The organism is Fibrobacter sp. UBA4309 (assembly GCF_002395745.1).
In the GTDB taxonomy this organism is placed as follows: domain Bacteria; phylum Fibrobacterota; class Fibrobacteria; order Fibrobacterales; family Fibrobacteraceae; genus Fibrobacter.
In genome coordinates, this window is the sequence record NZ_DGUN01000051.1 from 115,344 (window position 1) to 173,014 (window position 57,671).

The 57,671-nt window shown below is 53.1% G+C and carries 48 protein-coding genes and 4 tRNA genes (2 of these 52 cut by a window edge); 18 read left to right on the forward strand and 34 right to left on the reverse strand.

Annotation, left to right across the window (positions count from 1 at the left end):
• From B3M32_RS07665 to B3M32_RS07685, 5 genes are all read left to right on the forward strand, one after another.
• Positions 1–377 carry the 3' portion of a hypothetical protein gene (locus tag B3M32_RS07665; RefSeq protein ID WP_290744850.1) on the forward strand. Its footprint begins 127 nt before the window's first position, so only the last 377 of its 504 coding nucleotides appear in the window; its start codon lies off the left edge, out of view; the stop codon is at positions 375–377.
• The gene (locus tag B3M32_RS07670) at positions 378–1,109 is read left to right on the forward strand and encodes a hypothetical protein (RefSeq protein WP_290744852.1); all 732 of its coding nucleotides are present in this window, start codon (positions 378–380) and stop codon (positions 1,107–1,109) included.
• Complete coding sequence (locus tag B3M32_RS07675; protein ID WP_290744854.1) at positions 1,093–2,001, forward strand: helix-turn-helix domain-containing protein; 909 nt, start codon at positions 1,093–1,095, stop codon at positions 1,999–2,001. The genes B3M32_RS07670 and B3M32_RS07675 overlap by 17 nt, the downstream gene beginning before the upstream one ends.
• Before the next feature lie 22 nt (positions 2,002–2,023).
• The gene (locus B3M32_RS07680; protein ID WP_290744856.1) at positions 2,024–3,121 is read left to right on the forward strand and encodes an AI-2E family transporter; all 1,098 of its coding nucleotides are present in this window, start codon (positions 2,024–2,026) and stop codon (positions 3,119–3,121) included.
• A 113-nt stretch (positions 3,122–3,234) separates the two neighbouring features.
• Positions 3,235–3,534: an HU family DNA-binding protein gene (locus tag B3M32_RS07685; protein ID WP_290744858.1), complete on the forward strand. Its 300-nt coding sequence runs from the start codon at positions 3,235–3,237 to the stop codon at positions 3,532–3,534.
• Between the two features lie 60 nt (positions 3,535–3,594).
• Here B3M32_RS07685 and B3M32_RS07690 read toward each other — a convergent pair.
• The 4 genes from B3M32_RS07690 to B3M32_RS07705 form a co-directional block, all read right to left on the reverse strand.
• A tRNA-Val gene (locus B3M32_RS07690) sits at positions 3,595–3,668 on the reverse strand.
• Between the two features lie 82 nt (positions 3,669–3,750).
• Positions 3,751–4,242 (reverse strand): hypothetical protein, encoded by a 492-nt coding sequence (locus B3M32_RS07695; protein WP_290744860.1) that lies wholly within the window; start codon positions 4,240–4,242, stop codon positions 3,751–3,753.
• Entirely contained in the window at positions 4,226–4,642 is a 417-nt protein-coding gene (locus tag B3M32_RS07700; protein ID WP_290744862.1) for a DUF6941 family protein, read from the reverse strand. Before B3M32_RS07700 ends, B3M32_RS07695 begins: the two co-directional genes overlap by 17 nt.
• Positions 4,642–9,999, reverse strand: a complete 5,358-nt coding sequence (locus B3M32_RS07705) for a hypothetical protein (protein ID WP_290744864.1) — start codon at positions 9,997–9,999, stop codon at positions 4,642–4,644. The genes B3M32_RS07700 and B3M32_RS07705 overlap by 1 nt, the downstream gene beginning before the upstream one ends.
• Before the next feature lie 161 nt (positions 10,000–10,160).
• On the opposite strand from B3M32_RS07705, the gene B3M32_RS07710 reads away from it, so the two are divergent.
• On the forward strand, positions 10,161–10,997 hold the full coding sequence (locus tag B3M32_RS07710) for a prepilin peptidase (protein WP_290744866.1): 837 nt from the start codon (positions 10,161–10,163) through the stop codon (positions 10,995–10,997).
• Here the strand turns inward: B3M32_RS07710 and B3M32_RS07715 are convergent.
• The gene (locus B3M32_RS07715) at positions 10,981–13,071 is read right to left on the reverse strand and encodes a pectinesterase family protein (RefSeq protein ID WP_290744867.1); all 2,091 of its coding nucleotides are present in this window, start codon (positions 13,069–13,071) and stop codon (positions 10,981–10,983) included. The genes B3M32_RS07710 and B3M32_RS07715 overlap by 17 nt on opposite strands.
• Before the next feature lie 208 nt (positions 13,072–13,279).
• On the opposite strand from B3M32_RS07715, the gene B3M32_RS07720 reads away from it, so the two are divergent.
• Positions 13,280–15,172 (forward strand): Gfo/Idh/MocA family oxidoreductase, encoded by a 1,893-nt coding sequence (locus tag B3M32_RS07720; RefSeq protein ID WP_290744868.1) that lies wholly within the window; start codon positions 13,280–13,282, stop codon positions 15,170–15,172.
• An 83-nt stretch (positions 15,173–15,255) separates the two neighbouring features.
• Here the strand turns inward: B3M32_RS07720 and B3M32_RS07725 are convergent, their stop codons facing one another.
• Entirely contained in the window at positions 15,256–16,440 is a 1,185-nt protein-coding gene (locus B3M32_RS07725) for an efflux RND transporter periplasmic adaptor subunit (protein ID WP_290744897.1), read from the reverse strand.
• A gap of 67 nt (positions 16,441–16,507) precedes the next feature.
• On the opposite strand from B3M32_RS07725, the gene B3M32_RS07730 reads away from it, so the two are divergent.
• The 3 genes from B3M32_RS07730 (at position 16,508) to B3M32_RS07740 (ending at position 19,913) form a co-directional block, all read left to right on the forward strand.
• Positions 16,508–17,497 carry a cation diffusion facilitator family transporter gene (locus B3M32_RS07730; protein WP_290744900.1) on the forward strand — a complete coding sequence of 330 codons (990 nt, stop codon included), beginning with the start codon at positions 16,508–16,510 and terminating at the stop codon, positions 17,495–17,497.
• 107 nt (positions 17,498–17,604) lie between these two features.
• Positions 17,605–18,435 carry an aldo/keto reductase gene (locus B3M32_RS07735; RefSeq protein WP_290744903.1) on the forward strand — a complete coding sequence of 277 codons (831 nt, stop codon included), beginning with the start codon at positions 17,605–17,607 and terminating at the stop codon, positions 18,433–18,435.
• A gap of 26 nt (positions 18,436–18,461) precedes the next feature.
• A complete protein-coding gene (locus B3M32_RS07740) occupies positions 18,462–19,913 on the forward strand; it encodes a M16 family metallopeptidase (protein ID WP_290744906.1) in 1,452 nt (483 codons plus the stop codon).
• Between the two features lie 67 nt (positions 19,914–19,980).
• On the opposite strand, the gene B3M32_RS07745 is transcribed toward B3M32_RS07740, so the two are convergent.
• The 5 genes from B3M32_RS07745 to B3M32_RS07765 all read right to left on the reverse strand — a co-directional run bounded on the left by B3M32_RS07745 (position 19,981) and on the right by B3M32_RS07765 (position 30,332).
• Entirely contained in the window at positions 19,981–27,219 is a 7,239-nt protein-coding gene (locus B3M32_RS07745) for a hypothetical protein (protein ID WP_290744909.1), read from the reverse strand.
• 14 nt (positions 27,220–27,233) lie between these two features.
• Positions 27,234–28,589, reverse strand: a complete 1,356-nt coding sequence (locus B3M32_RS07750; RefSeq protein WP_290744913.1) for a prepilin-type N-terminal cleavage/methylation domain-containing protein — start codon at positions 28,587–28,589, stop codon at positions 27,234–27,236.
• Positions 28,586–29,056: a type IV pilus modification PilV family protein gene (locus tag B3M32_RS07755; RefSeq protein WP_290744916.1), complete on the reverse strand. Its 471-nt coding sequence runs from the start codon at positions 29,054–29,056 to the stop codon at positions 28,586–28,588. Before B3M32_RS07755 ends, B3M32_RS07750 begins: the two co-directional genes overlap by 4 nt.
• Positions 29,057–29,064: 8 nt before the next feature.
• Positions 29,065–29,610 carry a pilus assembly FimT family protein gene (locus B3M32_RS07760; RefSeq protein WP_290744919.1) on the reverse strand — a complete coding sequence of 182 codons (546 nt, stop codon included), beginning with the start codon at positions 29,608–29,610 and terminating at the stop codon, positions 29,065–29,067.
• 200 nt (positions 29,611–29,810) lie between these two features.
• On the reverse strand, positions 29,811–30,332 hold the full coding sequence (locus tag B3M32_RS07765; protein WP_290744922.1) for a hypothetical protein: 522 nt from the start codon (positions 30,330–30,332) through the stop codon (positions 29,811–29,813).
• An 87-nt stretch (positions 30,333–30,419) separates the two neighbouring features.
• Between B3M32_RS07765 and B3M32_RS07770 the strand changes: the two genes are divergently transcribed.
• Positions 30,420–30,502 (forward strand) — tRNA-Leu (locus B3M32_RS07770).
• Between the two features lie 22 nt (positions 30,503–30,524).
• Positions 30,525–30,950 carry a hypothetical protein gene (locus B3M32_RS07775; protein WP_290744925.1) on the forward strand — a complete coding sequence of 142 codons (426 nt, stop codon included), beginning with the start codon at positions 30,525–30,527 and terminating at the stop codon, positions 30,948–30,950.
• Here the strand turns inward: B3M32_RS07775 and B3M32_RS07780 are convergent.
• The 5 genes from B3M32_RS07780 to B3M32_RS07800 are packed head-to-tail and all read right to left on the reverse strand — an operon-like array spanning position 30,947 to position 36,474.
• A complete protein-coding gene (locus tag B3M32_RS07780; RefSeq protein WP_290744928.1) occupies positions 30,947–31,483 on the reverse strand; it encodes a hypothetical protein in 537 nt (178 codons plus the stop codon). The genes B3M32_RS07775 and B3M32_RS07780 overlap by 4 nt on opposite strands.
• 8 nt (positions 31,484–31,491) lie before the next feature.
• Positions 31,492–33,222, reverse strand: a complete 1,731-nt coding sequence (recJ, locus tag B3M32_RS07785; protein WP_290744931.1) for a single-stranded-DNA-specific exonuclease RecJ — start codon at positions 33,220–33,222, stop codon at positions 31,492–31,494.
• A complete protein-coding gene (locus B3M32_RS07790; protein WP_290744935.1) occupies positions 33,222–34,346 on the reverse strand; it encodes a DNA polymerase III subunit delta' in 1,125 nt (374 codons plus the stop codon). Before B3M32_RS07790 ends, recJ begins: the two co-directional genes overlap by 1 nt.
• Positions 34,343–35,584: a murein hydrolase activator EnvC family protein gene (locus B3M32_RS07795; RefSeq protein WP_290745096.1), complete on the reverse strand. Its 1,242-nt coding sequence runs from the start codon at positions 35,582–35,584 to the stop codon at positions 34,343–34,345. Before B3M32_RS07795 ends, B3M32_RS07790 begins: the two co-directional genes overlap by 4 nt.
• Positions 35,584–36,474, reverse strand: coding sequence for a cell division protein FtsX (locus B3M32_RS07800; RefSeq protein WP_290744938.1), 891 nt, complete (start codon positions 36,472–36,474; stop codon positions 35,584–35,586). The genes B3M32_RS07795 and B3M32_RS07800 overlap by 1 nt, the downstream gene beginning before the upstream one ends.
• A gap of 45 nt (positions 36,475–36,519) precedes the next feature.
• Here B3M32_RS07800 and B3M32_RS07805 point away from each other — a divergent pair, with 45 nt between their 5' ends.
• The 4 genes from B3M32_RS07805 (at position 36,520) to B3M32_RS07820 (ending at position 39,999) form a co-directional block, all read left to right on the forward strand.
• Positions 36,520–37,557 (forward strand): YbbR-like domain-containing protein, encoded by a 1,038-nt coding sequence (locus tag B3M32_RS07805; RefSeq protein WP_290744941.1) that lies wholly within the window; start codon positions 36,520–36,522, stop codon positions 37,555–37,557.
• Complete coding sequence (gene tsaD, locus B3M32_RS07810; protein ID WP_290744944.1) at positions 37,554–38,561, forward strand: tRNA (adenosine(37)-N6)-threonylcarbamoyltransferase complex transferase subunit TsaD; 1,008 nt, start codon at positions 37,554–37,556, stop codon at positions 38,559–38,561. The genes B3M32_RS07805 and tsaD overlap by 4 nt, the downstream gene beginning before the upstream one ends.
• Before the next feature lie 82 nt (positions 38,562–38,643).
• On the forward strand, positions 38,644–39,096 hold the full coding sequence (locus B3M32_RS07815) for a hypothetical protein (RefSeq protein ID WP_290744947.1): 453 nt from the start codon (positions 38,644–38,646) through the stop codon (positions 39,094–39,096).
• 30 nt (positions 39,097–39,126) lie between these two features.
• Entirely contained in the window at positions 39,127–39,999 is an 873-nt protein-coding gene (locus B3M32_RS07820; RefSeq protein ID WP_290744950.1) for a biotin--[acetyl-CoA-carboxylase] ligase, read from the forward strand.
• A 4-nt stretch (positions 40,000–40,003) separates the two neighbouring features.
• Here the strand turns inward: B3M32_RS07820 and B3M32_RS07825 are convergent, their stop codons facing one another.
• The 6 genes from B3M32_RS07825 to B3M32_RS07850 form a co-directional block, all read right to left on the reverse strand.
• A complete protein-coding gene (locus B3M32_RS07825; RefSeq protein ID WP_290744954.1) occupies positions 40,004–40,681 on the reverse strand; it encodes a hypothetical protein in 678 nt (225 codons plus the stop codon).
• Between the two features lie 495 nt (positions 40,682–41,176).
• The gene (locus tag B3M32_RS07830; protein WP_290744957.1) at positions 41,177–41,398 is read right to left on the reverse strand and encodes a hypothetical protein; all 222 of its coding nucleotides are present in this window, start codon (positions 41,396–41,398) and stop codon (positions 41,177–41,179) included.
• Complete coding sequence (locus tag B3M32_RS07835; RefSeq protein WP_290744960.1) at positions 41,385–42,278, reverse strand: 4-hydroxybenzoate octaprenyltransferase; 894 nt, start codon at positions 42,276–42,278, stop codon at positions 41,385–41,387. The genes B3M32_RS07830 and B3M32_RS07835 overlap by 14 nt, the downstream gene beginning before the upstream one ends.
• On the reverse strand, positions 42,272–42,856 hold the full coding sequence (locus tag B3M32_RS07840) for a UbiX family flavin prenyltransferase (RefSeq protein ID WP_290744963.1): 585 nt from the start codon (positions 42,854–42,856) through the stop codon (positions 42,272–42,274). Before B3M32_RS07840 ends, B3M32_RS07835 begins: the two co-directional genes overlap by 7 nt.
• Positions 42,853–43,560 (reverse strand): ubiquinone/menaquinone biosynthesis methyltransferase, encoded by a 708-nt coding sequence (locus B3M32_RS07845; RefSeq protein WP_290744966.1) that lies wholly within the window; start codon positions 43,558–43,560, stop codon positions 42,853–42,855. The genes B3M32_RS07840 and B3M32_RS07845 overlap by 4 nt, the downstream gene beginning before the upstream one ends.
• Before the next feature lie 83 nt (positions 43,561–43,643).
• On the reverse strand, positions 43,644–46,142 hold the full coding sequence (locus B3M32_RS07850; protein WP_290744969.1) for a CotH kinase family protein: 2,499 nt from the start codon (positions 46,140–46,142) through the stop codon (positions 43,644–43,646).
• A gap of 186 nt (positions 46,143–46,328) precedes the next feature.
• Between B3M32_RS07850 and B3M32_RS07855 the strand changes: the two genes are divergently transcribed.
• Positions 46,329–46,401: transfer RNA gene (locus B3M32_RS07855), tRNA-Phe, on the forward strand.
• An 84-nt stretch (positions 46,402–46,485) separates the two neighbouring features.
• Here the strand turns inward: B3M32_RS07855 and B3M32_RS07860 are convergent.
• Positions 46,486–47,688: an HD domain-containing phosphohydrolase gene (locus tag B3M32_RS07860; RefSeq protein WP_290744972.1), complete on the reverse strand. Its 1,203-nt coding sequence runs from the start codon at positions 47,686–47,688 to the stop codon at positions 46,486–46,488.
• Between the two features lie 81 nt (positions 47,689–47,769).
• Between B3M32_RS07860 and B3M32_RS07865 the strand changes: the two genes are divergently transcribed.
• A tRNA-Ser gene (locus tag B3M32_RS07865) sits at positions 47,770–47,850 on the forward strand.
• 96 nt (positions 47,851–47,946) lie between these two features.
• Here B3M32_RS07865 and B3M32_RS07870 read toward each other — a convergent pair.
• The 11 genes from B3M32_RS07870 to B3M32_RS07920 form a co-directional block, all read right to left on the reverse strand.
• A complete protein-coding gene (locus B3M32_RS07870) occupies positions 47,947–48,660 on the reverse strand; it encodes a ComF family protein (protein ID WP_290744975.1) in 714 nt (237 codons plus the stop codon).
• Positions 48,661–48,708: 48 nt separating this feature from the next.
• Positions 48,709–49,962 (reverse strand): rod shape-determining protein RodA, encoded by a 1,254-nt coding sequence (rodA, locus tag B3M32_RS07875; RefSeq protein ID WP_290744978.1) that lies wholly within the window; start codon positions 49,960–49,962, stop codon positions 48,709–48,711.
• Positions 49,962–51,806 carry a penicillin-binding protein 2 gene (gene mrdA / locus B3M32_RS07880; RefSeq protein ID WP_290744981.1) on the reverse strand — a complete coding sequence of 615 codons (1,845 nt, stop codon included), beginning with the start codon at positions 51,804–51,806 and terminating at the stop codon, positions 49,962–49,964. Before mrdA ends, rodA begins: the two co-directional genes overlap by 1 nt.
• Entirely contained in the window at positions 51,799–52,287 is a 489-nt protein-coding gene (mreD, locus tag B3M32_RS07885; protein ID WP_290744984.1) for a rod shape-determining protein MreD, read from the reverse strand. Before mreD ends, mrdA begins: the two co-directional genes overlap by 8 nt.
• Positions 52,280–53,044, reverse strand: a complete 765-nt coding sequence (mreC, locus tag B3M32_RS07890; protein ID WP_290744988.1) for a rod shape-determining protein MreC — start codon at positions 53,042–53,044, stop codon at positions 52,280–52,282. The genes mreD and mreC overlap by 8 nt, the downstream gene beginning before the upstream one ends.
• Before the next feature lie 86 nt (positions 53,045–53,130).
• Positions 53,131–54,153, reverse strand: a complete 1,023-nt coding sequence (locus B3M32_RS07895) for a rod shape-determining protein (RefSeq protein WP_290744991.1) — start codon at positions 54,151–54,153, stop codon at positions 53,131–53,133.
• Between the two features lie 68 nt (positions 54,154–54,221).
• Positions 54,222–54,587, reverse strand: a complete 366-nt coding sequence (locus tag B3M32_RS07900) for a hypothetical protein (RefSeq protein WP_290744994.1) — start codon at positions 54,585–54,587, stop codon at positions 54,222–54,224.
• Positions 54,588–54,653: 66 nt separating this feature from the next.
• Positions 54,654–55,940 (reverse strand): hypothetical protein, encoded by a 1,287-nt coding sequence (locus B3M32_RS07905; RefSeq protein ID WP_290744997.1) that lies wholly within the window; start codon positions 55,938–55,940, stop codon positions 54,654–54,656.
• A 132-nt stretch (positions 55,941–56,072) separates the two neighbouring features.
• Positions 56,073–57,005 (reverse strand): AgmX/PglI C-terminal domain-containing protein, encoded by a 933-nt coding sequence (locus tag B3M32_RS07910; protein ID WP_290745001.1) that lies wholly within the window; start codon positions 57,003–57,005, stop codon positions 56,073–56,075.
• A gap of 2 nt (positions 57,006–57,007) precedes the next feature.
• The gene (locus B3M32_RS07915; RefSeq protein WP_290745004.1) at positions 57,008–57,502 is read right to left on the reverse strand and encodes an ExbD/TolR family protein; all 495 of its coding nucleotides are present in this window, start codon (positions 57,500–57,502) and stop codon (positions 57,008–57,010) included.
• Positions 57,503–57,504: 2 nt separating this feature from the next.
• Positions 57,505–57,671, reverse strand: the 3' end of a protein-coding gene (locus tag B3M32_RS07920; protein WP_290745007.1) for a biopolymer transporter ExbD. The gene runs 730 nt beyond the window's last position; 167 of the gene's 897 nt are visible here — the last part of the coding sequence; its start codon lies beyond the right edge, outside the window; it ends in the stop codon at positions 57,505–57,507.

Below are 57,671 nucleotides of genomic sequence, written 5' to 3' on the forward strand. Positions count from 1 at the left end.
ACATTCCAGACCGCTCCCGCGAGCTCTGGTACAACGCCCTTAAAGCGAAGAACGTTGCCGACCCCGACATGACAGAAGCCTGCTGCATCGATCACGGCGAACCCTTGGTCGACGGCAACATCCCCGATTACGGGATTCCCGGGAAAGTGACAACCTGCTGCCAGATGTTCCACCTGCCGCCTTCCCAGATGCTCCAGATTCTAAAGCGCACCCTGGATTCGCCCTTCCACAAGCCGGCTTCGCAGGGCAAGCACCATTTCTTCTTTATCCGCGCACTGGACGCCCTCGTGTCAAAATTGTTCGGAGAGAAAATGCCCGAAATCGACCCTCTGGACGAAATGCAGTACAACCTCCACCTAAAGAAATTTTTTGAATAGATGAAAAAAACTTACGCCATACTGGCTTCCATCGCGGCGTTGGTACTGATCGTATACAACCTTCTGCCCGATTCCCATTTTAGCGAAACCGTTTTTCCGCTAGAAGAAGGCGTCTCCGTTTTCGGATACGATGACCTCGCCGATGGCGGAGCGTCCGTAGTCCACACGGACATCGCAGATTCCGTCCTGTCTTTCGACTGCTCGCTCAGCCCGGATTCCGTCAAGAGCGCCTGGTGCGGTATCTTGTGGAACGCCGACCCCGATTCTGCGGGAAACTTCCGCAACTGGACCTTCGTGGATTCTATCATTTTCGATATCGAAGCTCACGGGACAAAAGAAGTCCTTATCAAGGTCTGGGCGTATGACCCCGACGTGACGGACATTAGCAAGCCCAAGACGTTCAGGCTCCTGATGAAGGAGCTCCCGCTGAAGGAAGGCCGTCAACGGATCGCCGTCCCCATGGAACAGTTCTACACGCCGGAGTTCTGGTTCGAGGAAGGCAACGTCGACAAGTCGCTCAACCGCCGCCACCAGGAGACCATCGCGCGTTTCGAAATCGCTCCCGGATGGAACCAGCCCCGCGAAAAGAAATTCTCGCTCAAGATTTACAGCATCTCGGCTACCGGTGTGAGCAACATCTATTTCGGTATCGTACTCGGGATTTTCCTGCTCCTGACCATTATTGCGGTAGGCCGCAGCCACCAACTGAAAAACGATGCAGAAAAGAAATAAGATTCTCGGGTTCGTCCTCTTTGCCGTCGCTTTCGCCACATGGGGCGTACTGTTTTCCGCATTCAAGGGAAACTCCCTGACGCTATTCCCGAATTGCGGCTACGAGATATACGCGCTTACCGACGAAGCTGCCGGCGGTTTTTCCACTTCGGATATCTCTATCGGCGATTCCGCCATATCTGCCCAGATAAACATCCGCAGCGGCAAGGCCTATCCCTACGCAGGGATTGGTTTTAACCTGACATCGCTGAACAGCCGGCCGGCCGGCCCGTTCGACTTCTCCCGCTTCGACACCGTCGCGGTAACCGTATCGACCGGCCGCATGCGCTCGGTGACGCTCCGCATCTGGACAATGGACCCCGTATATTCCACCCAGGGCAAATACCTGACCTACCGACCACTCGAAACCGAAATTTCCGTTCCGGCATCTGCAACAGAAGCAAAAGTCGCCGTCGAAAGTTTCAAGAACAAGGAATGGTGGCTAGCCTCACAGGGCCTCGACAAGGACGACGGCCTCGCCTACTTCTTTTTATCGGCACTCTTCGAAGTCTTTAACGGCGAAGGGACGCTCCGTGGCATCCCCGACAATATCGAGATCCGCCAAGTCCGCATGTGGGGCGAAAACAGGGATTTCATAAAAGGCATGTATTTCGGCCTGGCCGCGCTCGTATTGCTCCTGGCCGGATTCGCGTACATGGCGTTCCGCAAGCGCCCCGATTCCGCCGCATTCGAAAAGCAGATGAAAGAAGCGGCAAGGCTCCTGAAACAGACGGACAAGTCCGTCGCCGAGATTGCGATTGCCGTCGGGGCGAAATCCGCAGCACGCCTGGAAAAAGATTTTTGTAGATTGTTCGGCAAGAAACCACTCGAATACAGGAAGAAGGATGCATAGACGTTGGACTCTTGACAGGGTAATGCATTTTATTTTGATCGTGCTTGGAACGGTCGTGGCGCTGCTCCTGGTGAACTACCTGCGCGGCGTTTTATTCCCGTTCTTCGCGGCATTCCTGATGGCCTACATAGCCGATCCGCTCGTCACGAAGTTGACGGTCAAGGTCAAGCACCGTATTATTGCCGTCCTGATAGTGCTTCTCGGGGCGATTCTCGTTATTGGCGGTTGCTTGCGGGTCTTTGTGCCGATGGTCGTGAGCGAAGTCCGCAACCTCGGCGTACTCATCTCGAAAATGTTCAACGACTCCGAATGGTCGGCGCGCATTGCGAACCTGATGCCTGGCGACTTGTACCAGACTATCCGCGGCATGATTTCCTGGGAACAGCTTGCAGGAGCCATGCAGAGTCTCGATTTCTGGAACGAAGTGCAGAACGTCGCGTCGAAGGTGCTGCCCGGTGCGTGGGGTGTCCTGTCTTATACAGGTTCCATATTCCTGTGGTTCTCCGGCGCGGCAATTATCTTCATGTACCTCGTGTTCATCATGCTCGACATGCCCAAGCTTCGCAAGGGCGTCTTGAACCTGGTCCCTACGCGTCTCAAGCGCGACGCGAGTTCGTTTGCGCACGAGACCGACAAGTTCATGGGCACGTATTTCCGCGCGCAGTCGCTTGTCGCGTTGACGGTCGGTATTTTGTATGCAATCGCTTTCGGCGTGATGGGACTACCCATGGGTGTTGCGTTCGGCCTCTTCTCCGGGGCGCTCAACATGATTCCCTACATGCAGCTCACCACCATCCCGCTCGCGCTGTTGCTTGCCCTGGCGTATTCACTCAACACGGGCATGCCCTTCTGGGAAGTGGCGTTAATCATTGGCGTCATCTACCTCGTGATACAAGTTATCGAGGACTTTTTCCTTGTGCCGCGCATTGTCGGGAAATCCATGAACCTGCCACCCGTAGGCATTTTGCTGAGCATCTCTATATGGGGTAAGTTGTTGGGATTCTTAGGGTTACTAGTTGCAATCCCCTTCACTTGTCTATGCTTGGTGTACATCGAGAAGCTCCAGCAAAGGGCTAGAGAAGCCCGAACCACGAAGGCAGGACCGCCCTCGGAGGCTTGATTTTATAGGCCTTGAAAAAGAATATTTTTTTAAAAAAGCATTCCACAAGGCAAAAAAAAAGGTATAATATCACCATACAAAACAAAACCTAACCTAACTCAAGGAGTTACAAAATGAACAAACAAGATCTCATTGAAGCCGTTCTCGCCAACAAGGAAGCTGGCTTTGAATCCAAGGCCGCTGCTGGCCGCGCTGTTGACGCCGTTCTCGACGGTATCGCCGCCGGTATCAAGAAGGACGCCTCCGTTCAGCTGATCGGCTTCGGCACCTTCACTGTCAAGACCCGTGCTGCCCGCACTGGCCGCAACCCGCAGACTGGCGCCACCATCAAGATCAAGGCTTCCAAGACCGTCGGCTTCAAGGCCGGTGCTGCTCTCAAGGCTGACGCTGCCAAGGCCAAGGCTAAGAAGTAATTCTTACTTTGCTTGTAACAGAGAAAAAGCCCTGCAATCATGCAGGGCTTTTTCTTTTAGTGGTCGATACAGAACTCGAATCTGTGACCTCTACCATGTCAAGGTAGCGCTCTAACCAACTGAGCTAATCGACCATTAAGGTATGCCAATAGTAGAAACTTGCTCCCGTTTTGTCAAGGGTTCGGCACGCCCCGAAAATTGGTTTTTTAGGGCGTTTTAACGCTCGTCCGCCGGAATCCAGTACCTAAAACGGCCCGTAACATGGATTCGCGGCAACGAATCGCTGCAAATACCGCTTCGGCAATCCTGCACGTACAAATCCAGGTCCGCAGTCCAGGTGGAATCGTCTTTTTGGTCAAAACGGATAACGCTTTCGTCACCATAGACAATCCCCTTGGGAGAGCCCTCTATGCGCGCCCAGGAATACCCCTCCACGACGGGATTGTCCCCCAGCGACGGATCGTACACCATCGCCGCAAAGGCGTCCTTGCGGTCGCTCTTTTCAATCCTTGTCTGGAAAAAGAAATAGTGCCGACGGGTGTTCGGCAGTTCCACGTCGTCTTCGCCGAGTTCCAAGGTATACGTCTTCGAATCACCGATCTGGTACTTGATATACCCGCCGCCGTCATTTTCCCAACTGCTGTTAAGGTCGCCGCAGGCCTGCAGCAACACTATACCGGCCAGGAGAAATCTAGTTGGGCTTAACACGGGGCGCTTCGAGAATGTACAGGGGCAACGTGGCGACTTCGGCGTCATCGATGCTCAAGCGGACAATGTACTTGTCCGGACGGGCAATCTGGAGCCTCTGCATGTTGAGAATCAAGTTTACCGCTGCAGTGTCGAAACCCGTAGCTACAGGCTCGAACGGGAACTCCGACTGCATTGCCGGGACAATGGCATGCCCGCAGACATCCTCGATGACAAGCGTAATCTTGTGGGTGCCCGCCTCTGCACGCTGATAGCGCATGCGGAAGGCTGCCGCGCACTGGGGAATGACAAACGGGAACTGCTGAGGGAAGACCCTGTCAAAAGCTCCAAGGATATTGAGGCGTCCACCAACACCGTTGGCGGTCGCCGCGTCACAAATAGATGCGATTTCAATGTTCATTAATGTACCGTCCAAGAATCGGCGCCATACTTCATGACTATGGGGCCGAAGTTTTCACCGCGACCACCGGCATTTTCCCAGCCCAGCATGCTGATATAAACGCCCCCGTCGCTCGAAATTCCGATATCCGGAGACGAACCGCGCAGGTAGTAGCCATGGTCATTGTAGAAAGAAACCTTGAAATAAGGCAGTTCGTTCTCGCCGTAAATCTTCCATGTCGTCCCGTCAAGATGGTAGGCATGCGACTGGGCAAGATTCAGCCTGCCGTTATCATCGATAATGGCGTACAATTTACCGCCATTCACGGCAATGCTCACGCTATGGATAAGCTTGCCTTCGGTAAACGGCCGTGAATACCGGCTCTCGCTGGAGAAAGAAATATTGCTGCCGTCCAAGGTTCCGCGCTTGACAATGGGACCGTACTTTTCCGTATCGCGGCAAGAATAGCCGATATACAGCACATTCCCGTCTACCGCCAGGTCAATGGAGCTCATGTCAGGTTCTATTTGCGCTTCTCTCTTTTCACCGAAACTGCTGTTATACATGGCATAGTAACCCTGGTACTGGGCCGTATTGCCGACATACACGGCGATAAATTTCCCGTTCGAGGCAAAGACTCCCTTGATCTCACGGGACCTGTTCGAAGAAATCCTGGTAGAACTCCACGTATTACCGCTCTTGTTTGCAAAGTAAGGCAGATTGTCGGTTTTTCCAATATACAGGACTGTCGGCGACGAACCTCCATTCTTTACGGCAATATCGACAAACGAAGCCGTTTCGGTAATCAAAGACCCGATAGACGACCAAGCCGACGTGCCGTTGGCCGACTTGTAGGCATCGACCTTACCGGAGCTCGTAAGCACGGCAAGGAACGCGTCTGTACCGTTATTGGCAACGGCAATCATCACAATGGAATCCCTCGATGTAAAGGAAGATACATCCATCGAAGTCCAGGCAGAACCGTTATAGTACTTGGATCCGATCATGTTCGAGGCTGTCAGGTAGACCTCCAGCGGCTTGCTGCCCACAACCGTGAGCACCGGCGGCGTCGGAAACTTGGACTTGGCCAAAACCGTATCTGTCGCCAAGTTCTTCCATGCCTTGGCAAAATACACCTTACGGCAGACTTCCTGGGCGCGGTGACGCAAGTAGAACGCCTCGTTTACCGCAGTCGCATTGCTGTCACGGTAATCCAGGCAGAACCTTCTTTGGTCGCCATCCGTGCTGCTGCGGACGAACGCCTGGTAGAACTCGGCTATATTCGTATCGAGCGAACCATCCTTGGGGCCTTCGAAGGGACCTCCGGCGACATTGCTGAATCTCCAGTTGAACTTCTGGTTGTCAGGATCGCCGATGGGTCCCATGGTAGAATTCATGCCGCCCCATTCCGTCGTGTAGAAGCTATAGCCCTCTGCAGAGACCGAGGAGTCCCCGCTCCATACGTAAACGGTATCGGCAGCGGTAATGACGCCCTTCGGCGGAGAAACGATAATCTTGACTTGAGTCGTATCGCTGAAGGTCATTCCCGTGCTGATTTCTTCGGCAGTGACAACGCAGTAGATGTCTTCGCCTTTTTCGGTGTACGAAGAATCCCTGAACGCGTAGAACAGCACGACCGGGTTGCCGTGGTCATCGTACTGGATATTGTCGATAAAGCTGTAGAGTGGCTCATCCTTTATGGCCTTGTTGTTGCTGCTGTAGTAGCACTGCCACTTGTACCAGCTCACGTTGTTGTTGGGCCATACGTCATCGTTCTTCGTCGCCGACAGGTCGAATGACTGGCCGGGCATCACGTAAATGAGTTCGTCCTTTACGGTAATCACCGGAGTCCCGGTGCTATAGGTGATAAATGTCGTGTCGCGGGCGGTATTGCCGTCATCGTCGGTCACGCGCACGATACAGCTGTAGTTCATCGTCGCGGCCGGCGCTTCCCAGGTGGCGCTCACGTCACTGAATGTCTTCCAGTTGTTTTCGATGGTCGATGGCGTACCGCAGCTCCATTCGTACTTGACAATGCTGCCGTAGCCGTCATGCGCCGTCGCATCGAGGACGATATTGAACCCTTCGCGGACAGTGATATTTTCGCGCTTCACGGTAACCGTCGGCGGGTCGAGAAGGACCGTGATATGGGCGGTATCGCGGGCCGTATTGCCGTCGTCGTCGGTCACCTGGATAACGCACCAGTAATCATTATAGGCCGTAGACGGCATCGTCACGGAGTGTTCCGGCGAGGAATTCGAGGAGTAAGTGAAATTGATGGCGGAACCGCTCGGGCCGCAGCCCCACTCGTATTTCTTGATAGAACCGTTCAAGAAGGTGCTGTTGTACTGCGTGGAATCCCTGGCATCCGCATCGAGGTTCACGACATCCTTGATCGTGACCGTCGGATTGTTCAAGACATGGACCGTCGGCGATGCACGCAACACGTTGTACGTCGCCGTATCACTTGCCGTATTGCCGTCATCGTCGGTCACGCGGACAGCGCAGAAGTAGTTCCCTGCGGTATTCGGCATGGTGACCTTCGTGGTGCGGTTGAACGTAAGCCAGTTTTCGTCCAGGAAATCCTTGGACTTGGCACAGGACTTCTCGTACTTGACAACCTGGCCAAGGGAATCGCCCGCCATGAACAAGAAGTCCACTTCGTCGTTGATGGTGAGCGTCTGCTGCTTGATGTTCAGGTGTACGTACGGCTTGTCGGCGACTACCTCGAAGTCGAGGGTATCGCGAGCAGTTTCTTCGTCATCGTCAGTCGCCTCGAAGACGCAGAAGTAGCTGGTTTCTTCGCCAGGGAGCGTAACCGTGACCGTCTCGCTATGGGTCGCAGCGGGCGGATCAATCGTAATCTTGTGGTCCGAGAGAGCCGCGGCAAGGCCGCTCTTTTGGGCGCTGCAGCCCCAAGAAATCTTGTTGACCGTACCAAGCTTGTCGCTTGCAGAAACATTCACCTCGACCGAGGACTTGATCTTCTGCCTTGTCCTGCTTTCCGTCGTCGCGGTAATCTTCGGCGGGTCAGAAATCACGTTCACGGTAATCTTGTCGGTGCTCGTCTTGCCGTCGTCATTGGTAATCTCCACGGAAACAACGTGTGTGCCCTTCGTTTTCCAGGAAAGGGAGCCCGACGTGGTGTTGGCTTCGATGCACGATACGGCACCACCGCAGTCCCAGGAGAGCGTGTACTTGTCGTTGGTGGGGTCGTCGTTGTTCGGGATGACCTCGAGGTTCACATGGATAGTGTCATTCACGGAAATGGTCGTGTCGCTACCCGGCTCGATAAAGAAGGCGGCGGGCTTGTCACTCAAGAAGCCGAAGCGAACGACGTTGGAACTGCTGCCACCCTTGCGGTCGGTTTGGGCCACCATGTTGTAGAATGTAGACGCCTTCATCTCGGCGGGGAAATCCTCTTGCTTGAGCGAGACCTCGGCGGTACTGTCGGCCTTGACCTTCACGGCGACAGCCGCCATCTTGTCCACGTTCGTCACGAAGAACAGCGAGTCGGGCATCGGGTGCGCGTCGGCAATCTTCACGGTGAACTTGAGTGTCTCGGTATTCTTTTCCATGGCGGCGGCCTTGCCGTTCACCGTCAACCGGATCGAAGACGCCATGACGACAAAGTCCTGCTTGATTGTCGGAGACTTGAGTCCAGCACTGTCGGTCGCAAACACCTCGAACGTGTGCTTGCCATCGGTAAGGTCATCCAGCTGCACACGCCACGTCCACTTGTTCGTAAACTTGTTGTACCCGCCAAAGAACGAGAGCTCCTGGCTCTTGCCGTCCAGCAGCGCCTCGACCGTCTTTACCTGCGAACCAAAGTCTTCCGCCTTGCCCGAAAATTCCACGGAGCGGCCAAAGAGCGTGTCTATCGGGGTATCTAAAATCACGTTCGGTTCCACGGGGTCTTTCATGACCCTGTTTCCGAGATTGATTGTCTGGCCCACTTCGATATGGCGGTACGGAAGCGTATCAGGATCGTAACCGTATCCGGCCGTGTCGCGAACAATCATGCGGTACGAACCCGACGGAACGTTCACGCTGTAATAGCCCTTGTCGTTGGTAGTCGCCAGGTAGCTATTTACGGAATCCTTGAACTCGACGAGAATTCCCGAGTGCCTGGAACGGCCCTGGTACTGCACGTGTCCCATGAATACGCCATAGGGGTTCTTCAAGTCGACAAGGAGGAACATGCGCGGGCGCTTGGTCCCGTCCTTGTCCTTAATCTTATCGGCATAGACGGTATCGTATCCGTCAGTCACCCAGACATCCCAATAAATACGGCCTGTAAGATTGAGCTTGTTATTGCCGTCCGCATCCACTGCGACAAAATACGATTCCTTGAGATCCTCGGCAACCAGGTAGCGGTTGGTGAAATTGGGAACGAATTCTTCGATGCTCGTGTCGCTCTGGATCGGGTTCGCCGCACGGACAAAGTAGCGCAGGGCGGCAGGATTGTCGGCATCGGTCGCCTCGAAATGCAGGATAAGGCGTTCCTTCTCGTTCTGCGTAGAATTGTCGTCCGGGCTAATCAGCTTGAGTTTCGGGAGCTGGTTGAAATGCAGGTTCACGCTGTCCCTTGTCTCGTTGCCATCGTCATCAATGGCGATGATATAGATTTTCTGGTTGCCGACGGAATCCACCTTGGCGGAATCGTACTTGATTGTCACCGAAAGCGTGTCATCGCCCAGTTTTTCGAACTTCCACTTCTCGGGTTCACCCTTACCGCCGGCATCGAGGTCTATCTTGAGGCTCTCGATGGAACCAAAGGAATCCAGCGCCACCATCGGGAACGTGATCTCACCCTTGTAGTTCGTCCACAGGGTATCCTTGGGAACATTCAGGTACGGAGGAGTGTCGATAACACGAATGTACTGGCCGATGCCAGCCGTGTCGCGGGCATTGTTGCCGTCGATAGCAATGAACAGGGGGCTGTAAAGACCCGTAGCAGTATAGACACGGGCGAACGGAGTGGCGTTCGCGCTATTCTCGGTCACGTAGTTACATCCCTTGCCCGTCTCGCCCTGGGAGTAGAATTCGCAGTCCTTCTTGAGCGTGTCCTTGTTGTCCTTGCTGTACGGTTCCTCGAAATGCCAGATATAGCGGTAGACCTTGTCGGAGTTGTAGCGCAAGAAGCCCATGAGGTACACCGTATCGTTTACCGTAATGGTAAGGGTGTCGTACACCAGCACGGAGTCCGGATTGCTCAAGTTGATGATGGAGTCAGCGAAGGCTTCCGCATTCTCGAACGGCTTGTTGAACGCGAATACGACCGAATGGTTGTTGCGGAGGTTTACGTTTTCCTTGATAGAGGATTCCCTGGAGCATCCGAACAGGCATGCCATGCTCAGGGCAAGAAAAATGGACAAACAAGGTCTTCTAAATCGCATATCCAATCCTTTTTTATTGACGGACAAGAACAGGGCCCTTCGTGGGGGCTCTCTTGATTTAAATTTATCTTTTTATTGGCGAAAACAAACACTATATTATTCTTTATATATTCCCGAATGTACCACTTTTGAGGTTTTTTATGGACATTATCCCGCTTTGGTATTGGCTGGCCGTCTTTTTCGCCCTGGGCGCCTGTGTCGGGAGCTTCTACAACGTTATCGTCTACCGCATGCCGCGCGGCATTTCGCTTATCAATCCGCCGAGCCATTGTCCGCTATGCAAAAAGCACATCCCTATCCGCTATAACCTGCCCATTGTCGGTTGGCTCTGGCTCCGTGGCAAAAGCGCCTGTTGCAAACAACCTATCAGTATCATCTATCCTATCGGGGAAGCCCTCTGCGGCATTCTCGGGGCCTTGTCGCTCTATGCGGCCACCGGTTTCACGCTCGATTTCGGCGCTCCGGTCCTGGATGTCGAAATCTGGGGGCGCGCCCTCGGCCTATTCTGGCTATTGTTGGGAGCTTATCCGGTATGCGCGGTCGACACCAAGTACAAGTTGATACCCGACTCCATCTCTGTCGGCGGCATTGTCGCCGGATTGCTGATTTCGTTTATCCCGGGAGGCGTGACTCCGCTGCAGAGCATTGTCGGCGCCGTCGCCGCAGGCGGCGGGCTGTTCCTTATCGGCTGGACCGCAACCAAGATTCTCAAGAAAGACGCCATGGGTTTCGGCGACGTAAAACTGCTCGCAGGCTACGGGGCGCTCATGGGCGTTACGGGAGCCGTAGAGACCCTCATCATCGCCGCGGTCCTTGGCATCGTGGTAATGGTTCCGTACAGCAAGATCAATGCGGACAAGGGCGACGGGTCGGGCCAGATTCCCTTTGGCCCGTTCCTCGCGGTGGCGGCTCCTTTCATGTACCTGTGGGGAGAGCCCCTTCTCGAGCTCTACATGAAGTTTATCTTACCCGAATAATGCGTTGCCGGTTCATGCCCGGCGCAACAGTCTTTTCCACGTAGACCCCGCCCGGAAGTCCTTCGGTAGAAATCCTTGTTCCTACCGCTTGCCGTATCAGCATGCCGTTCACGTTGAACAGCATCGTCCTGGCTCCGGTTCCCGCAGCGAATACGCCACCGGCAAATTCCCAATAGATTGCCGTCGTTCCCGTATCGGACTTTTCGACATTCACCGCGGTCAGTTCCAGCTGGTCGAGGTTCGGGCCGTCGTTTCCGCCCACGATAGAGAATGTAATGTAGCTCGCGCCTTTTGCGAGCTTCACGGAGATTTCCTTCGTCTCGTAGGTAGTCCAGTTCGCGGTCGTCGCGAATTCGACTTCCTGCGCACCGCCGGCTTCGCCCTTGATGGAAAGGCTACGGGCCGCACTGCTACCGTTCGCGTATGTCATGGTCAGCTTGAATTCACCCGCGGCATCGGCATACACCGGTACCTTCACGCTAGACGTTCCCGTACCGAAATTGATGTAGCCCGTACCGGCAAAGCCCGCGTTGCTGCTCTCGTTGATAGCGTTCTCGATAACGCCTTCTTCGGCCTGGAACTTATTGGTGCCGTCACCGACGAACGAAGGCGTAAGTTCGATGTCGCCCGTAGCCTTGATGGTCACCGGAGATTTGTCCGCATTGATGCCCGCGGCACTTGCTCCGCTCCAGCCTGCGAATTTCCAGCCGCTGAGCGGATTCGCGGTAAACACCGCGTCCTTGCCTTCCATGACCTTGTCGCCCGCGATGTTCGTCGTGACCTTGCCGCCAACGGCTTCGCCAATCGTTACTTTGTAATAAGTCGCAGTGGCATCGACCGTCGTGACTTCGTTGGAGTAGGCTCCGAGCCCGCCCATGGAATTGGCGGCACGCACCGTAATCTTGGAACCCACGGCTACGCCATCAAGCGAGAAACTCGGCGTAATCACGTTGGCCTTGTACTTGCCGTTCACGAACACCACCCAGGCGCGGGCGTTGCTGTCGTCGGACCAAGTAATTTCGGCGCCTTCCTGCCCGATTTTCGGGGCGGAAACCTGTGCCGTCAGCTTGGTCGGGTCCCAGTTGTCGCTGCCCTTGAGTACATTTGCGAGAGTGTACTTGGCGGCATCGCTTGCATTCCATACCGTCTTGAGCGTCGTCGCCGTCGAACCGTCCTTGCCTCCATTGAAATAAGTCTTGCGCTGGCTCGTATTCACCGCGTTGCCGTTGCCGTCCTTGCTGTTGTATTCGCCAAAGACCTGCGGGGCGGAATTCATGTCGGGGCCCCAGCCTTCGCCCGCAGGCTGCGCAATCATCGTCGTGTTCAAGAAGACCGTCTTCGCATGTCCCCAGGAACGCCCCAGGTAGAACGAGCCGTTGAAACCGTTGTTGCTCACGGTGATGGTGGTGTTGTTGAAGACGTAGCCCCAGTCCCCCGGATTCTGGGAAGCCGTAATGTAGCCGCCCTTCCGCGTCACCACAAGCTTGGTACCTTCGAAGAATACGTCGCCGCCACCGCAGATAAAGTCGACCGTTCCGTCAATTTCGCCACCTTCCCAGTAGGTACGGCCCTTCTTGGTGTAATAGGTGTCTTGTCCGCTTAGAAGGCGTACATTCTTGTAGATAAACTTGTCACCTTCGTTCTGCTGCAGGGCCACCTGGCGCTCGGCGTTACCGGAGTTATAGGTACCCCTGTTCTGCAGCGTGATATCTTGCATGTACATGTTGTTGTTCTTTGGGAAATAGAGCGTTGCCGTGGTACTGATACCTTCGGTATCCGTCGTGTTCCAGATAATCGTCCTGTCCACCGATTGCCCGACAATAGAGACGTTCGATGCCGAAAAAGTCGTCTTGCCGTGTTCATCGCCTGTAAGCTTCGTAATTTCGTATTCGCCATCGGGAACAAAGATGACGAAACGGTTGCTGGCAGACGCACCCGACTTGCCCGCGGCGGCAACAGCCGCCTTGAAGTCGCCATCGACACCGACGACGAAATCGATTTTCTTTTTTTCAACTGCAGATACGCTCACCGTGAAAGCGAGCATCGCGACAGTTCCAAACCAGATTTTTCCCATAACATCCTCGTCGCCTTGATAACGATCCTTTGTTAATCTAACATAATATATGTCTAAATTGCCTGCTGGAAACGTTATTTTTATTTACAAGTTGTCCATAGGCAACGCTAGAAATGGCAAAATTTGCACACGCAAGAGTCCATTTATATACGAAAAAAACTCCTGCAGGCCTTCAAAAGAGAGTATTTTTTGAAAAAAAGGGAAAAAGATGGTCCTAAAATTTGCAATTCTCGGGTGTGGCCATATCGCCACAAAGATGGCAGCTGCGGTCAAGGCTCTCGAAAAGAACGGTATGGGCGTGGAATGCTACGCGGTGGCGTCGCGCACGCTTGACAAGGCGAAAAAATTTGCCGACGATTACGGATTTGGCCGGGCGTACGGTAGCTACGAGGAACTCGCGAAGGACCCGGACGTGGACTTGATCTACATCGCGACACCGCATTCCGAACACTACAAGGACATACTGCTTTGCCTGGAACAGGGCAAGAACCTGCTCGTGGAAAAGGCCTTCACCGCAAACGCATTGCTCGCTTCGGAGGCCATCGCCCTTGCCGAAGAGAAGGGCGTCTTTTTGAGCGAAGCTATGTGGACGCGATTCCTGCCTGCAGTGCAGATGGTGAAGGACTGGATCTGTGCCGGGAAGATCGGGACGGTGGAAAGCGTGGAAGCCGACTTCTCGATGCCGCTTTCGCATATCGAGCGCCTGCGGAACCCGGCCCTCGCGGGCGGGGCGCTATTGGACCTCGGAATTTACAGCCTCACGTTTGCGGACATTTTCTTGACGGATGAAAAAATCGGCGGCGTCGCGAATCATATCGTGCAGACAAAAAGCAAGTGCGTAAAGTTCCACACGGGCGTAGATGCGACAGACTGGATCGATCTCGTCTACAAGAACGGGCAGGTAGCACATCTCAAGACTTCGATGGTGGCGCCGCTCAAGAACGAAGGCGTGATTTACGGAACCGCGGGCTTTATCCGGGTGCAGAACCTGAACGACATGGTGGAACTACAGCTATTCGATGTCGCCGGGACGCTCGTGGAATCGGTGAAACCGCCGCGCATCGCGAACTGCTACGAGTACGAGGTTCTGGGCTGCAAGTCCGCGCTTGAAAAGGGCCTCAGGGAAAGCCCCGAAATACCGCACGGCAAGACCATGCAGATGATGACGCAGATGGACAAGCTCCGCGAAAGCTGGGGAGTCGCTTACCCGTTCGAGCAATCGCCGGCGCAAGTATGGGAACGCAGCGGCGACAAGTCGTTCCTCGAAATATGCGATATCGAGACCGGAAAAACGGAACTGATCAAAGAATTCGACTGCGTAATCGAAGCCCCGAACTGGAGCGCCGACGGGAAGTTCCTCACATACAACAGCAACGGGCGCATCTACAGGTACGAGCTTGGGACCGGAACGATTTCGGAAGTTCCTTCGCTCTTCGTGGACAACTGCAACAACGACCACGTACTTGCACCCGACGGCACGGGACTCTACGTAAGCCACCATACCAAGGAAGACGGACTTTCGCGCATCTACAAGATTTTCTTCGACGGACGCATGCCGGTACTCGTGACACCGCTTGCACCGAGCTACCTCCACGGCGTAACGCCCGACGGAAAAGTTCTCGCCTATTGCGCCGAGCGCGACGGCGAATACGACATCTACACGATTCCTGCCGAGGGTGGGAACGAGACGCAGCTCACGACTGCATTCGGGCTGAACGACGGCCCGGAATACGACTGCGACGGAGAATACGTCTGGTTCAATTCGGTGCGCACGGGACGAATGCAGGCCTGGCGCATGAAGGCGGACGGTTCCGAACAGACGCAGATGACATTCGATGCGCACTCAAACACCTGGTTCCCGCACATCTCGCCCGACCGCACGAAGGTCGTGATGCTCGCCTACCACGAACGCGACGTGCGCCCGGGAGACCATGTCCCGAACAAGGACGTAGAAATCCGCATCATGACAGGCAACGATAAAACCGGATGGAGCAAGCCGCGCACGCTTCTCAAGCTGTTCGGCGGGCAGGGAACGCTCAACGTGAATTCCTGGGCGCCCGACAGCAGGCGTTTCGCCTACGTGCGGTACGCAAGAACATAAAACGCGCTTTTTGTTCCTACAGAAAAAGCCCACGCTTGCGGGCATTCTGTTTTTCCGGCTTTATTTGCCTGCCGGCTACGGCGTTATTTCCTTTTCTTCTTGCCGGGAGGCGTGGGCATGAAGGGGCTGCTCGCCTCGGACTTCTTGAATGCCGACGCACCTGTGCTTTCCTGACCCACCACGACGGAATCGCCCAGGCTAAGGCCCTCGAGGATTTCGACATTCACGCCGTCGTTGATTCCGGTCTTGACCGGGCGCGGGGCAAGTTTCCCGTCGACATTGAGCCACACACGGTCGCCCTTGAGCTGGGGCGGCAGGGCGCCGGGTTTGGCCATCTGTGGACCGACGCCCGGGCTGAACTTGAGCGCCTTCACGGGAACGGAAATCGCGTCGACAACTTCCCTGGTAACAATCGTGCAGGTAGCGGTCATGCCGGGCAACAACTTCTGGTCAGGATTCTCGGCAGCAATCACCACCGTGTAGGTCACCACGTTGCTCGTGGTCGTCGGGTTCAGGCGAACCTCCTGCACGCTGCCGTTGAAGGTTTCGCCCTGGAAGGCGTCGACGGTGAAAGTCACCTTCTGGCCAGCCTTCACCTGGCCGATATCCGCTTCGTCCACGTCGGCCATGACCTTCATCTGGCTCAAGTCCCTCGCGATGACGAACAAGGTAGGAGTGCTCATGGAAGCGGCGACGGTCTGGCCCACTTCTACGGCCCGCTTCAGCACCACGCCGTCGATCGGGCTCTTGATGGTCGCGTAACTCAAGTTGAGCCTCGCTTGCGCCACCTCGTTCTTGCTGCGTTCCACGGCGAGCTTCGCGGAGTTCATGTTGTATTCAGCCGTCTCGAGTTCAACGGCGCTGGCAGCGTTGCTCTCGGAAAGTTTCTTTATGCGGCTGTAGGTGGACTCCTTGTACTTGTAGTCGTTTTCGGCGGACTTGTAGGCGATTTCGGCCTGCGTGAGCGTCGCCTTGAGTTTCGACTTGTCGAGTTCGGCGATGACCTGGCCTTTCTTGACGCCGGAATTGAAATCCACGTAAATCTTGGAGATGTCGCCCGAAACCTGCGTACCCACTTCCACCTGGTCTACGGGATCGAGCGTTCCCGTCGCCGAGATCGTGGTAGAAATCGTCATCTGCTTTACTGCCGAACTGACATAAGCCCCCGGAACATCGTCAACGCTTTCCGAAAAAAAGAAATGCTTGACGCCGAAGGCAATGGCGGCAAGGACTGCGACAATAACGATGAATTTCAGCAACTTTTTCATAAATCAGACCCAAAAAATAAAAAGTATTTCCGGCTTTTTCGAATATTTGGATGCACATGGGCGGAGTTTGGTTGCAAATTGTTATATTACACGTGACAACAAGCACCTGTTTACCGACCTCTCCCCCATGACCCGAATCCTGAAAAAAGACGATTCTTCCGAAGTCCGGCACGTCACGCTGGTAGGGCTTGCCTGGAACGCCGCACTGTCGGCGGGCAAGTTCTTCGCGGGTTATTTCGGCGGGTCGCAGGCATTGGTGGCGGACGCCATCCACAGCGCGTCGGATTTCACCACGGACATCGCAATCATCGTGGGTTCCAAGTTCTGGAACGCGCCCCCCGATGCGGACCACCCTTACGGGCACCGCCGTTTCGAGACGCTCATCTCGGTGGGCATCGGGCTTGCCGTATGCGCCGTAGGTATCGGGCTCGGCTACAACGCCATCGTGGCCCTGAACGAGGGCAAGGCAAGCAAACCCGAATGGATTGCGGGAGTCATGGCCGCGCTTTCCATCATTATCAAGGAAGCGCTTTTCCGCTACACACGCGCCAAGGGACGTTCCATCCGCAGCGAGGCCGTAGAGGCGAACGCGTGGCATCACAGGAGCGACGCCTACAGCTCCATCCCGGTGCTGATAGCCATCCTATTCGGAATATTCTTTCCTAATCTCTGGTTCGCCGATTCGGTGGGAGCGATTATCGTATCGGTATTCATCGTGCATTCCGGTTTCGAGATAGCCTGGCCCGGCATACACCGCGTCGCCGACGAGGGCGCCTCCGAGGAGGTGGCCCAGAAGCTGAAAGGCATCGCCCTCGCCTGCCCGAACGTCATCAGCATCCACGGGTTCCGTACCCGCTATGTAGGCAGCGACCTTCACGTGGACTTGCACGTGGTCGTCCCGGCCGACATGTCACTCCTCGAGGCGCACGACCTCGCCGAGGAGGTGGAACAGAAGCTCATCGACAGCGGCGAGAACGTCGTAGATGCGCTCGTGCATATCGACCCCTATAGCGAAGAACGCGCAAAACGCGGCGAGACCAAGACCATCGAACGGTAGCGGCCAACATCACTTGTACTATTCCAAAGTGGTATTTGACGGGGCGTCCTTTTGCCCCGTTCCTTGTTTATATTAGAAAAGTTGAACGTGAACGAAGGGGCTCTCCCATGGTGGTTGACGAAGTATACAAGATGAATAACGGGGAAAAGATTCCCAAGCTGGCCCTGGGGACATGGCAGATTTCCGACGAAGACGCTGAATTCGCCGTCCAGACAGCCATCGAGGCGGGATATAGGCATATCGACACGGCTATCGCCTACGACAACGAGGCCGGTGTCGGCCGTGGCATCAAGACCGCCATAAACCACCTCGGAGTCACCCGCGAAAAGATTTTCGTGACCACCAAGATTCCCGCCGAAGAAAAAACTTACGGCGGAGCGATTCGCTGCATCAACGAATCCATCGAACGCCTGGACAGCTTCTATACCGACCTGATGCTTATCCACGCGCCCAAACCGTGGGACGAGATGTGGAAACCCGGCAAGAACTACTTTGCCGAAAACCTGCAGGTATGGAAGGCATTGGAAGAGGCCTGTACCGCAGGCAACTGCAGGAGCATCGGCGTATCGAATTTCGATATAGACGACCTTAAGAACATCATGGACGAGTGTTCCATTATGCCCGCAGTAAACCAGGTGGAAATCCATATCGGGCATATTCCCTACGAGCTTGTTGAATTCTGCGAACAGAACGGCATATTGCTCGAGGCCTATTCGCCCAATGCGCACGGGCGCCTGGCAAACGTCCCCGTCATTTGCCAGATGGCCGACAAGTACGATGTTTCTGTACCGCAGCTGGCAAGCAGGTTCATACTGCAGCTGGGAATGCTCCCCTTGCCCAAATCGGTCCATGGCGACCGAATTCTCCAGAACGCCGATCTCGATTTCGAAATCATGCCTGCCGACATGGCGGAACTTCTCGAAATCGACGGTCTCTAGAGCCTAAAATTGTGTAAATTTACCACATGAAAAAAATCGCCGCCTTAGTCGCCGCGAGCCTGTGGTGCGCACCGCTCCATGCCGCCGTCGACCTGAATGTCCACAAGGAAGTCCTGCCTAACGGGCTGACTGTCTTGCTGCACCCGAACAAGCAGGCGCCAACCGTGAGTTGCCGCCTCTTCTACGTCACCGGTTCCGTACACGAGGTTCCCGGCAAGTCCGGACTCGCCCATATCTTGGAACACGAACTTTTCAAGGGAACCAAGAAGGTCGGCATCCAGGACAGCGTCGCCGACGCTCGCTTCATGGCGGTCCAAGATAGCCTGCAGGCGTTGATCCGCCCCGCAAAACTCGCGGGCGACAGCGCGCTTGTCAAGAAGCTCACCGCCGAACACGATTCCGTGCTCAACGAACACCGCAAGATTTTCGTGAAGGACGAACTGTGGAGCGCCTACCAGGCGGCGGGCGGCACGGGCCTGAACGCGTTCACGAGCGACCTCATGACCGCCTATATCGTGACCCTCCCGAAAAACAAGGTGGAACTGTTCATGTGGCTGGAATCGGACCGCATGCAGAACGCCGTATTGCGCGAGTTCTATTCCGAACGCGACGTGGTGCGCGAGGAACGCCGCATGCGCTACGACGACAAGCCGACCGGACGCTATTACGAAAGCCTGAATTCCCTTATCTACGAAGCATTCCCCTACCGGGTGCCCACCATCGGCTGGCCTAGCGACATCGCGAACCTGACCCGCGAAATGGCAGAGGAACATTACCGCAAGTACTACAAGCCACGTAACGCCATCCTGGTGTTGGCGGGCGATCTGGAAGTCGCACCGACCATGGAAATGGTCAAGAAGTATTTCGGGAGCATCCCGGCAGGCGAAGCATTCCCTCCGCTTACGATTCGCGACCCGGAACAGGCAGGAGAAAAGCGGCTGACCGTAACGCGCCCCGATGCGCCCAACCTCTTCACGCTGGTGTTCAAAACACCTGAAGTCGGCGACAGGAGCCTGTACGCGCTCGACATAGCCGAAGGCGTGCTGAACGGACGTTCAGGCAGGCTCTACAAGCGCCTTGTGGAGCAGGAAAAGCTCGCCGTGAGCGTGGGAGCAAGCAACAGCCCGAACAAGTACGTTTCCGAGTTTTCTATACAGGTAAACATGAGGCCCGACGCCGACGTGGCCAAGGTCGAGAAGATAGTCTGGGAAGAACTCGAGAAACTGAAAACCGAAATTGCGAGCGAACGTGAGTTCCAGAAGGTCAAGAACCGCGCCTACGCTGGACTGGTACGCAGCCTGACCGACATGGAAAACGTCGCGACGATGCTCGCCTACTACGAGATGTTCGGTGATTACAAGATATTCCTGAACTGGGCCAACGAACTCGACAAGGTCACCGCCGCCGAGGTACAGGCCGCCGCCAAGAAAACCTTTGTACGCGAAAAAAGCGTTGCCGGGTTCCTGCTGAAGAAATAGCGGAAACAACCCATTACTGAAAACAGAAAAGCTCCCCTGCGGGGGAGCATGTTTAGTTATTTTAAATCTAGTTGCAGTTTGGTTTTCCAACTGTAACCGAAGACCCGTCATTTCGTCCTGTAGCAGTCTGAATATAATAGCCACCATCAACGGGGTCAGGATAATCGTTACAGCACATTTGCGAATAACCCGAATATGATTTTCCATTTATTACATAAGTAGCAGGAGTATTGATATATGCAATAGAAGTTGCAAAATAGCACTTTCCATCGGTATTGAAGGATCCCGTCGTAGTAGGAGAGCATCCCGTTGGTGCATGGCAATCTCCAGAGGGTTCATCTCCACCTCCTCCGCCAGGATTATCACCACCAGATCCGCTACCAGAACCAGAGCCACTACCACAAGGGTTGCTAGAGGACGTATTATTGATAGTGAAGTTGCAATAAACGCGATCACCACCAGCAGGAGATCCATCATGTATGACTTCAAGATAATAACCTTCATCCACTTTATCTACGCCATAATTCTTTATTTCAGTTTCCGAATGAGTGCCAACTATCGGCGTTCCATTTATTTTTATACTTGAGCATACATGATCTATTCTTAACTTGGCATTTTCGTTATCAATATAATAACAGTGTTTGAGAGCTTGATACTCATTCGCTCCTGATGCCGTCAGCTCTATTGTTGAACAATCACTACATGTACAGCCACAAACATCTTCAGTGGAGCTACTCGAACTATACGTCACACTAAAAGTGCAGGCATCCGTTGTATGTCCACCACCATCAGTCATCGTCAAGGAGTAACCAATCGTTCCGGACGGGTTTGTCGCATTAAACGTAATGTCTCCACCAGTGTAACTTCCAGTCGCATTGGTAACAGCGGCGCCAGTTGTCGTTGCAGCAACCGTATATGTACAACCATCGCAATGTTCAACAGTCAGATTGCCATAGGGAATCGTTATCTCGACTGAAGTTGCAGTCTCCTTATCGTCTATAGCGATACTACTGCAAGAAAGCGTTACATTTTCTTTCGCGGTCACCGTTTCGGTGCAATACGCTGTATCGCTTCCGTTGTAATACAAGCTATAAGTACCAGCGTCCAAGTTATCAACCGATATACTCGTACCGCAAGTACTTGACGACGAAACAGGATCTGTCACGCCATCTTTTTTCAAGATCCAGCTATCGCAGTGAGTCACGTTGGAAACAGAGAACGTTGCCGACTCATTGGAGTATATGGAGCTCTTGTTAACAGAACATGTTCCGGTAGGTTTTCCGACGGGTCGCTCGTAAGTCCCACAATCCGCCTGGCCATCAGTCCCATACAGAACAGACAGAACTATCGTCCCTCCTTCTGCAACAACAATATCTCTATTAAGATCCAAAGTGGTCTCCACTTCATCTCCATTTATCGCCAGAGTTTGCGACCACAAAACATTCCCCAAAACGTCCGTTTGAACGATGGCAACAGAAACTTCTACCGCTTCGTAATTTGAACTCGTGGCAGAAATACTCAACGTGTTCCCAGATATACTGCAGCTCGCCGTAGCTTCCACAGCGGCAAGGACCTCAAATTCATCTGTAGTACAGCTGGCATACTCACCACCAGTGCTATTTGTCGCCTTGACCGTATAGCTATAAGTTCCGGTAGTCAATCTATCTGATTTCGTATTGACTTCGGGCTTCCAGGTTCCTCCCGTTACAGGAGTTTTTCCATTACCATATCCAACTTCCGTGATATCACTTGTCAGCGAAACAGAGTAATAGCACCCTGTACTCGGGCAGTTCTCAAACGAATAAGTCAATGTTGGAACACCAAGCCCCTGAATCACAGTCTTTTCGTTTTCCGGAATGCTACAATCTATCGTCATTTTCTTGTATTCTTCGGTAGTAGCATCGCACGAAGCAACTCCTTCACTAGTGAACTGCGCCTCCTCATCATCGTAAGCGCTCACCGTGAATTTATATTGCAAGGTACTGGTTCCCGTATGCAAGTGTTCCTCGAACGGCTGGTCCGTATTGTCCGGCACTTCAAAACGCCCGCTTTCGTTGCAGCTGACAAAAGTTCCGGGAACCGCGATATCGTTCGAGTTCGCCGTTATCTTACATTTTTTCGCATTTTGGACATTATTTATCGGAGCGTGGACAACCCATTTATGCGAATTCTTGTCGAACTCAGCCGAGCAGTTGCCAAAACTCACCGCCTTGGCGCAACTGCTCTTAATCTCATTTAACGTATAAGTCGAAGAGCCCGTCAACTTCACCTTTTTCACCTTTTCCGGATCAAAGCCAAATTGACCGGACATTTCGTCCACATCCAACGAAGCATTGCTGTTGGAGATGTACCTTGCAGGCGATTCGATGCCGTTCACATCGACAAGTACGACCTTGATGTCCGCATTATCGGCCAATTCCGTAAAAGAAAACTCCAGTGACGCTTCCCGCAAATTGTAAGTACGAGTTCCTTCAATTACTTCCTCATTCAACCCCAAATAACGAGTCGAGTTCAAAAGGACCTCGTTCCTGGAACACGCGGTCAATTCGCCCACATTGAACAGGCCGCAATTGGCAAACAGTTCTATACTGGTGTTCTCCATATTCGGGCACGTTGCCGTCACGGAACCGTTACGGACAAAACCGTTCTTGTCTTCATGCAGATACCCATGAGGACCATTTTCTTTGAATTTGAATTTCTTTTCCAAGAGCTTCAGGCCATCCTTCTTGTCATTTGTCCGATTGTAATAGCCGTCGGAACTTTGCGTCGCGCAAGATCCCGTAAGATCTCCCGTCCCGTGACTGTGATAGTAATCGGAAGGCATGTCGCAACCATTGTAGAAGAAATCTCCTACACTGCAACTTGCCGTATTCTCAAACCAGCTAGAATACCCGATCCAAGGCGCAACATCCTTTTCCAAGGGAACTCGGCCGCCAAGATACTTTGCGGCAAACGAGCAGCTTATCGACGGATAATCGAAACAGGCTTCATTATTGAAATCAGTTGTTCTCCAGCCAATATCATGAATCTGGAATTCCGGATTGGACAGCTTGAAACCGACGTACTGGTGATCGACATCATTCAGCACTCCGTAGTTCCAATCAGACGATAGGTTAAACTGATGGGTATATACACCGCCGGTACCCCCGACCAATTCAACATTCAGGTTTACCTTGTCCAGCGTAATTTTCACATTCATTGCTGCATCAGGAGTCACCGAGAAAGAATTGCCGCCGGCATTCTTCAGCTGGCTCTCGATACATTTATTGGTGTTGGCAATACGCGGAGAATTCACGCCCGTCGAATAGCACACGCGCGCATACGCCTTGTTGTCGTTCTTCCCGTAGATATTGACCATAAGGTATTCGCCCACAGTCTTGTTCGACCTGAAGACAAAGCCATCGTTCAACATATCCTTTTCACGACCGACCGGGATCCTCGCCGTCTTTATTCTGGCGGTCAAGATTCCATTGGGGCCTGCAACATTGCGATGCATAATGAAGGCCACTTTCCCGCTATTGTCGTTACTCAAATACCCGCTAGACGCCGACGGCATGGGCCATGTAGAATTGTCCGCAAACACCATCAACCATTTGGCATTGTCAGCCTTCAATCCGCTCGCCACCGCGCAACGGGAATTATTGTTCCCGCATTTGTCAATGCACTCTTCCGCCTTGGTAGAAGGATAGCTCATGCATTCTTCGGCCATATGGTCGAACGAAGAGTAGAAACAGTGGTCATCGCGTTCATTGAAATGGGCCTTGTAGGATTGAGCAGAACCCATCACGAACTCAATCGTCGGCGAAACGTTATTAACCCAGTTACAATCAGAGGAATGGCAAGTCCAGTAATTGAAGCGGTCGTCTCCCGTCGCGTTCGCCACGACCTTCACATACGTTCCGACAGGAATCGAATAGTCGCAACTGACGGCCGTACACTCGTCATACGATTCGTATTCCGCCGATTCTGTATTTTTCGTGTACACCATCAGTTTACTGGCTTTTGCGCCTTCTTTTTCAAGGTGCAGCCCGAAGCTTCTCTTTTTGAGCGACGCGTACAAAATGTAGGGACTGTTGGGGTTTTCCCCATCATCCTTCGCCCCCACAATGGAATTGTTCAAATCCGGCTTGTACAAGACGCACTTACTATCATCGTACGAGAGAGCCCTAAGCTGGATGGGATTGTTACTGCTGTTACCCGACGGACATTTCCACTGTTCGTTAGCCATGCCTTCTTCTGTCGTACAATTCGGCCAGGCCTCAATCCATATGGCGGGGCCCAAATCTCCACAATCTTCTTCGTTCGCAGCGGTCGCATACTTTGAATTCGCCCCCGTGCAATTATCGGGATAGGTTTCGCAATACTTCGCTATGCTTTCACGCTTGATAGTTGCAGAACCCGTAATGCTATACGTCTTGGTCGCATTCCCTACAATGCTACAACCTTCCGGTGATTGCAAAGCGAATATAACAGAACCCGCCTGCGCTCCAGCATCTGTCTGGACCGTGAACAAGGGCACCGTCTGGTTCGAGGCACCCGCAGTTCCGCTATATACAAAGACGTGTCCACCGGACCCTGGTTTTTCTTCAAAATTTGGTGTTGCATCAATCTTCGAAATCGTCCAGCCCGTAAGGCCGTTGTTCATTATATAAACTTCAACCTTAATATTCTGCTGTTCCGCACCGTCAATCGCCGGAATAAGGAGGTTTACCGTACTGGAGCTAGAAGAGGTCGGTTGAATGAACACTGAAGCGGGGCTTTCAAAGGAAACACGGGCATCTCCCGAGGCTTCTCCCGTCACCGCAACAAAGAAATACGTCCTAAAGCTTCCTTCCGTATAGGTACAGACATAGCTCTTGCCCTTTCGAATTACATCCGGCTGGGAAGCAAGCGCCGTTGTCGGAGAGGGACCGCCGTTTGCACACGAAGTAGTGCCGTTTCCTTCAACATGAGCGCCATTAAGAGGCATGACCGAGAAATAATCCGTCAACTTGCCGACAGCATCTTCATTCAAGTAGACGATTCGGGGCAATGCCACAATGGACTGCGCTACCGGATTGGCGTTGGACACCGCCTCCGTATTGGCATACTCGGATTCCACTTCTATGTGCAGTTGCGCTCCGGTAGCAATATGGTAGGAATCATGACCGCCATCAAAAACGACTTCATTGTCTATCACGATACTAGAGCTGGAACCGGTAGCCCCATCACCACAAGTTTCTGCCGATGACGGGCAAATGATCTTACTAGAAGTGAGATCGTTAAGAAAAGCCTGGTTAAAGTTAACCGTCGGAGCATCACCGGACGAGAAGGAATGTACTTTTGCACAATTTGCCGAAGACATATAGAACGAGCCCGTCCAGGCACCGCCCGAAGAACTGATTTTTGTAATATCCTTTTCGGAATAGATGAAATAATTGAAACGAGAGCCATTGTTCTGATCAATTTCTCCAGCCCCGTTGGGCAAATAAAGGAAAACATAGGCGTCAGTCGCCGTCGGAGGCAACTTGACTTTATCTAGCTTAGATGTGCTATTCGGCTCTTCGTCCACATAAAAGATATATTTTCCTCTAATTTCCTTTGACGCATTCGCCAATAGCTTGTTCATCCAAGCCGCATTTGCCTTGACCACCAGATAGCCATTATACTTTTGACTTTCTGGCGTAGTAGAAGAACAACTGTTCAATAAATCAATTCCGTTACCATTGTTCAAATCAGCATTTGTATTTGCGATGAGATTGGTAACACATTCGCTTATTTTTGTCCCGAAAGATTCCTTGGCATTTTTCAGCAAGTCCGCCAAAGTTTCCTTGGCAGAGGCACCATGCCCACATTTGGTCGTAGGCTTGTTAAAATAATTGTCGCAGAAATCCTTTATCTCAGTATTGCAGGTAACACTGGGAGCACCTGCAACATTCTTGTGCAAGTTTTCCTTTTTAGCCATGGAGGTAAATGCCGTACGCATTGTAGAATATGCCCCCTTACCCGATTGTTTACAAGTTTCAACAGCACCGTCGCACGAATACTTAATATCGAACTGAACCAAATCATGACCCTGATAATAATACGTTGGTCTGTCGCCATCCTTGGGACAGGCGCCATCTGACGTAAGTTGCTGCCAACCGGCCGGGCCCAGATTAGCATAATAATTTGTTGTTGGTGTTGTATAAAAAGAAGCTCCCCAAGGAAGATATTTTGCACTGCACAATTCCACATTTTTTATATACAGCTCCGAGTTTTCACTCGTTCCCAACGTAACATATACATGTTTTCCATCGCTTAAGCTATTATTTCCATTTCGCAAACCAAACGCACTCGGGACCCACATAGAGCCGTCTACAGTAAACGGGCCCTGATTCTCATTAGTCGGCGTTCTAAAATCAATCCACGCATTCTGGGCCAGGCACATGTTTCCGCCGATATGGGTTTTTTTGATTTCGGAGTTCGTCCATTTCCCTCCTAGCGTGACATCCCCTGTAATGTTGATATCGGCGCCCTTCGTTCCTACCGTAACATCCTTGCCAAAATATGCGTTGGTCATGGCGGCGCCCGTCTTCATGTTAAATTTTGCGTCACCCTTTACATATATATCGTTTACCTGTTCAAATCCTTCCTGATTCGTAACATCCATTGATCCCTTGACACACGTGTGGCCTCCGACACGAAGATGGTTCGTATTGTCGTCACCAAGATCACCAAAAACAATCAAATCGCTCTTGGCCACGAGTTCCTTTCCCTTAAGGTCTCCATACACAAGCATCGCCGCCATTCCCGATTTAGTTGAAGAGTTGTTATCAAGCGTAGTGCCGCCCCCCACATAACCAAAATTGTAATCCAACTCTATGTCTTCATGAACTTCCATTGACGGAACCATTACCCTGTAAAGCCCGGACACCTTCATAATCGCCGCTTCGGTATGCGTAGTCCCTTTACTTGATGTTCCCGTAGAAACAATCTTCAACTTGTACACATTTGTGCTGACATCGGCCGCCACTATAGACACGTTGTAATTCTGCCGTCCCTGCCCAATGCCGGGGAGGACATTGTTCAAGCTAATCGGTTGTTTTCCATTGTCAAAAAATTGCTTGACTATAGCACCCACATCATTGGCATGGTACGTCATCCACGACCTGGCCGCTTCGATTCCAGAAACAGCCGATTCCTTGGCCTCGGCCTGCATCAGCCTTGACGCACTCGACCGGCTCTCCGAGGTAAGCCACTTGTATGTCGCCGTCGCGGCAATTGTCGCGACAAGCATGAACAGAAGGACCGTTATGAGAGAAACACCTCGTTTCATGTTCTTCATATGCTACCTACCCTTTAAACGCCGTTGCTCGGAACAGGAATAACCACCTGGGCATTCGTTCCTTCCCCGTTTCTTGTGACTTTCATCTCTATGCGGAAAGCCTTGACATTTTTCTTGTCAACAGTCAATGGCGTATAAGCTGCATCAAACGTATAGTTACCGTCATTTACAAGACGTACCTTGACATTCGTCAAAGAAATCGGCATCAAGCTTACCGTCGGAGAAAACAGCGACACGGTGAACGTAACACATCCTGCAGCCACATCGACTTTTTCACCTTCGCCGTCATCCAACCCGTTCGTCATGAAGCTGACGGAACGTTTTCCCGCTCCATTGCCATGAGCCGGCGGATAAACAAGAAAATCGGGGACATCCGGAACCAAAGCCGGAGCAGTCCCAGAGACATCGCGAATCCCTACCGCGAAATGGTCCACACCCGGCCTAAACATTCTCAAATTTTCTCCACCGTCTTGCAAATCAAAGCTAATCTCGTACGTCGCATTCTTTCTAAACGTAAAGGACTTGCAGTCTTTCCAGTCCGAGCTCGCGTCCGCGGGAGCATTAACGGACTCTGCAAGGAAGAACAGGTGTTTCACAGGATTAGCAACCACCGCATCACCCCCATTGTAATTCGTCACCATGTTCGTTAACGAAACAACATCTCCTCCCTGAACAGGATCGGTACTCGCCAGCATAAACTGATCCGACGTATTCTCATAGGGAATAAACCGGAAGCTTTTCTTGGTCAAATTGCCTGGATAATGTGGAAACAGGGCGTTTTCGGCAACCAGGACCTTGGGTTTGGCTTCCAACACCCTAAATTCTTCGACGCCCTCCGCGATTTCTACCTCGACGCCGTCTTCCGTACAATCATCTCCGTCGGCGTCTCCGTCCAAAGTCTTGCAGGAACGGTAAAGCTTTTTATCGGTTTTGGCGTACCAGGAGATTTCGTCCGTACTCAGATACTCTCCAGCATTACTGTAGCGAACTCGACGAAGAGCGAGCTTGTCCAGGTCCGTGCCGAATTCCGCCTTGGACAACTCGTACGAGGAGGAATCTATATCCTCGGGCGCCGCCGGATCGGTAGGATGAATAAACACTTCGCTTTTCAGGACGAACGCATCTCCTTCGTCATTGGATGCAGCCAAATCAATAGCACTCTTGGCCCCCATCTGCGCCACGTCTTCTTTAAGGAGAGCTTCCACGTTTTCTGCAACTTCCGAGGCCTTGAGCATGCTATGCGTACGGATGCGCATCTTGGTCGAATTGCTATACGCCTGACCGGCCACGATAACAATAATACCGAGGATGGCGATATACACCATGAGTTCCATCAAGGTGAAACCGGATTTGGACTTTACTTGGTTCATCGTATCACCGCCGACATATCTATGGATTGGGTCGACCCCTTGAAATTCCAGGAAACTTTTACATTGACCTGTTTTGCATATACGTGGCTCACGGACTCGTAACTAGACGTATTTTCGGCGACATAGTCATTTGTAGGAGACACCGTCACGGTCGGCGTATATTCAATGAAAGAATTTCCGCCACCGACTTTGCTGCCCCTATCCCAGGAACGGGTAATCGGGTCCAGAGTATAACTGGTAGAAGATGTCGGGTCCGATGGAATAGAGGCGATGCCTATACGGTTGAGCGAATCCAGCACCTGCTGGGCCACCTCTACGGCTCCGTCACGGCCACGGATGCGCAACAGCGCCTCGCGGTTGCCCGTCTGCATATGGAGAACCGCCATGTACAGGAGCCCCAACACGAGGGCAGAAACCAGCACCTCCGTTATACCGAAACCTTTCTTGTTTTTCAAGACCTTTTCCATAGCACCACCTACGGTTCAATCCAACTGGAACCAGCATCGTAACTTAGTTTGTAATACGCACCGAACTTTGTCGCAAGCTTGATAGAAGAAGCAAAGCGGTCAGAACTTCCATAACGGACAAGGAAACAGCCTGCGGGAATCGGCGACTTCCCTATTTTCGGGGTAAGCGTCATATTTGCCACGGGAGATTTCTTGCCGGCCGGCAGTTCCGGACAATTGACGTTGTTGCTGGTCGTCACGAACTGGTTCGCCGATTCCAGATTCATCTCGTCGATCTTTTCGTCGAGTTTCTCGGAATCCGTGCATTCTCCCTTGAACAGCTTCATGCTCTTGCCGCTTGCCGTCAGGCAGAGTTTTTCGTTCAACCGGGTCGCCTCGTTGGCTGCACGCTGCATGAAGGCGGTCACGTTGATACCGGCATCCTTGATTCGGCTGTTCATGATGGCCGCGCGCATATTCGTGACGCCTATACCCGCCAAAATCCCCATGATGGTAACCACCGCAAGGACTTCGATCAAAGTAACGCCGCGCTTGTCCGAACACGAATTCAGCATACAACCTCTCAAGGGAAATCGCAACTCATTGCCTTGCAAGAAGTTAGCAATTTACCGCTTTTCCAAATACGACAAAACACGCATAAGGCGCCATTTGGCGCCCCTGCTTCTTTGAAATATATATATAAAAAGGGGAAAGCGGTAAAGTTTTATTTACTTTCGTGAGAAAAATCGCATAAAATTGCGATAATTGGCGTTTTTTAGCGTTTTTTGCCGAATGTGGACTTGCCGTCATAGCACGACACGGCACCTTTGGCGCACCTTTTGGAATCGGAACCGTCGTTGCGGAACACCTCGCCGAAGATTTCCTTGCCCGGACCGTTGCTCCCCTTGGCAAACTGTACATCGTAAAAGATGTCGGAATCGCGCGTGCCCACGAGAACAGTCGCGTCGACCTTGTACGACCCGTGCGCCCCCTTGATGCGGAACCCGTACGGGAGTTCTTCCACGACGATGTCCGGGAGGGATTCCTTTTTCGGGAGTTCGTACTCGAGATCGGCCCAGGTCGCGGCGCCGCCCTTGTCGCGCAGCTTGAACCAGCCTTCGGCATCTTCTTCCGCGGCCGTCTCCATGACCATGTTGATGCACGCCAGGTAACCGTCACGGACCAGCGAAAGCTGCTCCTTGAACTCGTGGTACTCGTCCATGTCGCCATCGTAGGCGAACACGGGAACGGTCAGCATATACAAGAAAAAGACCAGGAAAAATACCGAATGCTTCATGCCCACAATCTAACAAAAGAAGCCGGGAGCGGCGCAGTCCCTATAACGCAGGGAGTCTTTTTTTTGTATATTTGCGGGGCACAACCTGCCCGGGTGGTGGAATGGTAGACACTGGGGACTTAAAATCCCTTGGGGGCAACCTCGTGCGGGTTCAAGTCCCGCCCCGGGCATTGTTCTTTAACGAGGTCGGAAATGATCGAATTTTACCCGAACAGCATCTATTACCCGCGCGAAGCGGTCGAAGAAAAGCTCGCCAAGGGAGAGCTCGAAAGAACCGAGAAGCACCTCCTGGGCTGGACAGAGCGCCACCGCGGCGAAATCTGGGACTGTGCCCGAGACGATTCCGAAAACCCGACCGACGAGATCCTGCTCGACAACCTCCGTGCACTCCTGCTGTGCAAGGGTTCGTTGCAACCGGCCGCCGAGATGGGCGACATGATCAAGGAGATCACCAAGGAAGTGTGGTACAGGAACGAGAATGGTCCCGAGGCGCCCGACATGGTCGCTGCCGAATGGCGTGCCAAGTACCTGACCAAGTGGCGCGAAGCCCGCATGTTCGAGGCGTTCATCCTTATCGAGAACAGGGCCGAACAGCTGCTCAAGATTTTGAAGGGCTAGTATTTCTCCATCCAGCGGATGGGAATCCAGAATTCAAGCGTACCGGAAGCGCTCTTGGGATAGCGCCAGTAATACTCTACGTGGTTAACGAGGCTTTCCTTGAAATCCTCGTCATCGGTGTTCGAGAAGACAAACTCGTCCAGTTTAAAACGACCGAGAGAATCGAGAGTCATGCGCACTCCGACGACGATGTCGTCCACGGAGGCATCTCCCGCCTTGCGCGCCTTTGACTTCTTGTGGTTTTTCTTGAGGTTCTTGAAATGTTCGCCGGCTAGGTAATGGAGGCCGGCGGCACGGCCCTGCAAGAATTTCTCGAGCTGCTCCAGGTCCCTCCCCGCGGAATTCTCCAGGATGTAGATGTCGTCGAAGCCAGGCATCACGACACGCCCCGTGAACCCGTTCGTCTCTTCTTCCGGTTCGGGCACAAAGGGCGCCGCCGGCTTAGGCACTGCCCGCGGGATGTTGAACAGCACTCCCAGCATCACGGCAAACACGAGGAACAGGAGAATCAGGGGAAAGTTCCGTTTCAGCATAAGTTCCCCTACTCGATAGCCTTCACGCAGAGCTGCAGCGACTTGCGCCCATTGTAATAGTTCCACGTCGGCTCAAAGATGATAGTCACCCTCTGGTTCGAACCTATCTTGGACTTGCTTTTGCGGAGGCCGAAGGCGATGGCCGGATAGACGCGGCTCCCGGCCTGGGAGATTTCCATCTGCAGGTGGCCTCCGCGCAGTTCGCGGAATCGGTGCACCTTCACGTTTTCCGCCCTGAACGTCGGATACGGGAAATTCCCTCCGAAGGGCTCCATCAAATCGAAATATTCAAGAATGGTATGTTCGCGGTTCTGCCCGGCAAAGCGGTTCCCGGCAGGTTCCGAGCAATGCAACCCATCGACAACCAGTTCACGCAAGGCCACCTGGATGTCGTACGAATGCGTCTCGTCGACAGATGCGGCTTCACCATCGTAACCCTGTTCCTTCGCAGACGCTTCGAGACGGACACGGAGTTCGTCAATCTTGTCGGCAGGTAGCGAAAAGCCGGCCGCGTTGGCATGCCCGCCCCAGCGGTCAAACAGCTCGCGGCTTTCGAAAAGGGCCTTGTGCCAATTGAACCCCGGCACCGCACGGGCGCTCGCATGGGCCATACCGTCCATAATAGAAAGGACTGCGGCAGGGCGCCCGAATTCCTGGGCAAGCTTTGCCGATACAATCCCGATTACGCCCACATGCCAATTCGCACCGGCAACGACAAGCACTGTCGGAATCTTGTCGCCATAGACCTTCTGCACCTGCTCCAGGGCCATCTCGGTAATCTCGGCTTCTTTCTGCTTGCGGCGGCTATTCCAGTCCTTGAGTTCGGCAAGCAGCGCAGGCGCTTCACTCTTGTTGTCGCACATCAGGAGTTTCAATGCGGGATCCGGGCGTTCCATGCGGCCGGGCGCATTCAACAGCGGAGCAATCTTGTACATCACGTCGATGCCGCCCACAGCGCTGCCCGGCTTCATCAAGTTCGAATACATCGCCTGGATTCCCGGCCATTCGCTCTTTTGCAGCTGGCGCAGGCCGGATTTAGTAAAGTAGCGGTTTTCGGGAGTCATCTGCACCAGGTCGGCAAGAGTTCCCAATGCGACCAGGTCCAAGAACTTCTCGGGAACCGGGAGGCCAAGCCGCGCATAAAGGGCGCACATGAACTTGTACGAAACGCCTACGCCGCAAAGTTCCGGATTGAGGTACGTATCCCCTTCCTGGTGCGGGTCTAGAAGCACGTCGCATACGGGAAGGCCGTCACCGCTAGGCTGGTGGTGGTCCATGACCATCACCGCCATGCCGAGGTCCTTGGCATGCGCAATCTCGGCATTGGCCGTAATACCGGTATCGACCGTAATCACGTAACGGGCGCCAGCCTCGTGCATCTCGTCGACGGCAGAAAGGGAAAGGCCATAGCCGTCACCGAAGCGGTTCGGCAATCGCCATTCCGACTCGACTCCAATTTCCTTGAGCCCTCGGGTCAAAAGCGTCACCGACGTAACACCGTCCAAATCGTAGTCGCCGAAAATAAAGACTTTTTCATGAAGGTCACGAACTTTCAGAATCCATTCGATGGCCTTGTCCATGCCCATGATATGCATCGGGTCCAGAACGTCTTCTACAGAGCCGCAAAGGATGCGGTTTGCTTCGGAAACGTTCTTCACGCCCCTCGAAACGAGGAATCTCGCTACGAGATGAGGAATCTTGAGTTCCTGCGAAAGCGTCGATGCAATCAGGTCTTCCATCACTTGTAACCTTCAAAAAGCTTTATCGCAAGCGATTGCAACAACATGGGCGGGGCCGTACGGCGGCTTGCAACACGGCTCATCGTTTCTTGTACCGTATTCAAGGCCAGTTCCAATGCGGAGTGGTCTATACGTGGGAACGCATCGATGTTCACCAGCGCCGTCGTCGCGGGAATACGCAGGCGCGCCCCCGATCTGGAACGCATCAGGTCCGAAAGCAGGAACGACAGTACCTCGAGGAACCTGTTGGCATCGGCAGCCTCTTCCATTCCGGCCTCGGCCAAATCCTGGAACAAGTCGTAATAATCTGCGAGGAGGGATTTCTTGACGAACGCGGCAGCGAGCTCGCACCATTTCTTCCCGTTTTCCACGTAATACAAAGCCTTTCCCGGCGACCCTACGGAAAGCCCGACAATATCGTCGGTCACATCGTCCGCATCGGCATCTTCGCCCAGCATGCGCAACGTCTCGCTACGGACTTCGTCATCGGAAAGGGGCAACAGGTGCAAGGCCAGGCAACGGCTGCGAATCGTCTGCAGCATCTTTTCGCGGGAAGACGTCGTCAAGATGAAATACGTGTTCGGCGGGACTTCTTCGAGAGTCTTGAGGAATGCGTTTGAGGCGGAATCGTTCATGCGGTCGGCCTCGGCGACAATGACCACACGGACGCGGTCGCCCTTGAGGGCGAAGGCCGATATCATGGAACGGACAAGCCCAACGGAGATTTCTGCTCCGGCATCAAAGATATCGATGCGGTACGGGTTCTTGAAAATTTCTTCTATGTAGGCCTGCTTAAAATCCTGGACCGTCTTGGCGGAGCTCCCCGCAGAAACATCGTCGGCGCTTTTCGCATGCGCTTCCTTGCTTTCCATGGGCACGACCCAATTGTCCGTGACGCCGGCATCGGCAGCCATCTTGCAACCGAAACAATGCCCACAGGGACGCATGTTCGGGTCGCTGCACTGGAGCGCCTTCGCGATTTCGATGGCCAGGGCCTTCTTGCCGATGCCCACGGGACCGTCTATAAGAATCGCCTGCGGGAAACGGTTTTCACGCAACGAAGCCATCAGCCTGATGCGCTGACGTTCCTGGGATACGGGTCCTTTTAGCCGGTATTCAATCATTTTGTCTTCAACCATTGTAGCGGGTCTACCGTCTGGGTGCCTTCGCTGACTTGGAAATACAATTTAATTCCATTTAGGCTCGCGATATCGCCCACTTCGCCAATTTCTTCGCAATTGCGGACTTCACTCCCCTCCTGGACCCGGATTGAGCGCATATGGCCGTACACGGAATACGTCCCGCCTTCGTGTTCGATAATCACCGACGGCCCGCGTCCGTCGATTTCGGCAACCATCGCTACCGTACCGGCAGCGGCAGCCCGCACGGCCTTGCCGCGCTTGCCCCGGATTTCGATACCCAGGTTACGCGTGGCAATATGCAGCACGGGATGTTCCTGCAAGCCGTACTGACTGATAATCTCGCCTTCCAGCGGCATGCACTTGGGGCCCTTGACCGTCGATGCGACCGTCTTCTTGGGCTTGGAAACTTCTTTCGGGGCCTTCTTGCCCTTGGCTTTCTTGCGTTCCGCCTCGGCCTTCTTTGCCGCGGCAATTTCCTTTTTCCTCTTCTCTTCCAGCTTCTTGATAAGCGCAAGCATCGTCTTCTGGTTGCGTTCAAACTCCTCCAGGGCGCGGCGCTGCATGGCCTTGTCGTGCTTGAGGCTCACCAGCATCTTTTCCTGGTTGCTCATCTGGCTTACAAGGCCCTTCTCTTCGGAGGCCTTCTTGCTGCGCAATACGGCAAGGTCCGCCAGACGCGCGGCCTGCTGCGTCCTCATTTCGTCCCGTTCACGCACCATGCGCGAAAGGGTCTCGATTTCTTCTTTGTCCCGATTCAAGAGGCGATGGACCCAATAAGCTTGACGCTCCGGGTTACCCTCTTCCGAAAGCAGGCTGTACAGGGCCTTGGCCTCGCTACTCCGGCCATTTACGTACAAAGTACGTACACGGCGTTTCATTGCCTCGCGGCGCACATGGATCTTGTTGTCCAGGGAATCGATATCACGGGCAAGTTCTTCCAGGGAGCGCTGGACCATCACCTCGTTTTTCGAAAGCTCGGTAATATAGATTCGCGTCTGGTTCAGGTTCTGGTCCAACAGCGAAATCGTGTTGAGGACTCCCTTCTCCTCGTTTTCGAGCTGGGCGATTTCCTTGCGCTTTTTGGCCAGGTCCGATTCCAGTTTCTTGAGGGCGGTCTTCTGTTCCTTGATCTGCGCGTCCGTCTTCTTGGGTGCGGCAAAGGCCATGCCCACGAACAGGCACAGCAGCAACGTCGCAAGACGGAAGGCCAGGGTGCGCATCACTTAACCTGCTCGTTCCTCGTCGCAATCAAAAAACTGCGGACCGTACGGAAACTGAAGTAAGCCGACAACATGCTCACCATCAATACGACGAGCACCAGCAGGAGCCCGTACCCGGTCATATAGGCGGCAACCATCGGCAAGGCTTCTGTCAAGGAATCCATCATCACGACGAGCAGCAACACGGCAAGGCCGCTGCCGACAACACCCTGCATCAGGCCTTCGAGTATGAACGGGAATTCAATGAAACCGTAGCTTCCGCCCGCATACTTCATGTTCTCGACCAGGAGTTTCCGGTTCAACAGGGAAAGCCTGACGGAATTGCAGATGATCAGGGAAAGAGTCACCAGCAGCAACACGCATAGGCAAACCGGCCAGAACACCATCCTGAATTTCCATGCCGAAATTTTTTCGACCCATTCTACCGGAGCCTGAACTTCTTCGAAATAGCCGCTGCGCACCACCGCGTTGCGGACATCGAGAAGGTCTACCGGGTTAGCGCTTTCTTCGTCTAGCTTAATCCTGAAAAACGGGGGAATCGGGTTTCCTTCTACAAGTTCCAGCATTTCCCCATTAAAGTGCCTCCGGAAATCGGCCAGGGCGGAATCCGCACTGACATACTCGACGGAGCCGACATGCTTGGAGCGTTCCAGTTCACGTTTGACGACCGCCACGGAATCATCGGGAATTTCGCCCGGGAGGAACGCCTCGACGGCATACAGGGATTTTTCCGTCTCCAACAGACGGAGCACGCCGCCAAAAGCCACCAGGGACGAGGCAAGCAAGAGCGAACACAGGAAAATCGTTATAAGCGACGGCAATATAACCGTGCGTTGTTGCTTCCAGCCGCGAAAAGATTCCGCTATTAAGTAACCAAGTTGTCCGAACACGTCTGGAATATAATTATTTTTTATGGTGTTCTTTACAGGCGGCTTATGAAACACCTCGGATTAAAGATTACCGCATTCCTATTCGCCATTGCGCTATGGCTGTATGTAATGTCCCTCAACACGTTCCAGATAACGATGGACGTACCGGTCAGGTTGGTCAAGTTGCCCGAAATGCTCGCCATCGCGTCGAAGCCGCCCCAGGCAATCACCATTACTGTCGAAGGAGAGGCGTTCGACCTCATGCGCATGCGCAGCCGAATCAACCGTGGCGATTCTTCTGTCGCCTCCATAGTCGTCGACCTGCAAGATGCGGAACTCGGAGCGTCGCGTAAGCATATCTACGCGAGGAACTTTGTGGCACCGAGTTTCCCGAACATCAAGTTTATTGAACCGGACAACCAGTTGCTCTTTATCGACATCGAACTCGACACCCGGATCGAAAGGGACATTCCCGTACACTCCAACGTGACCTTCAATACCGCCTCGGGTTACCTGCTTTCGGACGAACCGACTCTCTCACCGAATTTCGTCACCGTATCGGGCGCGCGCAATGCCCTTACCCGAATTTTCGAAATCCCGACAGACTCCATCCATTTCGATACGCTCAAGGGCAGCAGGGCGTTCTCCGTCCCGCTGAATTTTAACCAGTTCCCCGCCTACGTCTCGCCCAGCGATTCCAACGTCACGATCAAGGTGAACGTCCAGAAGATAGCCACCAAGGAATTCAAGAACATTCCGGTGCACCTCATCGGCAGATACGACAAGTCCCTTGTCAAGCTCAATCCCGACACCGTTTCCGTCAACATCACCGGCGGTTCCGACATCCTGGACTCCATCAGCAGCGAGGACATCGAACTGTTTATCGAATTCAACCGCTTCGCCATCGAAGATGTCGACAGCCTGACTCCGACAGTCAAGCTAAAACTTGACGCCAAGATCAACCGAGACCTTTCTATAAAGGCAACCGAAATCGTCCCGGACAAGATTGCCCTCGTCCGCAAAGAAGTCAAGCCCGTAGTCCCCGTACAAAAGAGCAACGAAGATTACGGCGAAGAAGAAGACGAGGAGGACGACGAGGAATGATCTGGCTAGGAATTGAATCCAGCTGCGACGAGACCGCCTGCGCCGTACTGCAAGACGACCCGCTTAAAGTACTTTCGAACCCGCTATACAGCCAGATCGACGAGCACGCACTCTACGGCGGTGTCGTTCCCGAAATTGCCGCGCGCGCCCACCTGCAAAAGATTGCGCCTATCGCCGAAGCTGCCGTCAAGGAAGCCGGCATAGAGCTCAAGGACATCGACGCCATCGCCTTTACTACAGGCCCCGGGCTCATGGGACCGCTGCTTGTCGGGGCCAGCTTCGCCAAGGGACTCGCCCGCGATCTCTCGATTCCAGCATACGGCATGAACCACCTGGAAGGACATCTCGCTGCCGCATGGCTCAGCAATCCCGATATCGAGCCTCCGTTCCTCACGCTCACGGTTTCGGGCGGCCATACGGAGCTCGTCCTGGAAGAACCCGGATTCAAGTACACTAGCATCGGCCGCACACGCGACGATGCCGCCGGCGAAGCGTTCGACAAATGCGGAAAGCTGCTCGGGCTCAAGTACCCCGCAGGAGCCACCATCAGCAGGCTCGGACAAAACGGCAACCGCAAGTTTGTCGAATTCCCGAGAGCACTCCATACGCACGGCAACTGCGAATTCTCGTTCAGCGGCCTGAAGACCGCCGTATTGCGCTACACCGAAACGCACGACCCCGAATTCATCAAGGCCAACCTGGGCGACATCTGCGCAAGCCTCGAAGACGCCATCGTCGACAGTCTCGTGACAAAGACCATTTCGGCACTGAAACAGACCAGGATGAAAACGCTCGTCGTCGGTGGCGGCGTCAGCGCGAACGCCTGGTTAAGGACAAGATTGCAGGACTACTGCTCAAGGCACGGAATCCGTTTCTGCATTCCCGACAGGAGCCTGAGCACGGACAACGGCGCGATGATTGCCGCGGCAGCCATACGCAGGGCCCGACAAGGGCTTTTGAAATCCATCGACGTCGTGAAGCCCTGGATGCCGCTTGCGGTATAATTGGCCCTTTTTCCCCGTATTTTAAGTCACACTTTTTTGCCCGGGGCTTTGCTTTGCAATGTTTCATTTGTATATTATAGGCATGGGTTTCAAGGTGACGCATAAAACCTCGTCGGCGGCTTGGATATGGGCCGCGTTTTTAGTCATTTGCCTTTCGGCATCTGGCTGGGCGCAGGATATTGCCAAGCCGGTAAAGGACGTCGACATCTTCCGTCCGGAAAAGCGAGAGACCAGGGTCGAGCTCGTCGATTCCAGCAAGAGCAATTCTGTCATGCTGAACGTGGATATCTTCGGAAGCCTCGACGTACAGTCGTACTATATTCTCTGGGACCATGTCGACCTCTCGGAAGACATGAAGAAGCTGATGACGACCCGCGATTTCGCACGCGATGAATTCTTTATGCAGAACATCGACCGCGAGCAGTTCGAGCAGGAACGCATGTTGCAGCTTTTTGAAGACAAGAAACGCGAATTCTTTGTCATCTTCCCCGAAGAAGCGCTCAAGGAACTGCAGGAACAACAGGAAGACGAATAATCGGACGTCGGCAAGACAGCCGCCATCATCATGTTTTCTGAAGAACGAAAATTTTGCGATTGGGAACTTTCCGGATTCAACGGGGTTCCGGCCCGTCTCTTCGACACTATAGAAAGCACCCACTCCCTCATGAAATCGCTCGCCGCCGCAGGGGAAATTCCACCGGGAACGCTGTTTGTCGCCGACTCCCAAAGCGCAGGCAGGGGGCGGCACGAACGCACCTGGAGTTCCCCCGCAGGCAAGAACCTCTACTTCAACATCCTGATTCCGCTAGACGGGATTCCGATTGCATCCGCCCCGCAAATAACGCAAGTGGCGGCGCTCACGTTTGCCGAAGTATTCAGACAGCTGCAAGACGACGCCAACACCCAGGGACTGGGCAACCGCGATATCGGCAAGGTTACCGTAAAGTGGCCCAACGACATACTCTGCGGCAAGCACAAATTCTGCGGAATCTTGGCGGAGTTAATTTATATAAAATGCGCTGCCGGGCAAGTTACGCCGGCAATCAGCATGGGTATCGGCATCAACGTCAACAGCGATGCGTGCGACTACGCGCACCTGGGACGCGACGTCACCACGCTCAAGGATATCGCCGGGCGGCAAATCAACCGCGAAAAGCTTTTACAGGTGCTGGTAGCAAGCCTTGAACGGGCTGTCGGCCAGTTCCGCGCTTTCGGGATTTCTCCCTGGGTAAGCGCCTGGCGCAAGATGGACCAGTTTATCGGCATGCGCGGCACAATCATCGTGAACAACCACTGTACCGACGAGAACCGCAAAGGCGGCACGGGCGTACAAAAGAAAACAGGCCGCATCGCCGATATGCGCGACGATGGCAGTCTGCTATTCGAGTGCGATGACGGAACTACGGAAACCGTCTACTCCGCCGATCTGGAAGTGTAGAAGACTAAACATCCATTTTTAAATTTTTTCTTAAATCGCTCAAAAGTTTTTGATACCGCTTGTCAGCATCATCAGACTTCGCATAAGCTTCGGAATGGTATTCTTTATACATTTTAGCAACGCTGTCATTGTGAGTCAACCAAGTATATATGACGCCAGCAAACAATGGCTTTGTAACCAAATGAAGCGTTTCTGCATCCTCAATAAAACCGGCTTTCCATCCATTTAGCTTTTCTACAGCACAACTTTTGCAATTGGTCAATTGTACGTGCTGATCACAATCACAATTTTGCCCGCAGCTCATGCACAAACTAATATCGGCATTTTTTATTTGGTTATACAAATTTGAAATATATGACCATTGGCTCACAAAACGAGCGTAATACGAAGTGTAAACCGCAGCGTAAATTCCACAATACTTCCACCAATCTTCTATTAGAACACATCGTGCAGTATGATCCCACCAATTCGAAGTGAAAAGAGATCCTATGGAAGAAAGATCTCCAGAAAACACACAATAAATCAACAGCACTATGACAGAAACAACGCTTCCTGAGAGAAGTGTTCTGAAAAAAACGGCAAGTCCCCCATTTCGTAAAAACTTGAATACAATCTCGGCGAATATAAAATTTTCAATAAATTTTATTACCCAGTGACATATATACGTTATCGGAATCATCATACACATCGGAAAGACATTCACAAGAATCAATTTCAACAAAGCCAAAGTAAGCCCCTTGAGCAAAAGCAATATTCCGCAAGCGACAGAATATCAACTACGATTCCGCAGCGTCCTCATCATCGTCTTTTTCATCCCATTTATCCGGTCTATTCATCTTTTCCTTACAGTTCCCACACATTTCCTCATGTGGATGCAGAGTGATATTAACCTTGAAGGGTTCTCCACAGCAAACACACCGATAGGTTCTCCACTCTCCATTTTGTTCCGCCAATTCAACAGCCCAATCTGACCCAACGCTCATTATACAAACTCCTTTATTTCGTTTTTCACAAAAAATATCTTATTTTATCCATAATTCCAAAATAAAAGAAAAAAATATGCATACGAATTTCTTACACAACGTTATCTGTGTTATTTTAGACAAAACATCAACAAAAAATCCCCAACCAAACGGCTGAGGACAATTCTTAACCAAAAACAAACCTAAAATTTGCTTTATTTCCGCCTGTTCTTGAAAAACACGCTCCCGACAAGCGAAACGGCAAGGACTACGATCATCGCGGTAAGACCCGTTTCGGCGAGACCCTTGTTTTCGCCAGCCAGGCCAGTTTCGATGAGGATTACAAGAGCCAACGCGATTACGGCAGAAGTCGAGCCCATGCGTTCGAACATCTTGATTTTATCTTCGGTGGTAAAGGGCTTGTTAGTAAAGGGCATCGGCGTTACCTCCCATGCAAATCCACACAATTAAACCGGCCATTACGAGTACGCTGATGGCCACGTTCGCCAAGAAAAAATCGCGGTTCATGGCATCGAGATCGTCGGACTTGCGGAACAAATGAATATAAAGAACTGCAGCAGCCATCAAAGCCGTCACGACCCACCATGCGGTGCCGACCGCCCATACAATACCGAAAGCTACGCAGAGAGCGAGCATCGCAATATGGCTCCAGAAGGCAATCTGCAGGGCCCGCTTGCGACCAAAACGGGCCGGAACGGACTTGAGCCCCATCGCGCGGTCGATTTCTTCGTCCTGCGTGGCATAGATGATATCAAAGCCGCCCATCCACAGCATCAGAATCACCAGCAGGAATATCGGGAAGACGGCAAACTCGCCGCGAATAGCAATCCAGGCGCCGAGCGGACTCATTCCGATGGCAAAGCCGAGGAACCAGTGGCAGAGCCACGAAAAGCGCTTCCAGTAGGAATACGAGAGCAGCAGGAGCCACACAGGAAGCGCGAGGGCGCCCGCGAGGGGCTGCAGCAGCACCGCAAACAGCACAAAAAGGATCCCGTTCACGGCAAGGAAGGCGATAACCGACGCCCGGCTCAAGCGGCCGGCGGGCAGGTGGCGTTTTGCCGTACGCGGATTTTTCGCGTCTATTTCGGCGTCGGCGATGCGGTTGAAGCTCATGGCGCTGTTGCGGGCAGTCACCATGCAAAGTACGATGAGAACGACAATTCGCGCAATCTCGGCAGGCTCCATGCCGCGAAAACCGTTCGCAGCGACCCACATGGAACCGATGGCAAAGGGCATCGCAAAAAGCGAATGGCTAAAACGCACAAGGTGACCAAATTCAAGAATCTTCTTTAGCATATAGAGCCCCCGAGCGGGGATTTCCACGGTTTCGCAATTCCGCCATAACCCTCACCCGGTGCCGCCCCCAGGTGTTTCAGCACCTTCACGACCACGGTATCGACAAGTTCTTCTAGAGTCGACGGCTTGCTATAGAATTGCGGCGAGGCGGGAATCACGATTCCGCCGGCACGCGTCACACGCTCCATGTTTTCCAGGTGAATCAGGTTATAAGGCATTTCGCGAGGCACAATCACCAACGTACGGCGTTCCTTGAGACACACGTCCGCCGCACGCACCAACAAGTTGTCCGATGTCCCGGCAGCGATACGTCCGAGCGTTCCCATGGAACAGGGAACAACGGCCATGCCCGCATAGTCGGCGCTCCCGCTTGCACATTCCGCAAAGAAATCTCCCACGTCGGGTCTCTCGTCGCAATAATCGTAAAGCGAAGTCTGTCCCTCGTATTCCAGTACTTCCCTGCCAGGGCCTGTCACCAGCGCCGTCACGTGGTGCCCGAAACGTTTCAGATACATCGCCGTACGCGCAGCGTAAATCGCACCGCTCGCACCAGTCACTCCGAGAATATAGCGGCTCATGCCGAACCCTCCGCAGAATTCCCCTGCGGGGCCTTTCTCAGCAGAACGCGGTATGCCACGCCGAAAAAACAGGGCTTCACATGCACAAGTTCAAAGTTGTTTTGCTCCGCCAAGGCAACGAAATCCTTGACCGGCAAAAAACGGATAATCGAATTCACGAGATATTCGTAAGCATCGCGCTTACTGAAGAAAGCCCCGAGTACCGGGATGAACAACGGAGCAAGGCGCTTGTAGAAAAACTTGTTGAACGCATTCCGAGGCGAAAAGAATTCAAGTACCTGGAGATAGCCGCCATCCCGGAGCACACGGGCGGATTCCCGGAGGCCGGCATCGGTATCGGGCAAGTTGCGCATTCCGAATCCGTTCAGCACTACGTCGAAAGTCGCATCGGCAAAAGGCATCTTCATCGCGTCGAGCTGTACGGGAACCGCCGTCATCTTCTTGCCTTTGGCCCCCTTCAGCATCCCGTACGAAAAATCCCCGAGCACGGCAACTTCGGGTTTCCCGTTGAACTTCTCGTAAGTTACCGCGAAATCGCCCGTACCGCCGCAAAGGTCAAGCAGGCGCTTGCCGGGGGTCATCTTCCGCAATTCGCGGCAGCAACTCCTGCGCCAAAGGATATCCTGACAACCGCTCAACGCATGATTCAAAAAATCATAGCGGTTGGCAATCTCGTCGAACATCTTGCGCACGGGGCTTTTCATGATACCAAATCTAGAAAATTCCAAAAAACAGAAAGCGCGGGTCTTAGCCCGCGCATTTTCTTAAAGCGATTCCAATCAGCTCGTTACTTGAACGTTGCCGAAATCGTCAATCCGTCGGTAATCGTCACGATGTGCGGGTTGTCCGTCGAACCGTCAGACCATTTTTCAAACACGGAGCCGTTCGAAGGAACAGCGGTCAGTTCCATCTTGTTTCCACTAAAGAAGTCTCCAGTGTAGCTGCTACTCGGCAAGTTCATGCCTTCCATCAACACGGTGCCGCTCCCTGTAGAGGAGATCGTTACGGAAACCTTCCCGTCCAGACCAAATTCAGACTTATATTCCGAGAGAACCTTGGAATCGCGCTCGCTGGCCCACGATTTCAAGTGCGTGCCCTTCCAGTCAAAGCCATCCGGATAGTACATTTCGTCCTGATGGAACTTTTCAAGGTCTCTCTTCTTTTCGGATTCCGGGATAGTAGAAACCATCTGGTCGACAATCGTCGCCACACGGGAGGCATTCAAGTGGTTTTTCCACATCACGCAACTGCGGTTGATGAACATGCGCTTGAAATCCTCGTTTTGGATAAGCTTGATATAGAGGTTCGCAAAGCAACCCGATTCCTTGCAGGGCTTGTTGCCGCCGCCCTGCTTGATCCAGGTAAACATGTTGGTTCCGTCGTTAAACTTGTCGCCCTTGGGATCGTCCACGCCCCACTTCCAGCCAAAGCCGTGGTCTACGTCGTAGACCATGAACTTCCACGGCTGTTCCGGGCTGCGCCAGGCACGCACGTTGTTGTTCGGCCAGTCACCATTGTGGTAATAGATTTCTGCAGCCATATAGTCCGCAAAGTTCCCGACATCCAGAAGGGTCTTGGCCTTTGCGTAATTCTCCGCCACGGTCATGTCGTTTTCGCCGACAAAGTGGAGCATGTTCACGTAGTTGTCAATCGAGCCGCCGCCGCTTGCCGTAATCGCAGAATCGCTACCGAGATGCTTGATCATTTCGACCTGGTTCGCATCGATATGATAGTTCGTCTCGACATAGGCGCGGTTATAGCGTTCGCGCATATCATGGATGCCGTAGTACTTGCCATTGTAGAACACCACGACCTGGCGGCTACGCTGGTAATCCACGCTGCTACCTTCCAGGAGGGCACCGGCCATGGCATCTTCGACATAGTCACTCACAAAACGGTTACCGTTGTTGCGCAGGTTGAACGCCTTGAACACGGAATCGGACTTGCGCGTCTCGAACAGCGGGTATTTCAGACGGCCGTCCTGAAATTCTTCGCGCATGGCAATGGCGACAGACTTCTTGTCGGCCACGCGGCTCCAGCCGCCCATCAAGGAGATACCGGCCTCAATTTCCCATGTAGGGGCCTTGGAATTGCTGCCATTTGCAAAGTATTCCACATGGACCGGATATTCCACCTCTTCCAGCAAGCCGGCCGGGCAGCTCTTGGGATCGGAGCTACCGCACTTGGACTTGGGCACATAGTGCTTTTCGAAGAATTCCGGATCGACACTGATAGCCACGACAGGCATGCTTATGCTTTCTCCGATAAAGAACGTCTTCGAAATGACTTCCTTGGTAATTGTCCCTTCCTTATAGGCCGCGCAACGGAACGGAGAAGTGGATTCAAACGTGATAGGGCTGTTAAATTCCGGGGAAGAACTTGTCGGGGCAGAACCGTCACGCGTGCAACGAATCTTCACGCCCGCACCGAGATCCGTCGGCGGGTTCAACGTCAGCTTGTCGTTATAGAATCCCGACTTGATAGCGTCCATATTGACCTTGGGAGCCATATCGTCGTAAGCTTTCTCTTCCGTATTCACCTTTTCGGGAGTCGGCTTTTCAAAGAACTTCCAGACGCCACCATCCATGATACCCCAGCTTACGCCGGATTCCATAGCGGGATAGGCGACGGAGTCGCGGATTCCGTAATACGGGTCAACCAAGTAAATCGTCGATCCGTCCTTTTCCATCTTCCAGTTGGTGTGCGTACGGTAGTGGGCCGTATACTCGCCATCGCCGTTCGTAAGCTTCGTGTCGTTGGCACCGGCTGCTTCCGGCCGGTTCTTCTTGTCGCAGAACACGATCCTGAAAGACTTGGCCTTGATGATTTCGTTTCCGAACACCCACTTGCGGGTGGCCTTCAAATTCTCGATAAGGGAATATCCCTTGAGGTTGGCGTCTTCGGTACCGGCGTTATAGATTTCCACCCAGGAGCCATCATCGCCGTCTTCGTCGGTCCAGTTCAGGTTGAGCGGCATGATTTCGGTTATCACCAAAGCGGAATTGCCGACCCAGTGCAACGTAGTATCCAATCCGACATAAATTTTCTCGGTCACGTAGGTCGTCTCGCCCTTTTCCGTGATATGCATGATGGTATCGATCTTCTGGCGCATCGTATCCTGGACATACACAGTATCGCCATGTTCATTGACCAACGTATCCGTCTTGACGATAAACGGATTGTTCAAATCCTCACTGTTCGCCGAAGTGGAATCATCACCAGAGCATCCGACTAGGAGCGAGAACGCCAGACTGCACCCGGCAAGGAAAGCAAACTCTAATTTCATCAATTGACGCACGATACACTCTCAAAAAAAAGATTAAATCTCCGCAAAGATTCCCTTGCGGCACCTTGTTCAACCATCCTTCCTTAAATTTAGTAGATTATGCCGAAAAAGCACATTTTTCAAGGTAATATTCTATTTACCCTTGACAGATGTCACAGATTCTACTATCTTTAGCCCTACTAAAATGGTTCTGTAGCTCAGTTGGTAGAGCAGTGGACTGAAAATCCGCGTGTCGTTGGTTCAACTCCAATCGGAACCACGAAGACCCCCGATGAAAATCGGGGGTTTTCTTTTTTGCGTTTTCTTTTTTTTACGAAAGAAACGGTAAAAAAAGGGGGGGGGACTATACCGCAGCAGCCTGGCGGAGCGCTTCCACCTCGGCCCTGATCCTGCGGAAATAATTGAACATTTCGTCCCAATGCTCAAGAAGAACGTCCACCAGCTCCGGTTGGAACTGCTTGCCGCGCTGTTTCTGGAATTCTTCGCGAACTTTATCTTCCGGCCAGGCCGGCTTGTAGCAGCGCGGACTGGCCAACGCATCGAGAACATCCGCAACGGCACAGATTCTTCCTGCCAGGGGGATTTCTTCGCCCTTGAGGCCACGCGGGTAACCGGTCCCGTCCCAACGCTCGTGATGGGCGCCGGCCAGGGTCGCCGCAAAGCGCAACAGGTCGCGCTTGGACTTCTGGAGGATTTCTTCTCCACGGACGGCATGGGACTTCATCGTCGCGAATTCTTCGTCGGTAAACCGGCCGGGCTTGTTCAGCACGGCATCCGGAATGCCCACCTTGCCAAGGTCATGCATGGGAGCGGCCAGGCGAATCCGTTCCGCCTCGGCCTTGGGCAAGCCGTAATAAACGGCCAGCTTGTACGAAATTTCGGCAACTCGCTGGATATGGTCGCCCGTCTCGCGGCTCCTGCTTTCGGAAATATCGCCTAGGATATGGATAAGTTCTTCCTGGGTCGCTTCCAGTTCGTCCTTGGACTTTTGCAATTCTTCCGTCAGCTGCGCCGACTCGATCGTCTTGGCAGAATAGACGGCAGTCAGGGCCAGGCGTTCCAAATCCTGTTTCGAAAAGACGGCGCTGTCGCCCTTCTTGTTAATGGCCTGGTAAACGCCCATGACCTTGCCGTTCCCGTCCCTGAGCGGAACGGTCATCACCGAGGTCGTCCTGTAATGCGTAAGGTTGTCGCTGCGGCGGTCGAAGCGTTCGTCTGCGTAGGCGTCCTCGACCAAAAGAGCTTCGCCGGACTTGACCGAGTAGCCGACAAAGCCGGCTCCGATAGGAATGCGCAACTGCTTCACGCCGTGCGCTACCTTGGTCCAAAGTTCATTTGTATCGGAATCGATCAGCCATAGCGAGCAGCGGTCCGCCTGCACCAGGGAGCGGCCAAGATCGGCCATCAGCACAAGCAAGCTGTCCATCCGGCGCTCTGCCGCGATTTTCGGCATATAGGAGAACAACAGGTCGAGAATCCTTTCGGAGTCCCCCGCACCCGATCCTACCATAGCCTTCGCAATGTCCATATCCATTCCGGATTCCATACACCTAAAAATAGCTATTTATCGCCATAGATGCAAAACCATTTGACGAAAGAGCCCTCGTTTTTTATCTTATCAGCGCCCGGAGGAATAGGCTAATTGGTAAGTCAGCGGTCTTGAAAACCGCCGCCGTAAGGCTTGGGGGTTCGAGTCCCTCTTCCTCCGCTAGTTAGGTCGCTTCACGGCAGTTACTAGTCAATAGAATTACGGGTTTCGAGAAGCTTCTCGAAACCTTTTTTACTAAGAACTCGGAACTCCATATTAAACATCCCACTCCATCCGGCAGTCCGCCACATAATCCATCGCGGCAGTCGCCGGCTCATCGAAAAGCAGCGTGCACACCTTTACCGGTAGCGGGAAATCCTTGCCGAACGCACTCACACAGGCGGAAGTGGTCGCTCCCGTAGTATACACGTCGTCGACAACGAACACCGTCCCCCGTGAAGGAACCTTCGCAGGCAGCCTGGCCGCAAACGCCCCGGCGACGTTCCATTGCCTCTGTTCCCTAGAAAGCTTGGTCTGCGATACGTGGAAAGTCTTTCTCCAAAGCCATCTGCAGACGCTCCCGCCTGTCGCCGAGGCAAACGCCGCCGCAATTTTTTCCGCCTGGTTATAGCCGCGTTCGCGGTACCTTGCTCGGTGTAACGGAACCGGCACAAAGAAAAAGGGCTTCGCGTAGACAGAAAAGAACTCCACCGCATCCCCGCCGCGACCAAGGGAAGAATTTCGCACCAGGTACGAGGCGACTCCGGAGATGTTCCCGTATTTGAGCACATGGACAAGACTGCGTGTCAGCGCGCGCATCGGGAAGAGGCATAGCGTGTCTTCGTTAGGGAACTTGGCACAGCGGCCCTCGTTCCGCACAGCCTCCCTGCATTTCGGGCATAGCCAGGGATCCAGCCGTTCCGAAGTAGTTCCGCAACCGAGGCAGTCCATGCCGAACAAAAAATTGGAAAAGCGTCTTGCGATATCCATAAAATCCGTCCTTTCCTATAAAGACGGATTTTTTGCGGAAAATGTTCCCTACTGCCGACGTCCCTGGTAGCGCATGCAGATAATGGCGCCGACAAGGACCATGCAGGTCATCGCGAACGAACCTCCGTACGAAAGGAACGGGAGCGGGAGTCCGGTTACCGGCATGAGACCGATGGTCATGGCGATATTCACCAGGATATGGAACAGGAATATCGTCGAGGACCCCATGACAATGAGCGTGATGAAGGGGTCGGAATAAAGCTTGCACGTAGAAGTCGCACGCCAGAGGAACAATGCATACAGGACAAGAATCAGGAAGCATCCGACAAACCCGAACTGCTCGCCCAATACGCTGAAAATGAAGTCCGTATGTTCTTCGGGCAGGAACGCCAAATTTGTCTGCGTACCGTTACCGAATCCCTTGCCCGTAAGACCGCCCGAACCGATTGCCGTCAGGGACTGCAGCACTTGGTAACCGTCGCCAAGCGGATCGCTCATCGGGTCGAGGAACGTGTTCACGCGTTTCTGCTGATGTGGTTCCAGCATGTTCCAGGCCATCGAGCTCGCGTAGCCAGCAAGGATATTCGTCGCCAAGAAGAAAATAGTCTGGGCCTTGGGCAAATGCCTGCGCACCAGGGCAAATACGACTGCGCAGATAAGCAAGCCCCACAATACCTGGTACACCATTGTCTGCGAATGGGAAAACAGGACCGAAAGTACCGGGCTGGTTATCAGGAACATGTCGACCAGCGTGAACCCGGCAAAAAAGAACGCCACATACGTTACCGCGATAAACACGAGAGCCGTACTCAAGTCCGGCTGTTTCAAGACGAGCGCGAAAGGCACGATAAACAGGAAAAACGGGACAACGAAAGTCTTGATTTTAAACAAGCTAACAGGATGGCGGGAAAGCCAATACGAAATAGTAAGCAGGTAGGCAATCTTGGCGAATTCCGACGGCTGTAGCTTGAAGAAGCCGAAGTCTATCCAGCGACCGGCGCCCTTGACCACATCTCCCGCAAAAAAGAGCACCACGCAAAGCAAGATGAGGGACAATATATAGAAAGGGGCGGTCATTCGCTTGATCCAATCGATTTTCAGGAACACGATACCGCCTGCAAGAACGCAACCGCCTATAAAGTAAATGATCTGCTTGAACCAGAACGATTCGTAGAATACGACCTCTTCGTTTGCCGTGGCGGAATAGACCAGTGCGATACCGCAAGCCATCAGGGCGAAAGTCGTGAGCAAGAAAACCCAGTCGAACTTCAAGGACTTATCTAGAAAACGTCCGGAACTCATCACTTCACCTCGTCTTCCTTGCCGAAATACGCCATCAGCACCTTGCGTGCGATAGGTCCGGATACGGCGCCACCGCCACCGGCAGCCTCCATGATTACGGCCACGGCGATCTGCGGGTCATCCAGCGGAGCGACTGCTGCATACCAGGCATGCGTCTTCGCACCCTTTTTCCATTCCCCCGAGCCCGTCTTTGCACCGACGCGAATTCCAGGGACAGCGCCGCGCTTACCCGTTCCGCCCGGATGGTTCACGACGGAATCCATAGCCGCCATGAGCACCCTGTGGGTTTCCGGCTTCATCTTTCCCGGCCTGATGATTTCCGGTTCGTAACGGCGAACAACGTTGCCGGCATCGTCGCGCAATTCCTTCATAAGGTGCGGACGGTAAACGCCCTTATTCGTTGCCAGCGAACCCACCATGACAGCCTGCTGCAACGGCGTCACCAGCTCTCCCTGGCCGATAGCGAGGTTCAGAATCAAGCCGCGAGCCCAGCGCCATCCCAGGCGCTTGTTTCTTTCGTTGAACGATGTAGAATCCACAAGCCAGCCGCCTTTTTCGCCAGGAATATCCACTCCGAGCGGCTTTTCGCCAAGACCAAAGCGTCTGCCAAATTCATTGATACGCGCCATGTCGATATCCAGGCCGGCCTGGTAGAAAAAGACATCGCAGCTGAGCCTGATGGCATGCACGACATTCAGGTTGCCATGCGTTCCCCAGCATTTCTGGTAACGGGCGCCATACTGGTAGCCGCCAGTGCACGGCTTGGGATAATATTTGCTTTCGGAAAGGATTCCATTCTCGAGCCCGGCTCCGGCCGTGATGAGCTTGAACACGGAGGCAGGCGTGTACGTTCCGGAAATGGCACGGTTCGTCAGGGGACGCAGGGAGTCGAGCGCCACCTGGGCCCACCCCTTGTTGCGTTCACGCTTTTTCAGGGAAAAGATATTCGGATCGAGACGCGGCGAACTCACCATGGCAAGAATTTCACCATTGCGCGGATCGACCGCCACCAACGCACCCCTTGCCGTATCGGGAATAGCCTCTTCCGCGACCTTCTGCAATTTCAAATCGATTGTGGAAATCAGATGCAGTCCAGGAACAGGCGGTTGCGCATCTACGCCCTTCACAAGGCCGAGTTCCCTTCCGGACGCATTCACCTCGACCAGCTTGATGCCGTTCTTGCCCCTGAATTCCTGGTCATATCCCTGCTCCAGGCCCTTTTGCCCGATGCGGTCACCCTGGGAATAGCCTTCGTACTCGGGCAGCTTCAGCTGTTCTTCGGAAATCTCGCTCGTATAGCCGAGCAAATGCGAAGCCAGCGTACCGTAAGGATACTCACGCCTCGACTCGATCAACGTCACCACGCCGGGCAACTCCGAAGAATGTTCTTCGATTATCGCCACCTGCTCCGGAGACGCATCCTCGAAAAATCCGATAGGACGGTTCTTTATCCAGCGGCTGCGCTGGAAAGCGGTATCCAAGGAAAGCGAATCAAAAAGACGTGTACCATCCTTGTCGCGGATTCGGAGCAAGCGATTCATGACAGAGTCACGGTCCGCCTTTGCACGGGGCAAACTCATCGCCTGCAAGGCAATCTGGTACGAGGGCCTATTGCGGACAAGCACGACCCCGTTGCGGTCGTAGATATAGCCTCGTTCTGCAACAAGGACTACCTTGCGGATTCGGTTATTTTCGGAACGCTGGAGGTTTTCGTCGTAATGAGTATACTGCAGGGAATAAAGGCGGATCAGGAGAATCACGAACAAGATAAGGACCATGCTCATGAACACAAGGACATTCCAGTTCCTGTTCTGCACATAATCGTTATCACCAGATCTAAACACGACGTTTCATCTTCCCTGACGACAAATGGAACACTACCGCGCCAACTACTACCGTATAGAGACACTCCGGAACCGTCTTGGAAAAGAACAGGCTGGTGACAACATCCTTTTCGAGCCCGGTCAAGAGGAAATAAATCATGTCACAGACAAAGAAGCCTATGGCAAGCACGGCCGTTTTCGCAGGCAGGTTCAGCGTAAGGAAACGTTCTTCCAGCTGGCCCACCACGAAACCGAGAACCGTCATCGCGATAGTGTGCGCCCCGAGCCATTCAACGGGAGCATAGATGTCCTGCATAAAGCCGGCAAAAAATCCCCAGAAACATCCCGTAGCCGGGCCGTACTTGATCGCTATGGCGACAATCATGATAATGACGAAATCGGGACCTACGTCGAAAATCTTGAGCCAGTCCCCGACAGTCGTCTGCAAGACAAAGCAGAGGATAAAAAGCAGGAACAGCTTGAACCATTTCATCTTATTCATCAAGCATCTCCTGGATAATCCAATCCGGTTCCTTTTCCATCACAAAGACTTCTTCAAGCGTGGAGAACTCCTGGAACGGTTCCACGTACATCTGACGCATTACATCCAAGTCCGCCTGGCGAACCGTCTTCACCGTTCCCACGGGAATCCCCTTCGGGAAAATTCCGCCAAGGCCAGAAGTAATCAACGTATCGCCAACCTTTACACCGGCATGCGTCGGCACCATCGCCGAAAGCATCAGGCCATCAACCGATTCCAGGAAGCCGACTACGCGCGTACGCCGCTCCATTACAGACAACTTAAGATTCGGATCTACGAGCAGCTGTACGCGCGCATAGCCGTAAGATGCCTTCGTCACCTTTCCCACCAGTCCGTTCATGGAGAAAACAGGCATGTTTTCATGTACGCCATGGTGCGTACCGCGGTTGATAACCATCGTCGTCAGGAATCTTCCGGGATTGTGTCCGACAACACGGGCCGTTACTATCGGGAACCCCCACTTGTCGTCGAACCGCACCAGTGCATGCAGTCGCGTCAGTTCTTGCAAGCCTTCGCTCGCGTAATACGTTTCTTGACGCAACCGTGCGTTTTCTTGCTTGAGCTGTTCGTTTTCGGCAACCACGGAGCGATAAGCGTCCAAGGACGACATCGCCATCTGTGCCGGATACAGAATCGAACCCAGGATAGAAGAAACGACATTCTGTTTGACGGTGTTGGGCGCCTGACGCATCAGCAAGCCCACGAGTAAAAAGAACACAAAGGCAACAATACCGTGCCTTTGCGTAAACAACTCGACTACAAAGCGAAAAGCCCTAAGCATCGAACCGTAATATGAAGCTTGTTCTAGTTAGAAGTCGCAACCAAGACAGGACGATACTTGTCCAGATCTTCCAAGATGCGGGCAGCGCCCTTGCAAACGCAGACGAGAGCATCGTCGAACACGTTCACGGACAAGCCCGTTTCGTTACGGATACGTTCATCAAAACCGCGCAGCTGCGATGCGCCGCCAGTCATGATGATTCCCTTGTCGTAAATATCGGCAGAGAGTTCGGCAGGAGTCATGCTCAACGCCTGCTTCACAGCTTCGATAATCGCGGTGACAGGTTCGTTCAATGCTTCACGAATTTCTTCGCTCTTGATAGTCATGGTGCGGGGCATACCGGCGATAAAGTCGTGTCCCTTCACTTCCATCGTCAGTTCCTCTTCCAGCGGATAGGCGGAACCGATCTGAATCTTAATCTGTTCGGCGGTGCTTTCGCCAACCTGCAGGTTATACATCGTGCGGAGGTAGCGGACAATCGCATCGTCCATCTCGTCACCACCGACACGCACAGAGGCGTTGCACACGGTACCGTTCAAGGCGATAACGGCAATGTCAGACGTACCGCCGCCGATATCCACGATCATGTTACCCACGGGATCTTCGACAGGGATGCCCATACCGACAGCGGCGGCCATCGGTTCATGAACCAGATGCACTTCCTTGGCACCGGCCTGGCGAGCAGCATCGATAACGGCACGCTTTTCCACTTCGGTAATGCCGCTCGGGACACCGACCACCACACGCGGTTTTACCATCCACAGGGGGTATTTCTGCACGCGCTTGATAAAGGTCTGCAGAAGCGTTTCCACAAGTTCGAAATCGGCAATGACACCGTCACGCATCGGACGTACTGCGCGGGTCTCCCCCGGAGTACGGCCAAGCATCTTCTTCGCTTCGAAGCCGATAGCGCTTACGCGGTTATTCTTGCTATCCACAGCAATAACCGTAGGTTCGTTGATTACAATACCCTGGCCGGCAACGTGGACCAAAGTGTTCGCCGTACCAAGATCAATTCCAATGTCGCAAGAAAAGAGACCGAACAAAATACCGCCCTTTGTTAAGATTTAATCTGACAGAAAAAAATATAGTATTTCCCCTCATAAGGGAGGGGCTATGGCAAACTATCCTTGCCAAAATGGAGAACCTTCAAATACCGGTCCCAATGCCGGGCTGCAACATCGTAACGGTACTTGCGTTTCTCGTGCATGGCAATGTCCTTGTAGATGAAAAAGTCCACTTCCGCATAGGCCGAATAGATTTCGGCGGCAGCGCCTTCGAACAAACGAAAATCCTTTACCCGGTAGTACGGCTCGTCCAAAAGCCCGTCCCTGTTGCCGGAAGCATGGATCGTCTCGGCGACCATGAACTTCAGGTCCTCTTGAAGATACGACTCCAGTTTCTTCTCGATGCGGTCCGTCCTTTCAGAACAACCTAACAAACAGGTGCAAGCAAAAACAAAGGCAAGAAATTTTTTCATGGCATAAAAATAATAAGAAAAGGGACCTTGGAAGAACCAAGGCCCCTAAGCTCAGTCAACCTTCGACTAGAAGCTGTAGGTTGCAGAAATTCTCGAGAAGAGACGGCCTTCGCCCTGGAACGGGTTGCGGAAGAGCATGTCTTCGGCAACGGTCACGTCGATCTTCAGCTTTTCTTCGATGTTGATACCGAAACCGAACCCGACATGGTCGTCAGCCGTACCGTCGGCAAGCGGATTCGTCGTGAAGAAGTTGCCGCTTTCCTTGCAGATGCCATCGGTACCCTTGTTCTTTTCGTGCTGGTCGCATTCCGTGTAGAGAATGGACTTCTGGCCACCGACGCGGATAACGAACCAGTCCCACCAGATGTTACGTTCGATACCGAAGCTGATCATGCCACCGATATCGCCGCGTTCGTCCCAGTGCGGATCGTCCACGTTGCTGGCGTCGTAGATGGTTTTGCCGGTGTTGTAATCAAACGTCCAGTCGTGAGCCCTCATCTTGTTCCAGATGAAGTCACCGCCCAACCAGAAGAAACCACGGTCAAGAGCGACGTTGATACCGAGGCCGACCTGGGCATGCTTGTCTTCGATGCCCGGAGCCTGAATCAAGTTCATGGAGAATGCCGGAACGAGTTCACCATCGAGAGCTTCGAGAGTGAAGAACGCACGTGACTTGGCCAAGAAGCTGAAGTCGCCATCGTCAAAGAAGTTCTGGTGTTCGGGACCATACTGGATACGGGCCAAGCCGAAGCTGATTTCAAAGTCGATATTGCTGCCGAACTGGAGGTTGAAACCACCGTCCGCCTGCACGATAGAGGCAAAAGCGGCGGCATCGACCTGGTAAGAGCCGCTCGGAGTTTCATAACCACCATCCTGGTGGGCAATGTAGATATGCAAGCCCCAGGCATCACCGCTGGTCAAGGTGCCACCCAAGAACCCGTCGAAGTTCGTCACGGTCTGCGGCGTGACAGAAGCCTTGCCGTCATCACCGATAACAACGGTCGGGAAATAACGGGTAAGCTCAGAAATACGTCCAAAGAGGCCGCCTATGGAAAGACGCGGATCCGGATTGTTTTCGTCGCCAAGAGAGATGGAGAAAATGCCACCAAAGTTCGGGAACTTCGGATCCTGGTTAGTTCCGGCAGGAACGTCCTCGGTATAAGGACCGAATTCGCCGATCAAGTAGTTCGGATAGAGGTTGATGTTTGCCGGATTATCAAAGATGCTCACGTCATCCATGATATAGGTGGTGTTCTTGCCCATGGACTCGATGCGAGCGAACGTCGCAAAGGCGGTTCCTACGCCGAGGACACCGAAAGCAACACCGACTGCTGCAGCAGATCTTAAGTTCATTAGAGGACTCCTTGTAAATTCTACACTAAAGTTAATTTTATTCAAACGAAAACGCAACTAAAAAATGCAAAAAAGACCAAGCTTTTGGGGCTTGGTCCTTTTTTTGCGCCTTGCGCAAGTCGTTCAAGAAGATTATTCGGAGAACGTGAACGGAATTGTAACCGTCGTGTTACCAGACTTAACCTTGCTGAACTTCCAGCGGCTCACAGCGCCCTTGATTTCGCCATCAAATTCGCCGTACCCGGTTGTAGAAGAAGCAATGGAAATGCTGATAATTTCGCCACCCGGAGCAATCGTGAACTTCAAGGTAACCTTACCCTGGAATCCCGGTTTCTTCTTCAGGAACTTGTTGTAGATGTGGCGCAGACCCGGAGTACGCTGACGCACAACCTTCATGATGTCTGCAGCGGAACGAGATCCACCACCAGCACCCATGTCGATATCGCGTTCAGACGGAGTCTTGATGGAACCCTTGGCCTTGGTAGCGATACCACCGCCACCACCACCGAGGAGGCCAGCCAGGCCGTCACCGATACCACCGGAACCGCCTTCTGCGTAACCTTCGTTGAAGCCACCGTCAGCCTTACCGCGACGGCCACCGAGAACGGTCTTACCCGTCGTCTGGAGACCAGCCACGTCCTTGAGCACCTTGTCGATGTCCTTGGAGAACTTCTGGTTCTTCATAAGGTCGTATGCACCGGCAGAGGCATTCTTGGTCTGGGCAGTAAGGAGCTTAAGCACACCGCGAGTCTGCGGAGCGTTGGGCTGACCCTTACCACGCGGCTTACCACCGCCACCGGCCTTCTTACGCGGCTTCTTCGGCTCTTCCTTCTTCTTCTCTTCCTTCTTTTCTTCCTTCTTCTCTTCCATCATCATGGAAGCGGAGAGGTCTTCAGCAGCGGATTCTTCGAAGATAACTTCGTCGACCACGGCTTCGTACATGGAAGCCCAGAGGGAGAAAGCGAGAGCAACAATCACGGAGATACCGGCGATTGCACCCATCTTCTTGTCGGATTCCGGCATCAGGGACGCAACTAACGGATCTAATTGCTGTTTTTTAGCCATAATTATTCCTCCCCGCCGTTCTTCTGCATCACGGCAAATGCGATATTCGTGTATCCGGAGAAGCCACAGGTGGCCATCACCTTGTACATCGCATCGTACGGGATATTCTTGTCAATCTGAACAATGATGTTACCGGCTTCATCGGCAGGGAGACCCATCTTGAGGGCGTGTTCCTGTTCGATAGCGCGACGGTCCTTCAGGATTTCGTCCAGCTTGGTGACAAGCAGGTCTTCCTGGGCGATCACGTCGGCAGTCGGCACAACCTTTTCATTATCAGCAATGACGTAGTTCGCATCGACCACGACAGTCAGAGAAACAGTCTTCGGCTGCACCTTGGAGGTGGAGATTGGAAGAATCAGGTTCTCGGCCTGGGTGAGCAACTGACCTTCGGCGTCCATGTTCTTAATCATGAACACCAGGATGATGGTCATCATGTCCATCATGGAGGTCAAGGAGAAAGGTACGTCTTCGCTATATTTACGAGTTTTTCTAGCCATGATTAACCTCCCAACTTAGCAAGATTGATCTTGGTGAACCCAGCTTCCTTGGAACGGTCCATGAGCTGGATGATCTTGTCAAATTGAGTATCATCGTTAGCAACGATGATAATGTTATCAACGTCTTCGAGGTCAATAAACTGCGTATGGATAGCAATGAGGTCCTTCG

What these genes read in the sequence shown, in the direction of transcription:
- B3M32_RS07670 (WP_290744852.1), top strand. Translation starts at nt 378, where the DNA reads ATGAAAAAAACTTACGCCATACTGGCTTCCATCGCGGCGTTGGTACTG.
- B3M32_RS07675 (WP_290744854.1), top strand. Translation starts at nt 1,093, where the DNA reads ATGCAGAAAAGAAATAAGATTCTCGGGTTCGTCCTCTTTGCCGTCGCT.
- B3M32_RS07680 (WP_290744856.1), top strand. Translation starts at nt 2,024, where the DNA reads ATGCATTTTATTTTGATCGTGCTTGGAACGGTCGTGGCGCTGCTCCTG.
- B3M32_RS07685 (WP_290744858.1), top strand. Translation starts at nt 3,235, where the DNA reads ATGAACAAACAAGATCTCATTGAAGCCGTTCTCGCCAACAAGGAAGCT.
- B3M32_RS07700 (WP_290744862.1), bottom strand. Translation starts at nt 4,642, where the DNA reads ATGAACATTGAAATCGCATCTATTTGTGACGCGGCGACCGCCAACGGT.
- B3M32_RS07710 (WP_290744866.1), top strand. Translation starts at nt 10,161, where the DNA reads ATGGACATTATCCCGCTTTGGTATTGGCTGGCCGTCTTTTTCGCCCTG.
- B3M32_RS07715 (WP_290744867.1), bottom strand. Translation starts at nt 13,071, where the DNA reads ATGGGAAAAATCTGGTTTGGAACTGTCGCGATGCTCGCTTTCACGGTG.
- B3M32_RS07720 (WP_290744868.1), top strand. Translation starts at nt 13,280, where the DNA reads ATGGTCCTAAAATTTGCAATTCTCGGGTGTGGCCATATCGCCACAAAG.
- B3M32_RS07725 (WP_290744897.1), bottom strand. Translation starts at nt 16,440, where the DNA reads ATGAAAAAGTTGCTGAAATTCATCGTTATTGTCGCAGTCCTTGCCGCC.
- B3M32_RS07735 (WP_290744903.1), top strand. Translation starts at nt 17,605, where the DNA reads ATGGTGGTTGACGAAGTATACAAGATGAATAACGGGGAAAAGATTCCC.
- B3M32_RS07740 (WP_290744906.1), top strand. Translation starts at nt 18,462, where the DNA reads ATGAAAAAAATCGCCGCCTTAGTCGCCGCGAGCCTGTGGTGCGCACCG.
- B3M32_RS07745 (WP_290744909.1), bottom strand. Translation starts at nt 27,219, where the DNA reads ATGAAGAACATGAAACGAGGTGTTTCTCTCATAACGGTCCTTCTGTTC.
- B3M32_RS07750 (WP_290744913.1), bottom strand. Translation starts at nt 28,589, where the DNA reads ATGAACCAAGTAAAGTCCAAATCCGGTTTCACCTTGATGGAACTCATG.
- B3M32_RS07755 (WP_290744916.1), bottom strand. Translation starts at nt 29,056, where the DNA reads ATGGAAAAGGTCTTGAAAAACAAGAAAGGTTTCGGTATAACGGAGGTG.
- B3M32_RS07760 (WP_290744919.1), bottom strand. Translation starts at nt 29,610, where the DNA reads ATGCTGAATTCGTGTTCGGACAAGCGCGGCGTTACTTTGATCGAAGTC.
- B3M32_RS07765 (WP_290744922.1), bottom strand. Translation starts at nt 30,332, where the DNA reads ATGAAGCATTCGGTATTTTTCCTGGTCTTTTTCTTGTATATGCTGACC.
- B3M32_RS07775 (WP_290744925.1), top strand. Translation starts at nt 30,525, where the DNA reads ATGATCGAATTTTACCCGAACAGCATCTATTACCCGCGCGAAGCGGTC.
- B3M32_RS07780 (WP_290744928.1), bottom strand. Translation starts at nt 31,483, where the DNA reads ATGCTGAAACGGAACTTTCCCCTGATTCTCCTGTTCCTCGTGTTTGCC.
- recJ (WP_290744931.1), bottom strand. Translation starts at nt 33,222, where the DNA reads ATGGAAGACCTGATTGCATCGACGCTTTCGCAGGAACTCAAGATTCCT.
- B3M32_RS07790 (WP_290744935.1), bottom strand. Translation starts at nt 34,346, where the DNA reads ATGATTGAATACCGGCTAAAAGGACCCGTATCCCAGGAACGTCAGCGC.
- B3M32_RS07795 (WP_290745096.1), bottom strand. Translation starts at nt 35,584, where the DNA reads ATGCGCACCCTGGCCTTCCGTCTTGCGACGTTGCTGCTGTGCCTGTTC.
- B3M32_RS07805 (WP_290744941.1), top strand. Translation starts at nt 36,520, where the DNA reads ATGAAACACCTCGGATTAAAGATTACCGCATTCCTATTCGCCATTGCG.
- tsaD (WP_290744944.1), top strand. Translation starts at nt 37,554, where the DNA reads ATGATCTGGCTAGGAATTGAATCCAGCTGCGACGAGACCGCCTGCGCC.
- B3M32_RS07815 (WP_290744947.1), top strand. Translation starts at nt 38,644, where the DNA reads ATGGGTTTCAAGGTGACGCATAAAACCTCGTCGGCGGCTTGGATATGG.
- B3M32_RS07820 (WP_290744950.1), top strand. Translation starts at nt 39,127, where the DNA reads ATGTTTTCTGAAGAACGAAAATTTTGCGATTGGGAACTTTCCGGATTC.
- B3M32_RS07825 (WP_290744954.1), bottom strand. Translation starts at nt 40,681, where the DNA reads ATGATGATTCCGATAACGTATATATGTCACTGGGTAATAAAATTTATT.
- B3M32_RS07830 (WP_290744957.1), bottom strand. Translation starts at nt 41,398, where the DNA reads ATGCCCTTTACTAACAAGCCCTTTACCACCGAAGATAAAATCAAGATG.
- B3M32_RS07835 (WP_290744960.1), bottom strand. Translation starts at nt 42,278, where the DNA reads ATGCTAAAGAAGATTCTTGAATTTGGTCACCTTGTGCGTTTTAGCCAT.
- B3M32_RS07840 (WP_290744963.1), bottom strand. Translation starts at nt 42,856, where the DNA reads ATGAGCCGCTATATTCTCGGAGTGACTGGTGCGAGCGGTGCGATTTAC.
- B3M32_RS07845 (WP_290744966.1), bottom strand. Translation starts at nt 43,560, where the DNA reads ATGAAAAGCCCCGTGCGCAAGATGTTCGACGAGATTGCCAACCGCTAT.
- B3M32_RS07850 (WP_290744969.1), bottom strand. Translation starts at nt 46,142, where the DNA reads ATGAAATTAGAGTTTGCTTTCCTTGCCGGGTGCAGTCTGGCGTTCTCG.
- B3M32_RS07860 (WP_290744972.1), bottom strand. Translation starts at nt 47,688, where the DNA reads ATGGAATCCGGAATGGATATGGACATTGCGAAGGCTATGGTAGGATCG.
- B3M32_RS07870 (WP_290744975.1), bottom strand. Translation starts at nt 48,660, where the DNA reads ATGGATATCGCAAGACGCTTTTCCAATTTTTTGTTCGGCATGGACTGC.
- rodA (WP_290744978.1), bottom strand. Translation starts at nt 49,962, where the DNA reads ATGAGTTCCGGACGTTTTCTAGATAAGTCCTTGAAGTTCGACTGGGTT.
- mreD (WP_290744984.1), bottom strand. Translation starts at nt 52,287, where the DNA reads ATGAATAAGATGAAATGGTTCAAGCTGTTCCTGCTTTTTATCCTCTGC.
- B3M32_RS07900 (WP_290744994.1), bottom strand. Translation starts at nt 54,587, where the DNA reads ATGAAAAAATTTCTTGCCTTTGTTTTTGCTTGCACCTGTTTGTTAGGT.
- B3M32_RS07905 (WP_290744997.1), bottom strand. Translation starts at nt 55,940, where the DNA reads ATGAACTTAAGATCTGCTGCAGCAGTCGGTGTTGCTTTCGGTGTCCTC.
- B3M32_RS07910 (WP_290745001.1), bottom strand. Translation starts at nt 57,005, where the DNA reads ATGGCTAAAAAACAGCAATTAGATCCGTTAGTTGCGTCCCTGATGCCG.
- B3M32_RS07915 (WP_290745004.1), bottom strand. Translation starts at nt 57,502, where the DNA reads ATGGCTAGAAAAACTCGTAAATATAGCGAAGACGTACCTTTCTCCTTG.